The following is a 43,480-nucleotide window of genomic DNA, read 5'->3' as shown; positions in this document are numbered from 1 at the left end:
AGACCGTCCAGGTCTCCGCCTACCCCGACGCCTACGCCCAGTGGGAACAGCAGGCCACCGACCTCGTCGCCCAGCACTGGAACAGCTGACACCAACACTGAACGACCCGACCGCTGGCCGGCACCCCACCCGGGGTGCCGGCCAGCGGCATTTCCGTTTCTGTGCGGCCGACGCGCGGCTCGGTGGTGGGTGGATGGTCGTGGCCGTGCGGCGATCGGCGGTGCAACTCGACGGCGGGGCGACTCGGCGGCGGTGCGACTCGGCGGCGGTGCGGCCGGCGGCGCGGCAAACCCACGTGGCGGGCGGTGCGGTAAGCCCACGTGGCGGGCGGTGCGGCGAGCCGTTGCGGTGAGCAGTCGCCGGCCGGCGGACAGCCGGGCGGTGCATCGGACGGGCGGGTGCGGTCAGGTGGGGGAACAACGTGGGGGCCGAGCCGGTTGTGGTCAGTGTCGGTGTGACTCAGTGTCCCCGGGCCTCACCTAATATCGCCTTCGCGGAATACCGTTCGGCTGGAGCCGCGTCGCGCCACTCGCCGAGAGGCGACCTGCACACCGACACCAGCGCCGCCCCCGAGCCCACAACGGCCGGGGGCGGCGCTGTCTGACTTCCCCCCGCTCGCGAAGATGTCTCGGCTGGCCTATGTTCATGGGGTCGCTCGCGTGGGAGGGGGTGTCGGGGCATGGGTCTGCGTACCTTCATCGAGGGTTGGCCGGTCTACCGCCAGCTCACCGGCACCGACCCGTTGGGGCGGGGTGCCGCGGCGAAGTCCGATGGATCCCGAGCGCTCACCGCTCGCACGGAAACCGCCGACAGCGTGGCCCGTTCGGTGTGCCCGTACTGCGCGGTGGGTTGCGGTCAGCGGGTGTTCGTCAAGGACGGGCAGGTCAGTCAGATCGAGGGCGACCCGGACAGCCCGATCTCGCGGGGTCGGCTCTGCCCGAAGGGTTCGGCCAGCAAGAGCCTGGTGACCAGCCCGCTGCGGCAGACGAAGGTTCGCTACCGCCCTCCCTACTCGACGCAGTGGGAGGATCTGGACCTCGACACCGCGCTCGACATGATCGCCGACCGGGTGCTCGCGGCTCGTGAGCAGACCTGGGAGGACGTCGACACGCAGGGCCGGCCGCTCAACCGGACGCTGGGTTTCTCCAGTCTGGGTGGGGCGACGCTGGACAACGAGGAGAACTACCTCATCAAGAAGTTGTTCACCGCGGCCGGTGCGTTGCAGATCGAGAACCAGGCCCGTATTTGACACTCCGCCACCGTCCCCGGTCTGGGGGCCAGCTTCGGTCGTGGCGGTGCGACGGATTTCCAGCAGGACATCGCCAACGCTGACGTCATCGTCATCCAGGGTTCGAACATGGCTGAGGCGCACCCGGTGGGTTTCCAGTGGGTGATGGAGGCCAAGCGTCGGGGTGCGAAGGTCTTCCACGTCGACCCGCGTTTCACCCGCACCAGCGCGCTGGCTGACTCGTACCTGCCGATCCGGGCGGGCACGGACATCGCGCTGCTCGGTGGCGTGGTGCGCTACATCCTGGACAACGAGTTGGACTTCCGGGAGTACGTGCTGTCGTACACGAACGCGGCGACGATCGTGAGCGAGCAGTTCAGCGACACCGAGGACGGCGACGGGTTCTTCTCCGGGTTCGACCCGGAGACCGGCACCTACGTGCAGGACAGCTGGCAGTACGAGGGCAACGAGGACTCGTCCGGCAGTGGGCACACGGCCAAGGAGCGCGACACCGCGTCCGGGCTGGAGCACGAGTCGCACGGCGCGCAGATCGACGGGGACACCCCGCGGGACGAGACGTTGCAGCATCCGCGCTGCGTCTACCAGATCCTCAAGCGACACTTCGCTCGCTATACCCCGGAGATGGTCGAGCGGGTCTGTGGCATCCCCCAGGACAAGTTCCTGGAGTTGGCCCGGGCGTGGACGGAGAACTCCGGCCGGGAGCGCACCGGGATGCTGATCTACTCGGTGGGCTGGACGCAGCACAGCGTGGGTGTGCAGTACATCCGCACCGGCGCGATCATCCAGCTGTTGCTCGGCAACATGGGCCGCCCGGGTGGTGGGGTGATGGCGCTGCGGGGTCATGCCAGCATCCAGGGCTCCACGGACATTCCGACGCTGTTCAACCTGCTTCCGGGTTACCTGCCGATGCCGCACCACGCCGACCACCCGACCTTCGACGAGTGGGTGGACAGCATCCGGCACCCCGGCCAGAAGGGCTTCTGGGGTAACGCCGGGTCGTTCGCCGCCAGCCTGCTCAAGGCGTACTGGGGTGACGCGGCGACACCGGAGAACGACTACTGCTACGGCTACCTGCCGCGGCTGACCGGTGACCACGGCACCTACCAGCAGGTGCTGAACATGATCGACGGGAAGATCAAGGGCTATTTCCTGCTCGGGCAGAACCCGGCGGTCGGTTCGGCGCACGGCCGGGCGCAGCGCCTGGGAATGGCCAACCTCGACTGGCTGGTCGTCCGGGACCTGTTCATGATCGAAAGTGCGACGTTCTGGCAGAACGGTCCCGAGGTTGCCACCGGGGAGATCGTGCCCGAGGAGTGCCGCACGGAGGTGTTCTTCCTGCCCGCCGCCTCGCACGTGGAGAAGGAGGGCACGTTCACGCAGACGCAGCGCCTGTTGCAGTGGCGGGAGAAGGCCGTCGAGCCGCCAGGCGACGCCCGCTCCGAGTTGTGGTTCTTCTACCACCTCGGGCGCAAGCTGCGCGAGAAACTGGCCGACTCGAAGCTGCCGCGCGACCGTGCGCTGCTCGACCTCACCTGGGACTACCCCACGCACGGCCCGAACGCGGAGCCGAGCGCCGAGGCGGTGCTGCGCGAGATCAACGGGTACGACGTGACGACCGGCCGCCCGCTGTCCAGCTTCGCCGAGGCCCGCGCGGACGGCTCCACCGCGATCGGTTGCTGGATCTACACCGGGGTGTACGCCGACGGCGTGAACCAGGCGGCGCGGCGCAAGTCCCGACACGAGCAGGACTGGGTGGCCGCCGAGTGGGGGTGGGCGTGGCCGGCGAACCGGCGCATCCTCTACAACCGTGCGTCCGCCGACCCGGACGGCAACCCGTGGAGTGAGCGCAAACGCTACGTCTGGTGGGACGCGGACAAGAGCGAGTGGACCGGCTACGACGTGCCGGACTTCGAGAAGACCAAACCGCCGTCGTACCGGCCGCCACCCGGCGCGTCCGGGACGGAGGGCATCGCCGGCGACGACCCGTTCATCATGCAGGGCGACGGGAAGGGCTGGCTGTACGCGCCCAGCGGTGTCCTGGACGGCCCGTTGCCGACGCACTACGAGCCGGTGGAGTCGCCGGTGCGTAACCCGCTCTACAGGCAGCAGGCCAACCCGACCCGCAAGATGTACGCGCATCCGGTGAACTCGGTGAACCCGAGCCCGCCGGAGGAGCACAGCCAGGTGTTCCCGTACGTGTTCACTGTCAGCCGGCTTACCGAGCACCACACGGCCGGTGGGATGAGTCGGACGGTGTCGCCGCTGGCCGAGTTGCAGCCGGAGATGTTCGTGGAGGTGTCCCCGGAGCTGGCCGTCGAACGCGGCCTCGACCACCTGGGCTGGGCGCACCTGGTCAGCGGTCGTGCCGTGATCGAGGCGAAGGTGCTGGTGACGGATCGGCTCACCCCGTTGCGGGTCGAGGACCGGGTGATCCACCAGGTGTGGTTGCCGTACCACTTCGGTTTCGAGGGTCTGGTGACCGGCGACTCGGCCAACGACCTGTTCGGCATCAGCCTGGACCCGAACGTGCTGATCCAGGAGAGCAAGGTCGGCACCTGCGACGTGCGGGCCGGCCGTCGGCCGACCGGGCCGGCGCTGCTGGACCTGGTCGCCGACTACCAGCGGCGCGCCGGGATCAACCCGGGCCACAACGCCCCGGTGGTCACCACTGACAGTGAGGGGAGGGATCGCGGTGCTTCCTGACCCGAACAGCCTCTACGGGCCGTTGGATCCGGCGCCGGACGCCGGTTACGAGGACGCGCCGCCGCGGATGGGGTTCTTCACCGACACCAGCGTCTGCATCGGCTGCAAGGCCTGCGAGGTGGCCTGCAAGGAATGGAACGGCGTCCCGGAGAGCGGGCTCGACCTGCTCGGCATGTCGTATGACAACACCGGCGCGTTGACCGCGAACTCGTGGCGGCACGTCGCGTTCATCGAGCAGCCCCGGCCGGCCGGGCACCGCACACCGCCGTTCGCGGGTACGCCGACGGACGGTTCGGTCAGCGCGGCGTCGGCGGCCGTGGCGGCCGGCACCAGTGAGCGCACCGGCACGGACCCGGGTGTGCCGACCGGCACGGCGTCCGCCGCCGCCCGGATGTCCGGGGGCGGGCCGGTGGACGTGCTCGGCACGATCGAGGCCGATCCGACCGCCGCGGGCCGCGGTGACGCGGGTCCACAGTTCCTGGGGATGCCGGGGGCGCAGCCGCCGGGGCGTGGCTCGGGTGTGGAGGGGCGTACGGACTTCCGCTGGTTGATGATGTCGGACGTCTGTAAGCACTGCACGCACGCGGCGTGTCTGGATGTCTGTCCGACGGGTTCGTTGTTTCGGACGGAGTTCGGCACCGTGGTGGTGCAGGAGGACATCTGCAACGGGTGCGGTTACTGCATCTCCGCGTGTCCATACGGTGTGATCGATCAGCGTAAGGACGACGGTCGGGCGTGGAAGTGCACGCTGTGCTACGACCGGTTGGGTGCGGGGATGACGCCGGCGTGTGCGCAGGCGTGTCCGACGGAGTCGATCCAGTACGGGCCGCTCGACGAGTTGCGGGAGCGGGCCGCCGCGCGGGTCGAGACGCTGCACGAGCGGGGCGTCCCCGAGGCCCGCCTGTACGGGCACGACCCGAACGACGGCGTCGGTGGGGACGGTGCGTTCTTCCTGCTGCTGGACGAGCCGGAGGTGTACGGGCTGCCACCGGACCCGATCGTGACCACCCGCGACCTGCCGAAGATGTGGAAGCGCGCCGGCCTCGCGGCTCTCGCCATGGCGGCGGCCACTGTCGCCGCGTTCGTCGGAGGTTCCTCGTGAGTCCGCAGCGCCCCGAGGTGGGCGAGATCTTTCGTCGCTTCCGGGACCGGTTGGCCGCCGATGGTCGCGACCGACCGACGGCCAGCACCGAGTTGCCGGCCGCGAACGGCGAGAGCACCGGGCTGCCGGCCGCGAACGGCGCCGGCACCAGCTCGGCGGTCGGACAACAGCGGCGCACCGCCGAACCCGGCCGGCGGGGCGGGCGTCGCGGAGGTGGGCGTCGCGGAGGCGGTGAGGAACTGCGGGTGCCGGAGGCGGAGTTCACGTCGTACTACGGTCGGCCCATCCTGAAGGCGCCGGTCTGGAAGTGGGACATCGCGGCGTACCTGTTCACCGGCGGGCTGGCGGCCGGCTCGTCACTGCTCGCCGCCGGTGGGCAGCTCACCGGCCGGCCGGCGTTGCGACGCGCCGGTCGGGTCACCGCGCTGGCCGCCGTGAGCGCCAGCGCGGTCTTCCTGGTCAAGGACCTCGGCCGGCCGGCGCGGTTCCACCACATGCTGCGCGTGGCGAAGCTGACGTCGCCGATGTCGGTGGGCACCTGGATCCTCACCGCGTACGGGCCGGCCGCTGGTGTCGCCGCGATCGCCGAGGCCGCCGGTGTGCTGCCGCGCCACGGCCTGCTCGGGCTGGCCGGTCGGGCGTTGCCGTCGGTCGGGCACGTCGCCGGGCTGCTCGCCGCCGGCACCGCGCCCGCGCTGGCCACGTACACCGGGGTGTTGCTCGCAGACACGGCGGTGCCGTCCTGGCATGAGGCGTACCCCGAGTTGCCGGTGATCTTCGCGGGCAGCGCGCTGGCCAGCGGCGCCGGCGTGGGTCTGCTCGCCGCGCCGCCGGCCCAGGCGGGGCCGGCCCGGAGGATGGCGGTGGCCGGGGCGGCCCTGGAGTTGTACGGCGCGCATCGGGTGGAGACGCGCCTCGGTCTGCTCAGTGAGCCCTACCGGCTGGGCAGCCCCGGTCGGCTGCTGCGTGCCGGCCGGATGTTGACGGCCGGTGGGGTCGCTGGCGCGCTGCTTGGTCGGCGTAGCCGGCTGGTCGGCGCGCTGTCCGGCGCCGCGCTGCTGGCCGCGTCGGTGGTGACCCGGTTCGGCATCTTCTACGGCGGGGTGGCCTCCGCGCGCGACCCTCGGTACACGGTGGTGCCGCAGCGCGAGCGGGCCGACGCCCGGCGGACGGGCATGGATCTTCCATCTGATCGGGCGGCCCCGCCCGCGATGTGATCGAATGTCCGGTGGAGGCGTTCAGGCGGCTGGTGCCCCTCCCGGTCTTCAAAACCGGTGTGGTCCGGGACCCGGGCCAGGCGGGTTCGATTCCCGTCCGTCTCCGCCAACAGTGCAGGAGATGACGCGATGGGTGACGGGCCGGTGGACCCGCGACGCCGGGTGCCCCGCACCGACACGCTGCTCGCCGACCCTCGGTTGGCCGCGGCCAGCGCGACGCTCGGCCGGGACCGGGTGAAGGCGGTCGTCATCCGGGCCCAGGAGCGGGCCCGCCGTGGCGAGCTGCACCCCGATGACGTACGCGACGCCGCGGTCGCCGCGCTGCCCGCGCCGGGCCCCCGCGTGGTGCTCAACGCCACGGGCGTCGTGCTGCACACCAACCTGGGCCGGGCGCCGCTGTCGTCGGCTGCGGTCGCCGCGGTGGTGGCCGCCGCCGGGCACACCGACGTGGAGTTGGACCTGAGCACCGGTCGGCGGGCCCGTCGCGGTCGCGACGCCCTCGACGCGCTGGCCGCCGCCGTGCCCGACGCGGGCGCCGTGCACGTGGTCAACAACGGCGCCGCCGCGCTGGTGCTGGCGGCCACCGCGCTGGCCGCCGGCCGGGAGATCGTGGTCAGTCGGGGCGAGCTGGTCGAGATCGGCGACGGCTTCCGCCTGCCCGACCTGTTGGAGAGCACCGGCGCGCGACTGCGGGAGGTGGGCACCACCAACCGCACCACCCTCGCCGACTACGCCGCCGCCCTCGGCCCGCAGACCGGGTTCGTGCTCAAGGTGCACCCGTCGAACTTCCAGGTCACCGGCTTCACCTCAGCAACCCCGGTCAGACAACTGGCCACCCTCGGCGTGCCGGTGGTCGCCGACATCGGCTCCGGTCTGCTCACCGCGGATCCGCTGCTGCCCGACGAGCCGGACGCGGCCAGCACCCTGCGCGCCGGTGCCACGCTCGTCACGGCCAGCGGCGACAAGCTGCTCGGCGGCCCGCAGGCAGGGCTGCTGCTCGGCGACGTCGTACTGGTCGACCGGCTGCGCCGTCATCCGCTGGCCCGGGCGTTGCGGGTGGACAAGCTCACCCTGGCCGCGCTGGCCGCCACCCTGCACCAGCCGGACACGCCCACCCGCACGGCGCTGCACGCCGACCCGGGTGTGCTGCGCAGCCGGGTGGAGCGGCTGCGCGACCGGCTCGGCGCGGACGGCCGCAAGGCGGAGGTGGTGCCGGCCGCCGCGGTGGTCGGCGGCGGTGGGGCGCCCGGCGTCGAGCTGGACTCGTGGGCGCTGAGTCTGCCCGAGCGGTACGCGGAGCCGCTGCGCACCGGCGACCAGCCCGTGCTCGGGCGGGTGGTGCGGGGCCGGCTCCTGCTCGACCTGCGCTGCGTGCCCGAAGAGGCCGACGAGACGGTCCGCGCGGCCGTGCTGCGCGTACCCGGGGACGACTGACCGTGTTCGTCGTCGCCACCGCCGGGCACGTCGACCACGGCAAGTCGACACTGGTCCGGGCGCTGACCGGGATGGAACCCGACCGGTGGGCCGAGGAACGCCGCCGGGGGATGACCATCGACCTCGGGTTCGCCTGGACGACGCTGCCGTCCGGCGGCACCGTCGCCTTCGTCGACGTGCCCGGGCACGAGCGGTTCGTGCCGAACATGCTCGCCGGTGTCGGCCCGGTGCCGGCGGCGCTGATCGTGGTGGCCGCCGACGAGGGCTGGATGCCGCAGTCCGCCGAGCACCTGGCCGCGCTCGACGCGCTCGGTGTGGCGTACGGCCTGGTGGCGGTGACCCGCGCGGACCTGGCCGACCCGGGGCCGGCCATGGCCCGCGCCCGGGCCGAGATCGCGGCGACCAGCCTCGGCACGGTGCCGGCGGTGGCGGTCAGTGGCCTGACCGGCGTCGGCCTGCCGGAGCTTCGGGCCGCCCTGGACCGGCTCGCCGCCGGGCTGCCCGCGCCGGTGGTGGACGACCCGGTCCGGCTCTGGGTGGACCGCAGTTTCACCGTGCGGGGCAGCGGCACCGTGGTCACCGGCACCCTCGGCGTCGGACGGTTGCGGGTGGGCGACGAGTTGGAGCTGGCCGGGGCCGACGAGCCGGTGCGGGTACGTGGCCTGCACTCACTGGGCGAGGCCCGGCCGGAGGTGACGGCGGTGGCCCGGGTGGCGGTCAACCTGCGGGGTACGCCCCGTGACCGGCTCGGTCGTGGCGACGCGCTGCTCACCCCGGGCCGGTTCCACCGCACCGACCTCGTCGACGTGCGGCTGACCGGCGATCCGGCGGCCGACCTGCCGGCCACCCTCACCCTGCACGTCGGGTCGGCGGCCGTGCCGGTACGGGTCCGCCCGCTCGGCGTGGACACCGTACGCCTGCGGTTGGCTCGTCCGTTGCCGCTGCTGGTGGGCGATCGGGCGCTGCTGCGTGACCCGGGGCGGCACCACGTGACCGGCGGGGTGCGGGTGCTGGACGTGGCGCCGCCACCGTTGGCCCGCCGGGGTGCCGCCGTCACCCGCGCACAGGTCCTCGCCGAGTTGGACGGTCGTCCCGACCTGGCCGGGGAGCTGCGCCGTCGCCGGCTGGTCCGCGCCGGTGCGCTGATCCGGATGGGTGTGCCGGTGGACGCCCCTCCGGTGGCCGGTGACTGGTTGGCCGACCCGGCGCACTGGCGGCGGCTCGGCGAGCAGGTGACCGAGGAGGTCGCCCGCTACGCCAGGGAGCACCCGTTGGAACCCGGGATGCCGGTGGACGCGCTGCGCCAGCGCCTCGCCCTGCCCGACCGGGTGCTGGTCGAGGCGTTGGTCCGGCCGCCGCTGCGGATCCACGCCGGGCGGGTCGGGGCGGCGGGCGCCGACGCGCTGCCCGAGCCGGTGGCCCGGGCCGTGCAGCGGGTCCGCGCGGAATACGGCGACCGGCCGTTTCGCGCCCCCGAGGCGGACCGCCTCGTCGACCTCGGCCTGGGCCCGCGCGAGATCGGCGCCGCGGTGCGGGCCGGCGCGCTGCTGCGGCTGGCCGACAACGTGGTGTTGCTGCCCGACGCGCTCGACGACGCGGTCCGGGTGCTGGCCGGGCTGCCGCAGCCGTTCACCCTGTCGGCGGCCCGGCAGGCGTTGGACACCACGCGCCGGGTGGCGGTGCCCCTGCTGGAGCTGCTGGACCGTCGGGGCACGACCCGACGACTGCCCGACGACGCCCGCATCGTCGTTACCTGAGGGCGTGGCGCCCGCCGGGTCAACCGCTGTCAGTCCAGGTCGGACATGTCGAGCACGAAGCGGTAGCGGACGTCGTTTCGCCGGAGGCGGTCGAGTGCCGTCTCCACCTGCGCCGACGGGAGCACCTCGACGTCGGCGGCGATGCTGTTGTCGGCGCAGAACTGGAGCATCTCGGCTGTTGAACGGCGGCCTCCGCTGCCGGCGGAGCTGAGCTTCTTGCGGCCGACAAGCAGGTCCATCGCCTCGACGGTGACCGGGCCCAGGTATCCGAGCAGGCTGAGGGTGCCGTCCATCGCCACCACCTTCAGGTACGGGGCGAGGTCGTGCGAAGCGGAGATGGTGTCGATGACGACGTCGAAGGTGTCGCGGGTCGCTGCCATCTGGCGGGTGTCGGTGGAGTCCAGGAGATCGTGTGCGCCGAGCCGGAGGGCGTCGTCGCGCTTCTCCTGGGTGCGGCTGATGACCGTCGTGGTGGCGCCGAGTGCCACGGCCAGCTTGACCGCGAGGTGACCCAGGCCGCCGAGCCCGGCCACGGCGACGCGACTGCCGGAGCCCACACCGAGGGAACGCAGCGGTTCCCAGACGGTGACGCCGGCGCACATCAGCGGGGCGGCTGCGGCCGGGTCGAGGCCGGAGGGGAGCGGGTAGGCGAAGCGGTCCCGCACGACGTACTCGCGGGAGAAGGCGCCCAAGGTGGTCGACCCGTCCCGCCGGTCGGTGCCGCCGTAGGTGAGAGTCGGGAAGGAGTGGCAGAAGTTCTCCTGTCCTGCTCGACACATGGCACAGGTGCCGCAGGAGTCGACGATATTGCCCACCGCGACGCGGTCGCCGACCGAGAAGGCAGTCACCTCGGCCCCGGTCCCGGTCACCACACCGGTGAATTCGTGACCGGGCACCAGAGGCGCTTTCGCATGCTGGTCATGGTCGCGCAGGGAGTGCAGGTCGGTGTGGCACACGCCGCAGTAGTCGACTCGCACCGCCAGATCGTCTGAGCGCAGGTCACGGCGTTCCAGCGACGTACGCCGCAGCGCCGTCGGGCCGCTCGCCCGCCATCCGATGGTCGTTCGCATACACACATCCTTAAACAGACTGTTCGGTCTGTCGACCGTAGCCCTGGTCGCGCAGAGAAGCAAACCAACTGTTCTGTTGCTAGAGTGGCGGCATGCCGGAGCAGCCCCTGACCTCGCGCGGCACCGCGACCTACCAGCGCATCCTGGACGCCGCCACCGAGGAGTTCGCCCAGCACGGCATCGCCGGAGCGCGCATCGAACGCATCGTGACGGCGGCGCGCACCAACAAGGCGCAGCTCTACGGCTACTTTGGCGACAAGGAACGGCTCTTCGACGCGATCTTCCTCAGCTCACTGGAGCGCATCACGAACGTGGTGCCGATCGACGCTGACGATCTTGCCGACTGGGCCGTTCGCCTCTACGACGAATACCTGCGCCGCCCCGACCTCATCCGCCTCGCGACCTGGACGCGACTGGAGCGCCGGCCCGCCGGGCACCTGGTCGAGACCCACCAGCACTACGACGATCGCAAGCTGACGGCCATCGCCGAGGCGCAGGCCGCCGGGCGGGTACGTGCGGGCGACCCGTTCGACCTCATGGCTCTGGTCATCGCCATGTCCATGGCCTGGTCGCCGGTCAGCAACGTCTACGCGGCCAGCAACCAGGAACCCGACGACGTTCATGATCAACGCCGCGCCCTGCTGCGCGACTGCGTTCGGCGAGCCACTGTGCCGAGGGACCAGGATCAACCGGACCCTTGACCACCGCACGGCCGTCAGTCGCGGCTGATCCGGGGCTGACAGGATCGCGCCGGGGTGCGACGGTGGGCTGATGGTCGACGTCACCCCCTCCCGGTCACGGCCCTCCGGCCGCCGGTGGCGTGAGATCGTCCCGGTGACTCTGCGCTGGGCACTGCCGGTCCTCTGGGTGCTGTGGGCCGGTCTGGCGTGGTGGGTCGAGCCCCGCGAGTCGACCGAGTCCCAGCTCGACCGTGATCTCGCGGCCGGCCGGGTGGTGAGCTTCCAACGGGCGTACGGCTGGGCCGACGACGGCGCGTACTGGGGCAGCCGACCGCGGCCGCAGTACGCGGAGAACGGAGGGATGCTGGCCTGGACCGTGTCGAACGGCCAGATCCGGTACGCCTTCGTCGACCCGCCCGCGTCGGCTTCGTACCCGGGCGAGCCGGACCTGTCGGCGAACACCGGGCTGGACGCGCGGCTCGCTGCCGTGGCCGGTCCCTGGCATGTCGGCGGCGACCTCGCGCACCGGATCGCGGGCACCGCCGGTCTGCTCGCTGGTGTGCTGACCGTGCTCTGGCTGGCCCGGCTGATCAGCGGCGCGCCGCCCCTTGCCGGCACCCGGTGGTTCTGGTTCTGGGTCGGGCTCCTGCCGTTAGGGGTGGGTGTGCTGGCCTGGACCTACCGTGAGCTCTGGAGGCCACCGTCGACGCCGGTGCTCGACCGTGGCTCCGGGTGGCGTGGCTTCGGCTGGCTGGTCCTCGCGGGAGTGGGCATCAGCCTGTTGGTGTCCACTGCCCGGGTCGTGATCGGGACGACGGTGGTGCCGGGCTGAGCGGTGCTGGCCAACCGGCCCCCCGGCCGGCGGCGGTCACCTACGGTGACGCCATGGACCCTTCGGCGGTCTGGCGGGACCGGCAGCACCGGTGGCGGATCGAGGCGTACCGCGCGCCCGACCTGCGCTTCGCCATCTACGCCACCAACGGGCCCACCGAGTCGGTGCCCCTGTGGCTGTTCGGAATGTCGGCGCTGGCCCGGTGGCTGATGACGCACGCCATCTCACTGGACGACCTGGAGGTCGACTGAGCGGGGCGCGGTCGCGAACCAGGCCCGGGGACGGCCCCGCTGCGGTTGAGTGACCTGAGGCGGCGGACGGGGGTGCGCGATGGGCGGTCAGTTCGGGCAGTTGGCACTGGTGGCCGTGCTGGTGCTGGTCAACGCCGCGCTGTCCGGCAGTGAGATGGCGCTGGTGACGTTGCGCGAGGGGCAGTTGCGGCGGCTGGGCCGACGGTCCCGCTCCGGCGACCGGTTGGTGCAGCTGTCCCGCGACCCGAACCGCTACCTGGCCACCATCCAACTCGGCATCACGCTGGCCGGCTTCCTCGCCTCGGCGGCGGCCGCGGTGTCGTTGGCCGAGCCGCTGGTCGGCCCGCTGGGTTTCCTCGGCGGCGCGGCCCGTCCCGCCGCGGTGCTGCTGGTGACGGTGCTGCTGACGTTCGTCACGCTGGTGTTCGGCGAGCTGGCCCCGAAGCGGCTGGCCATGCAGCGGGCGGAGCGGTGGGCGTTGCTGAGCGCCGGCCCGCTGGACCTGCTCGCACGGGTGTCGCGACCGGCGGTGTGGTTGCTCAGCCGGGCAACCGACGCGGTCGTACGGCTCGCCGGGGGTGACCCGCGGGCCAACCGGGAGGAGACGACCGAGGAGGAGTTGCGGGAGATGCTGGCCAGCCAGCGCGGCCTGTCCGCCCAGCAGCGCGAGATCCTGACCGGCGCGTTCGACATCGCCGGCCGGACGCTGCGCGAGATCCTGGTCGCCCGCCGGGAGGTGATGACACTGCCGGCCAGCCTCACCGCGGACGAGGGGGTGCGCCGGCTCGCCGCCGCCGGGCGCTCCCGCGCCCCTGTCACCGGTCCCGGTGGCCTGGACGAGGTGCTCGGGGTGGTGCACATCCGCGACCTGGTGCGAGCCGGCACCGCCCCGGTGGGCGAGCAGGTCCGGTCGCCGCTGCTGCTGCCGGTCACCCTGCCGGTCGCCGACGCGTTGCGTCAGCTTCGCCAGGAGCACCAGCAACTGGCCCTGGTGGTCGACGAGCACGGTGGCATCGACGGCATGGTCACCATGGAGGACCTGCTGGCCGAGGTGGTCGGCGAGTTGTACGACGAGACCGACCGCGACGTGCGCGGGGTGGTCCGGGAGGCGGACGGGTCCGTGCTGGTGCCCGGGGACTTCCCGCTGCACGACCTGCCCGACCTCGGGGTGCGGCTGAGTTTCCCGTTGTCGCGCGACTACACGACGGTGGCGGGGTTGGTGCTGGCCCGGCTGCGGCACCTGCCCTGTGAGCCGGGGGAGACGGTGCGTCTGCCCGGGCTGACCCTTGAGGTGGTGGAGGTCCGCGATCGGGCGGTGCGTCGGGTGCGGTTGCGCGGCTTCGTCAGCGAGCGGTGACCTGTCACCCGGTCGATGGACAATAACCAACAATACGGCTAAACAGGGCGCGCCCACCTACTGTGCGATATGTGAAGGACCGAGGGTTTCGTACGTTCGTCACGGTGCTGGCCGGCCTCGCGGTGATCTACTTCGGTAGTGCGGGTCGCAGCCCCGAGGAGGGCCGTGGCATCTCCGGCGGGGTGGTGGTCCTGGCGCTGCTCGCCGCCCTGCTGGTGTGGCACCTGACCCGGCCGGGAGACAAGACGGTGAAGTGACCGCCGTCAGCGGGCGGCGACGCGGGTGACCTCGCCGGCTGACTCCTCGCCGAGCGCAACCCGCACCAGCGCCGACGCGAGACGGCCGAAGTCCGGTTCGTCGACGAGGGTGGCCAGCCCGTGCGGGTTGCCGGGCAGGCCCAGCCGCTTCGCTCCGGCGAGAGCCCGCCGGTCGGCGTACGGGCGCAGGTCGGACCAGACCGTCTGCGCCTCGCGCAGGTAGATGTCCGCGCCGGTGGGGCCGATGCCCGGGAACTCGGTGAGCCGCCGACGTAGCCCGGCGGGGTCGCCCTGGGCGTCGCGGTGCAGCCGTCGCAGGTCACCGTGCCAGCGGTCCAGGCACAGTCGGGCGCCGGTGCCGAGCATTGTGGCGGTGCGCTCGTCGTAGCGGCGGTAGTGGCCCCGGCCCAGCGCGTCGACGCGTTCCTGCCAACTGGCCGCCTCCATCGCCTGCGGCGTGCGGTAGCCCGCGGCGAACAGCTCGCGTGCCGCGTCCACCGCCACGCACGCCCGGATCCGGGTGCTCAGCAGGGTGGTCAGCACCAGCAGCTGGTACAGCGGCCCGGGGCGGTCGGAGAGCCGGATACCGGCCTCCTCCGCGTACGTGCGGCCACGCCGGTCCAGCAGGACCCGCACCACCGTTCGATCGTTGCCCACACCCACCGGGTACCCGATCCGGGCCCTGCTAGCCGTCGCGTCGGCAACCACTGTCGGAATGCCGCCGGGGTGGGCGGGTATGCGACGGTGGAGGCGGTCGATGCCGCCCGCCGTACCGGGAGGGAGACACCCATGGTCAACCCGCAGCAGGAGGAATTCCGGCGTAACGCCAAGGGCGCCACCAGTCAGGACAGCAAGGGGCCCAAGCCGACCGGTCATCCACTCAACCGCGGATCGTCGCGGGGCGATGAGGGTCGCCCGGTGCCCAAGGGGCAGGTGTCGCCGTACGGCCCGGCCGGTGAACCGGTGGCCGAGGACGACAGCGACACCCGCTGACCAGACCTTCAGCTAGCGACCGCGATCTGACGGCCGCCGCAACCTGTTCCAGGTGGCGGCGGCCGTCAGGCCGTACGCCAGGTGCGGAACGATGTCGGAGATCCAGTCGGAGCGCCGCCAGGTACGCGGGTCGCTGATGCCCAGCGCGGTGATGGACCCGTCGGTCATCGTCATCACGCCGGCCCCGAGCACGCCGGCGGCCATCGGCAGCGGCTGGCGCCGGCCACCGGCGTAGAGCGCGAACGCGACGCCGGCGGCGATGCCCAGTCCGTAGCCGATCAGCGGGCCGAGGCCCGAGCGGCGGTTGGCCGCCCGGGCCCCGGATCCCAGGTTCACGTGCGCTATATCGGCCAACCGGTCGACGGTCTCACCGGGGACGTCGCTCTCCGGTCGAGCCCGCAGCGCCACGTCCAGATAGCTGACCACGTTCAGCGCGGTGCTGCCGACGGCGCCAGCGATGGCGCCGTCGGCAAGGTCGACCCTCCTCATTTCGGGTCGCCCGGTTCGCGCTCACTCTTGGGACCGTACGTGCGCTCACCACGCACCACGCCCCGCTGGCCGCGATCCTCCTGCAGGATCCTGTTCGCGACCTGGTTGGCCTTGCCGTCGGGTACCCGGCGTCCGGAGTCGTCGATCGCGTTGCGCAACCGCGCCCGCTGCTTGTCGTACGCGTTGCTGCCCGGCCGTGGTCCTGGCATCTGCTGCCTCCTTCGTCGGTCCGGACGTCTACCCGTCTCGCGACGGGCCAACCCCGGCCTAACGCGGCGCGCGGACCACGGCGACCGGGCAGTGCGCGTGGTGCAGCAGCGACTGGCTCACCGACCCCAGCAGCAACCCGGACACCTCGCCGCGCCCCTGCCCACCGGCCACCACGAGTTGGGCGGAGCGGGACGCCTCGGCGAGCACGGCGCCCGGCCGGCCGTGGACCGCCCGGCAGGTGAGTCGCACCGCCGGGTGCTGCTCGGTCAGCCCGCTCAGCCACTCGGCGACCATCCGGTCCTGCTCGCCGTGCAGCTTCCCCTCGTCGTACACCAGGGGTTGCATGTCGCCCGGGCCGCTGCTGCCCGGGTGCCGGTAGGCGTGCATCGCCACCAGCGGCACCCCGTGCGACACGGCGGTCTCGGCGGCGAAGTCGGCCGCCTGCCGGGAGGCCGCCGAACCGTCCACCGCGACCAGCACCGGTTCGTCGGGTCGTTGCTCACCGCGGGCCACCAGCACCGGGCAGTCGGCGTACGCGGCGACCTGCACCGCGACCGAGCCGACCACCAGCGCGGAGAAGCCGCCCAACCCGCGGTCGCCGAGCACGATGAGCGCGGCCGTGGGGGATTCGCCCACCAGCACCGCCGCGGCCTCGCCGTCGATGATCTCGCGGGAGATCGACAGCCCGGGTACGGTCGCCTCGGCCTCGGCCACCGCGGCCTCGACGAGCTCCTCGGCCTGGTGGCGAAGCCCACCGCCGGGCGGCGCGTCCGGGGCGGGGGAGACCGGCACGTGCAGCAGCGGCCAGATGAAGCCGTGCACGACCCGCAGGGGTCGCTGCCGGCGCGCCGCCTCGGTGGCGGCGAGGCGAACGGCGCGCAGCGCCGGCTCCGAGCCGTCGACGCCGACCACCACCGCCGCGTTGTTCGCCGAGTTCACCGCCCACCTCCCGCTCGCGGCCAGTATCGCGGGCCCGGGCGCCTCCGCGTCGCGATACCGCCGACAGCGTCCCGGTCGGTACGCTGGCGACGAGCGGTCGGGGAGGGGGAGTCATCGATGGGTGAACCGGACCAGCCGAGCACGGCACGCATGATCGACTTCTGGCTCGGCGGGGAGCATCACTTCCCGGTCGACGTGGCCGCCGCGAACGCTTTCGAGCAGGCGTACGGGCCGTGCGCGCCGGTGTTCCGGGAGCTGCGGGCGTTCCTGGGTCGGGCCGTGCGGGCGATGGCCGAGCAGGGCGTGGACGGGTTCCTGGTGTTCGGCGCGGGCGTGCCCACGATGGGCAACGTGCACGAGGTCGCCACCGACGCGACGGTGCTCTACACCGACGTCGACCCGGTCACCATCCGGCTGGGGCAGAGCATCCTCGCGGGCAGCGACCGGGCCGGCTACGGCTTCGGCGACGCGACCGACATCGGCACTATCGACCCGGCGCAGCTGCACCGCTTCGTCCCGGGCTGGGGTCGACGGCCGGTCGGGGTGGTCTTTCTCGGGCTCGCCGCGTTCCTCGACGACGACACGCTGACCCGCACGCTCGACGAGCTGTACGCCGCCGCCGCGCCGGGCAGCCTGCTCGCCGTGGACTTCGACACCGAGGAGCTGGCGGGTCACCCGCAGGCGCTGGCGATGATGGGGCCACAGTTCCGGATGCGCCCGCCGGCGGCGTTCGCGCCGCTGCTGGGTCGCTGGGTGCCGACGGCGGACGGGATCGTCCCGGTCGCCCAGTGGCGGCCGGAGGGTCCGCCGACGCAGGTGCCGGACGCGTTCCACGGCGTGCTCGCGGCCCGGGACGGCGACTGACCGCGCCGGTTTGGTCGTCCGGGGGCGTCCGTATGATGCTTGCCCTGTAGCAAGCTTCTGGAGAGGACGAGCATGGTTGACGTGCCGGACGTGGTGTCGCGCGCACTGCGCGACGCCCCGCCCGACCAACTGGCGGAGGCGGCGGACCGGGTGATCCGGTCGACGATGGGCGCGCTGCGCACCGACGTGTTCGTCGCCGACTACCGGATCAGTGGGCTCTGGCCGCTGCTGGATCCGGATCTGCCGGCGGCGGGCTTCCTGGCCTGTCACACCGTGGCTCAGCGGTGTTTCAGCAGCCAGCAACCGGTGCGCGACGGCGATGGCCCGTGCCGGCTCTACCTGCCGTTGACGGTGTGGGGGGAACGGCTGGGTGTGCTGCTGATCGAGCTTCCCGACGTGGCCAACCCGGCCGTCACCGGCCGGGCGACGGACATCGCCGGCGCCCTGGCGGTGGCGATGCGTGCGGCGGACCGGGAGACCGACCGTTACCGGCGGGCGCGCCGCCGCGAGCGAATGACGATGGCCGCCGAGATGCAGTGGGATCTGTTGCCGGGCCGCAGTGTGGCGCACCACGCGTTCGATCTGGCCGGTCAACTCGAACCTGCCTACACGGTGGGTGGGGACCACTTCGACTGGTCCCTGGACGGCGACCGCCTGACCGTGACGGTGCTCAACGGCGAGGGCAACGGTCTGACCGCGTCGATGCTGACCTCGGTCACGGTCAACGCCATGCGCAACGCGCGCCGCTCCGGCGGGGGCCTGGTGGAGCAGGCCGAGCTGGCCTCGGACACCGTGTTCTACCAACACCGGGGTCGCCGGTACGTGGCCACCCTGCTGCTGGAGGTGGACATCCGCACGGGTCAGGTACGGGCTGTCGATGCCGGTTCCCCGCACATGCTGCGGGTGCGGGGGTCCGTGGTGGAGCCGGTGAAGCTGGATCAGCAGATGCCGCTGGGCATGTTCGCGGAAACTCGTTACGAGCTGCAGGAGTTGCAACTCGCCCCCGGTGAGCGCCTCTTCGTGGTCAGCGACGGGGTGTGGGCCGCCGAGCCGGCGGGTCGGGAACCGTACGGGGACCGGGCGATGGCGCGTTCCCTGCGCGCCACGCGGTTGCAGCCAGCGGCCGAAGCGGTTGGTACGGTGATGCGCGAACTGCACGCCTACCACGCGGATTCCGATCTGCGCGACGACGCCGTCGTGGTCTGTCTGGACTGGCACGGTCCGCGTGGGCGGAGCGGCGGGTGAGGGTGGCCGCCGCCCGGCTGGGCGGTCAGCAGCGCGACGACGGCAGGGGACATCGGGTGGAGCGACCTGCGGATCTCGCCGCGGCGATCGACGCGGCTGCCGAGACACTGATCGCCGTTCTCGACTCTGCCGCGTCGCGGCACCAGGTGCCGCCGACCCAGTTGCGGGTGCTGGCGCTGATCAGCAGCCGGCAGGAGACAAACGTCAACGGGTTGGCGGAGCTGCTGGACGTGGTGCCGTCGTCGGCGAGTCGCCTCTGTGACCGGCTGGAGGCGACCGGGCTGTTGCGTCGGGTGGCGGATCCACGCGACCGGCGTGAGGTGCGACTGGTGCCGACCGCGGCGGCGCTGACCCTGCTGGGGGAGTTGGCCGAGCGGCGGCAGCGGGCGGTGCAGGCGGTGTTGGATCGGATGCCGGCGCGGATGCAGCACGACCTGTTGCTGGCGTTGCTCGCGTTCGGCCGGGCGGCGACGCAGTCGGTGCCCGAGCAGCAGACCGATCCCGCAGCGCAGACGGCATGAGCACGCCCCGCCTTCCACTAGTATCCTAGGACGCTCTACGCGTGGTGATCCACGCCACAGAGCGGCAGAGCCTCAGCCGGACGCCGCACGGCGGCACCCGGGACGCTGGGGCAAGCCCGATATAGTGACAGCGCACTTACCCGGCCCGCGATCATCGAGATCGCGGGCCGCATCAGGGGAGGGCCCCGCCAGGGGCCGCAGGGGGAGCCGGCGGTGGCCGGCCCGACAGCGCGTACGACCCTCAGCCACGCTCGACGTCGGCTCGGGGCCCACGTGCCGTGGAGGAGGATCGGTGTCGCGTCGGCCGGCTCGGGCAGAGCAACCGCCGGACACCGGTGACCAGACTCCCGGCAACCAGGTGCTCACCCTGCCCAACCTGATCAGCTTCGGGCGGCTGCTGGGCGTGCCGCTCTTCCTCTACCTGTTCCTGGTCGAGCGGGCCGACGTGGCGGCGATCATCGTGCTGGCCATCGGCGGCACCACCGACTGGGTCGACGGTTGGATCGCCCGCCGACTGCGCCAGGTGAGCCGACTCGGTGAGCTGCTCGACCCCTTGGCCGATCGGCTCTACATCCTCGCCACCCTGCTCGCCTTCACCGCGCGGGAGGTGGTGCCGTGGCAGTTCACGGCGGCGCTGCTGGCCCGTGAGCTGCTCCTGCTCGCCTCGCTGGCGGTGTTGCGCCGCTACGGCTACGGGCCGCCGCCGGTGCACTACGTGGGCAAGACCGCCACGTTCCTGCTGCTCGCGGCGTTCCCGGTGCTGCTGTTGGCCACCGAGTGGAGTGCGGCGTCGACGGCGATGGCCGCGATCGGCTGGGGGCTGGCCTGGTGGGGGCTGGTGCTCTACTGGGTGGCCGGTGGGATGTACGTCGTGCAGGCGGCTCGGCTGGTGCGTGCGGCGCGCGGCCCGGGGGCGGCGGCGTGAGCGCGCCCGAACCGGGCAAGCCCCGCCAGGACCGGGTGTACGCGCCGGATTTCCTCACCGAACTGTTCCGCAACCCCCTGGACCCGGGCTACGCGGACGCGGCGGCTGCCCGTCAGCGGTCGGCGTCCACCGGGCGCGCCGCGGGATGGCGGGCCTGGCCGACGCGGTCGGTCAGTCTGGTCGTGCTGGTGATGCTCGGTTTCCTGTTCGCGGTCGCGTACCGGCAGACGATGGCGGACGAGCCGGGGCGCAGCCAGGCCCGTTCCGGCCTGGTGGCGCAGATCAAGGAACGGGAGAACCAGACCGACCGGTTGTCCACGCGCGCGGATCAGCTGCGCGAGGAGGTCAGCCGACAGCGCGACGCGGCGTTGAGCGGGACGGCCGCCGCCCGGTTGCGGGACATGGAGGCGAGCACGGGGCTGGGTCGGGTGCGCGGCGACGGTGTCGTGGTGCGGTTGGCGGATGCTCCGGACAAGGCCGACGTGGTGACCGGTGCTGGCGCTGGGCCGTCGCGGGTGCTCTATAGCGATCTGCAGGGGGTGGCGAACGCGTTGTGGAGTGCCGGCGCGGAGGCGGTCTCCATCAACGGGCAGCGGTTGACGTCGACGTCGACGATCCGGTCGGCGGGTGAGGCGATGCTGGTGGATTTCCGGCCGGTGACCGGGCCGTACGAGGTGTCGGCGATCGGGCCGGGTTCGATGCGGCGCAAGTTCGAGGACAGTCGTAACGCGGCGTTGATGCGGGAGGTCGCGCAGAAGACCGGGTTGTCGTTCGGTGTGCGGGAGGCGGATGACCTCACCCTGCCGGCGGCTCCGGAGCCGCAGCTACGCTACGCCAAGCCGTCGGTCAGTCCGAGCCCTTCCGCGTCGGGTGTCCGTTCCGGCAGTCCTGGGTCGTCTGGTCCGACGACGACCGTTAGCCCCTCCGGAGGTGGCCGATGATCGCGGTGCTGGCGTTGCTCGCCGGTGTGGTGCTCGGTGTGTGGCTTGATCCCACGGTGCCGGCGGCGTTGCAGCCGTACCTGCCGATCGCGGTGGTGGCCGCGTTGGACGCGGTGTTCGGTGGGGTGCGGGCGAGGTTGGACCGCATCTTCGACGACAAGCAGTTCGTGGTGTCGTTCATCTCCAACGTGCTGGTCGCTGGTCTGATCGTGTATCTGGGTGACCAGTTGGGGGTGGGCGGGCAGTTGTCCACCGGTGTGGTGGTGGTGCTGGGTGTGCGCATCTTCGGCAACGTGGCGGCGATCCGCCGGCACCTGTTCCGGGCGTAGGTTGGGTTGCGATGAGTGACGAGCAGACCGACACGGGGACGGGGTGGCCGCAGCCTGCGGGTCCGGCGCGGCCGGGTGGGCCGGCGGGTGAGCCGGATCCTCGTCCGGACGCGCCGGATCCGGACGAGTTGAGCCCGTTGGCGCCGCAGGGGCCGGCGGAGCGCGAGCCGGTCGATGAGCCGGCGGTGGAGGATGAGCCGGCGGTGGAGCCGGTCGACGACGGTGCGACGGTGGACCTGAGCGCGGTGCCGCGGTCGGGGGAGCCGGTTGCGGGTTCCGACGGGTTGGGTGAGCCGGTTGGTGAGTCGGCGGCGCCGGCGGCGGGTCGGTCCCGGTGGAGTACGGCCGGGGTGATGATCGCCGCGTTGTTGGCGTTGCTGGGTTTCACGTTGGTGGTGCAGTTGAAGACGACGTCGACGGATCCGACGTTGGGTGCGACGCGCCAGGAGGACCTGGTCCGGATCCTGTCGGATCTGGATGCGCGGGAGAACCGTCTTCAGCAGGACATCCGGGCTCTGGAGGACAGTCAGCGGCAGTTGCAGTCGGGTGAGCAGGGGCGTCAGGCGGCGTTGGACGAGGCGACGCGGCGGGCGGACGAGTTGGGCATCCTGGCGGGCACGTTGCCGGCGGTCGGGCCGGGGTTGACGGTGCGGTTCGACGCCGGTGCCAAGCCGATCTCGGCGAATCGGGTGCTGGACGCGGTGCAGGAGCTGCGGGGCGCTGGCGCGGAGGCGATGCAGATTTCCGGCGGTGACGGGGCGTCGGTGCGGATCATCGCGTCGACGTACTTCCTCGACGGGGACAACGGGTCGTTGGTGGTGGAGGGGCGTCGGTTGACGGCGCCGTTCACGATCACGGTGATTGGTGATCCGGCGACGATGCGCACGGCGTTGAACATTCCTGGTGGGGTGGTGGCGTCGGTCCGTGGTGTCGGCGGTAACGTGACGTTTGGGGAGCGTGAGGTTGCCGAGGTTTCGGCGCTGCACGTGCCGATCAAGTTGGAACACGCCCGTCCGGTCTCCTGACCGGCGCGGCCGCGCCGGATCCGGGTGGTCCGGGGCACCGATGGATGAAGGACGCGTCTGGTGATTCCCGAGGATCTGCGATACACCGCCGAGCATGAGTGGGTGGCGGGTGACGGCACGGGTTCGATCCGGGTCGGCATCACGCACTTCGCGCAGGACGCGCTGGGTGACATCGTGTACGTGCAGTTGCCCGAGGCGGGTGCGGTGGTCGCGGCCGGTGACTCGTTGGGTGAGATCGAGTCGACCAAGAGCGTGTCGGAGATCTACGCCCCGGTCGCTGGTACGGTCGCTTCCCGCAATGAGGCGTTGGGTGACACGCCGGAGCTGATCAACACTGATCCGTACGGTGAGGGTTGGTTGGTGGAGATCACGCCGAATGATCCGACCGCGACGGACGGGTTGCTCACGGCCGGCGCGTATCAGAAGATCACCGAAGGCTGAGTGTGCTTGATCCGGCGCGTGGGTTGTCTGCGCGCGTCCGGTTGCCCTGCATTTCGGCGCTGGCTAGGCTCGCCCAGTCGACCGAGAACCCAATAGTTGAGCGTTGCGGAATTGCCTTCCCGGGCACGGGGAGCCAGCCGCCGGGTGTTCAAGTGCCCGGCGGCCAGACCCGCCATTACCCGACGCCGACCGAACAGATCCGTGAGGTGGTCCCATGACGCGGCCAGACGACGAGTTCCCCCCGCTCGACGTCACTTCGACGCTCAATCTCGGTTCGCTCGACGAAGTGCTGGAGGGTCCGGACACCGATGTGGTGCCGAGCCGGATGTCCGGTTCGTTGCCGCCGGGTATGGCGCTGCTGGTGGTTCGTCGAGGCCCGAATGCGGGTGCCCGGTTCTTGTTGGACCACGATGTGACGACCAGTGGCCGGCATCCGGACAGTGACATCTTCCTCGATGACGTGACGGTGTCGCGTCGGCACGCGGAGTTCCACCGTGACGGTGGCACGTTCACGGTGCGGGACGTGGGTAGTTTGAACGGCACCTATGTGAATCGTGAGCGCGTCGAGGCAGCCACGTTGAGTAATGGTGATGAGGTTCAGATCGGTAAGTTCCGGGTCGTGTTCATCGCCGGTCCGCGCCCGGAGGAGGAGGCCGGCCGGGGGTGAACGAGCCTGCGGCCTCCACGTCACCCGGTGCGGCCCGGTCTCAGCCGCTGATGAGCATCGGTGAGGTGCTCGGGCAGTTGCGGGTGGATTTCCCGGACACCACGATTTCGAAGCTGCGGTTTCTTGAGGCTGAGGGTCTGGTCGAGCCGCAGCGGACGGCTGCGGGTTACCGGAAGTACAGCTGGGACGATGTGGCGCGGTTGCGGTTCGTGTTGACCGCGCAGCGGGACAAGTACCTGCCGTTGCGGGTGATCCGTGAGCAGTTGGCGCAGTGGGATTCGTCCGGTGAGCAGCCGGGGCGGTCGCGGCCGGCGTTGGTGGCGGTTGGTCCCGATGGTGCTGTGCCGGGCCGTGAGTTGGCGGAGCCGGCCGAGTCGTCGCAGGTGCGGCTCGGCCGGGCGGATCTCGTGGCGCGCAGTGGGATCGACGAGTCGACGTTGGTGGAGTTGGAGCGGCTCGGTGTGCTGGTGTCGGACCCGCCGGGGTGGTATGACGCGGACGCGTTGATCATCGCGTCGGCGGTGGCGGGGTTGGCGTCGTACGGGTTGGAGCCGCGGCATCTGCGGGGTTACCGGACTGCGGCTGACCGTGAGGTTGGTTTGTTCGCGCAGTTGGTGGCGCCGTTGGCGCGGCAGAGTGATCCGGCGGCGCGGGCGCGTGCGGCGGAGATGGCGCGGGAGTTGGTGGCGTTGTCGGAGCAGTTGCACGCGGCGTTGGTGCGGGTGGGTTTGCGGTCGACGTTGGGTCGGTGATGTGCCCGGTGGGTGGCGGCTGAGCGGAAAGATCTCTTCCGGGAAGCGTGCCGTAGGCTTGCCGGGGTAACCCCTTTCTGGCGCGGGCGTGGTGCTGTAGCGCATGGGACGGCCGTGTCGCGGTCCGTGTACCGTGCAGGGAAGGGCGCGGTGCGGCGTAGGTGACAACGACACGGAGGCGGCGGTGCGCGAGCTGAGCGTGGTCGGAGTTCGGGTGGAGCTGCCCAGCAACCAGCCGATCGTCCTGCTCAGGGAGGTCGAGGGTGACCGCTATCTGCCGATCTGGATCGGCGCGGTCGAGGCGACGGCTATCGCTTACGAGCAGCAGGGGGTCAAGCCGGCCCGGCCGTTGACCCACGATCTTCTGCGGGATGTGTTGGCGGCGTTGAAGGCGCCCTTGCAGGCGGTGGAGATCACCGAGCTCAAGGAGAACGTGTTCTACGCGGATCTGTTGATCGGTGATGGGGTGCGGGTGTCGGCGCGGCCGAGCGATTCGATCGCGTTGGCGTTGCGTGTCGGTGCGCCGATTCGTTGTTCGGAGCAGGTCCTCAGCGAGGCGGGGATCGTTATCCCTGACGAGCAGGAGGACGAGGTGGAGAAGTTCCGCGAGTTCCTGGAGCAGGTGCGTCCGGAGGATTTCGCGGGCTGAGGTGGGCCTGGGCTCTGCGCCTTGAAGTGTCACTGTGGGTGATGCTGCGGGCGGGTTGGTGATCTTTCTCGGTGGCTGCGCGGCGTGTCGCGTCGGTTCCTCCCTGGTAACCCCTGACGGTGGCGTTAGGGTTGCCATGTCGAGGGGTGCGCGTCCCGGAAACGACGCGTCGCCACACTGACGGGGAGGTTGTCCGGATGCACGAGCCGCGGGATTCTGATCCGGGTGGACAGTTCGATGAGCCTGGTGCCTCGTCGCCTCATGGGGTGGCTGAGGGTGAGGGTTCGGTTGGCTACCGGGGTGTGACGGCCTGCCACGCGGTGGGCATCAGTTACCGGCAGTTGGATTACTGGGCGCGGACGACGCTGGTGGTGCCGAGCGTGCGGGACGCCTCGGGTTCGGGGACGCAGCGGTTGTATTCGTTCCGGGACCTGGTGGTGTTGAAGGTCGTGAAGCGGTTGTTGGACGCGGGGGTTTCTCTGCAGAACATCCGTAAGGCGATCGAGGCGTTGCGGTCGCGTGGTGTGGAGGATCTGGCCGGGATCACGCTGATCTCCGATGGGACGACGGTGTATGAGTGCCGGTCCCCGGAGGAGGTGGTCGACCTGTTGCAGGGTGGCCAGGGTGTCTTCGGGATCGCGATCGGTGGGGCTTTCAAGGAGATCCAGGGGTCGTTGTCGCATCTGCCGGCGGAGCCGGCGACGAGCGGCCCGGCGGAGCCGGCGGCGGCGTCCGAGTCGGATCCGGTCGGTGACGAGTTGGCGGCGCGGCGGGCGCGGCGGCGGGCTGGCTGAACGCCGGGGGCGTTGGCGGGTTCCGGGTTTTTTTCGGTTCGTTTTGTCGCGACCGTCGGTGACGGTGGGCGGGTTCGCCAGGCCCTGTTGTCTATTGTGGACACTGTGGGTGTCGTTGTGGTGGCTCCTTGTGGAGATACTCATCGGTAGTGGTGACGCAGCGTGTCTTCGTGTTGTCGGGAACCCGATAAGGGGGCACTGACCGGAGGCGGTTGACACGCTATGGTCCGACACGGTTCTGGCCCCTTCACCCCCCGGAGGAATGACCGTGACGGTTACCGAAGAGACCGCGCCCGCCTCGCACTACGACCGCATTGGCGGTGCCAGCGCGGTGAAGGCGGCCGTTGACCTGTTCTACGACAAGGTGCTCGTCGACCCGGAGTTGGCGGGTTACTTCTCCGATGTGGACATGGTGGGTCAGCGGCGGCATCTGACGTTGATGTTGACCACGGTGCTGGGTGGCCCTGACGAGTACGCCGGTCGTGGGTTGGCGGAGGCGCACCAGCCGTTGAACATCCCGGTGGAGCACTACGCGATGGTCGGTGGGCACCTGGTGGTGACGCTGACCGAGTTGGGTGTGCCGGCGGACATCCTGGCGGACGTGCAGACGGTGCTGGGGCAGGTGCAGGACCAGGTGGTGTCCCGCGGAAACCGGTCGGGCGTCTGAGCGTGGACGCGGCCCGACTCAAGCAGAGTTGGTCGGTGGTCGCCGGGCACGGTGATCAGGTGCCGCTCTACTTCTACTCGACGTTGTTCCTCGCTCATCCCGAGACGCGGCAGATGTTCCCCACGAACATGGCCGGGCAGCGGGATCGCCTGGTGACGGCGTTGGGTCACATCGTGTCGAACGTGGACCAGGTGGAGCACCTGGTGGGTTTCCTGCAGGACCTCGGTGCGGACCACCGCAGGTTCGCGGTCCGCGCGGAGCACTACCCGGCGGTCGGTGAGGCGCTGTTGGCGACGTTGCAGCATTTCCTCGCCGAGCAGTGGACCGACGAGTTGGCGTCGGACTGGGCGGCCGCGTACGGGTTGGTGGCCCAGGTGATGACGGAGGCCGCGCAGGCCGCCGAGGCGGTGAACCCGCCGTGGTGGGTGGCGGAGATCGTGGCCCACGAGCGGCGGGCGTTCGACGTGGCGGTGTTGACGGTGCGCCCGCAGTATCTGTTGCCGTTCACTCCGGGTCAGTCGATCGGGGTGTCGCATCCGGCGGTGCGGTCGTGGCGGTACTACTCGCCGGCGAACGCGCCGCGTGCGGACGGCACGTTGGAGTTGCATGTGCGGGCCGCGCCGGGTGGGGCGGTGTCGTCTCGGTTGGTGTACGGGTCGGCGGTGGGGGATCGGATCCACCTGGCGGCGCCGGTGGGGGATCGGCTGGGGTTGTGGTCGGCGGGTTCCAGTGACCTTTTGTTGGTGGCCGCGGGGACGGGCTGGGCGCCGGTGAAGGCGTTGGTGGAGCAGGTCGCGGCGGAGGGTTCCCGCCGGCGGGTGGATCTCTATGTGGGGGCCCGTTCCCGCAGTGAGCTCTATGACAGCGAGGCGATCGACAAGTTGGCGTCGTCGTACCCGTGGTTGACGGTGACCTACGTGGTGGGTGCCGACGTGCACCGGCCGGGGGAGTTCGTGCACGCGGTGGATCGGGCGTTGGCCGACGGTGACTGGCGTTCCCGGCACGTGTTCGTGTGCGGGTCCGACGAGATGGTTTCGCATGCGGTGCGGACGTTGGCCCAGGCGGGTTTCCACGCGGGTCAGGTGCACCACGAGGGCCTGGGCGCGCAGTGGTATGGCGCGGCCTGGCGCACGGCGGTGCAGGAGACGACCGCCGGTGACACTTCGGGAGGTGGGCTCAGGTGAGCGCGAGAGGTGAGCTTGCGGGTCCCGCAGTCGCGATCGGAGGGGCGGACAGGTGAGCGCGACCCCGATCAGTCGGTATGACGGGATGCAGGTTTCCGGTGGTGTGCAGGTGCGGATGACCGCCGACCGGGTTCGGCGGTGGGAGTTCGGTGCCGCGTCGTTCGCCCGGCGTGGTTACGACAACGCCGACGTGGACCGGTTCCGGATGCAGGTGGCCGACGAGTTGGACCTGTTGGCGACGCAGATCGCGACGTTGCGGGCGGAGAACGAGCGGCTGACCGACCGGGTGGAGTTGCACCGGCACGGGGTGATCCCGAGTACGGGGGCGGCGGCGAAGGTCCCGGCGGCGCGGGAGGTGAATCTGCTGTCCGCGGCGCAGCGGGAGGCGGAGCAGATCATCGCGCAGGCGCATGACTACGCGCGACGGGTCGCCGAGTACGCCCGGGTGCAGTACGAGAGTTACCTGCATGCGGCGGAGGCGGAGGCGAAGCAGGAGGCGGAACGGGCGGTGGCGGAGTATCGCAGCGCGGCGGGGCCGAGCTTCGACGACACGGTGGCCACCCGGGAGGCGTTGCGGATCTTCGGCGAGATGATGGTGTCGCACATGCAGGCGGCGGCGCGGCATCTCGACGATGGCAGTGAGCAGTTGGCCCGCACGATGGACCGGATCGCCGCGGAGACGCCGGGTGCGCCCTTCGTGGGGGGCACGGCGGGGCAGTCGGCGTTGCCGCGGCACCAGCAGCGGTGACGCCGCCGGGGTGGGGTCCGCTTCTGCCGGACCTCGCCCCGGCTCCGGTGTTGGTGGGAACGACCAACCGCCGAGTTCGAGGCGGGTCCGCGAGGGCATGAAGATCGAGGGAGCTGCTGTGGCGCTGCCCGGGTCTTTCAGAGCCGGGGCGTAGCCGGGGCTGGTCGCCCACATCGCGCGTGCCGCTTGTCGTGGATCGACATAGACAGCATGACGCTATCTGTCAGAATCGACATAGACAGTGTGACGCTATCTGTTCAAATGCGAACAGGTGCAGTTTCGGCGACCGCTTTCAGGCCCTTGTCGCCTGTCAAGTAACTTTACGCGAAGATCAGTTACCGCTCGTTCAGGCGGCCGAAATTCGCGCGCGTTTGCAACTGTGAGAGAAGACATGACTACCGATAGTGGTGGCAGGGATCGTTCGTCGGTGACTACCAATCGTCATGGCCAGCGTGGTGCGGAGTTGGGCGGGGTTGAGCCTCCGCAACGCCATCGTCGCCGGCCTCGGCTCCGGAACAGATTTCTTGTGCTGACCTCTGTCGTTGTCGCGGGACTGGTAGTCGCCGCCACGACGAATTACGCGGGGATCATGGACAAGCTGTCACCGGGCTCGTCCTGCGGGAAGGGCGCGGAGTCCCTGCGCGTCGTCGTGGCCCCCGAGATTGTGCCTGCGGTGGCAGCGGCGGTGGGAAAGATGGGTGATGTCTGCGGTGCGGTGGATGTCGTCGGGGAAGATCCGGCGATCACGGCACAGAAGGGTGCGCCGGAAGGGCTGCAGGTGTGGATCCCGTCGTCTCGCATCTGGCTGGACAGCGTCGACCCGGACCGGCGTGTCTACCCCATCCACGACGACTCCCTGGCACGGTCTCCTGTGGTTCTTGCTGCGCCCGCGGGTGTGGCTGGTTCGCCCTGGGCCCGATCCGGCTTTTCGTGGGCGACGTTGTTGAGCGGTGTCGTGGGAGGGTCGGTCAAGCTCAGTATGGGTGACCCGACCCGGGACACCGCCGGTCTGCTGTCTTTCGTGGCGGTGCAGGCCGCCGCGGCCGTGCCTGGAACCGAGCCCGGCGTAGCGAAGCTTCGGGCCCTCGCGCTGCGCAGCAGGCTGCTCGACGCGGACGCGTCGGCCGGTGAGTTGCTACGTGTCGCCGCCGAGCAGGGCGGCGACAGAAAGGCCCTTGCCGACCTCGGGATGTTCCTGGTGCTCGAGCAGCAGCTCTGGAAGCACAACGATGGCCGGGACAATCCAGTGCTGAACCTGTATGCCACCGACATCGCGGTCGAGGCTGACTACCCCGTGGCGATCGCAGGTCAGTCCACCGCCACTGCCGTGCAGCGCCGGCTGCTCACCCAGTTCATTGGGGCGCTGCGATCGGTGGACACCAGCAACGCCCTGGTGGCCGCAGGTTTTCGCCTCACCGGTTTCGGGGGGCCGTCGCCTCGGGTCGGCGTACCCAAGGGTCTGCCCTTGAAGATCGCCGAGCCGACGGCGGTCGCAGACGTGAGCTTGGGCCTGGAAGCGGCCGAATGGTCCCGCTACCTACCGGAACGCTTTCGGGTGCTCGTGGTCGTCGACCGTTCAGGCTCCATGGCCGCTCCCGTGGTCGTCGGGCCGGGTCGCACCGAGACCAAGGCGACGCTGCTTCGGTCCTTCGGCGCTGTCGCCGCGCAGACGTTCACCAATGACACGGAACTCGGATTGTGGTTCTTTGGCACGCCAACTGCGAAAAGCCCGCCAACCGAGGTGGTTGTTCCCCTAGGGCCCATCACCGGCACCGTAAAGAGCGAAACGCGTCGCGAAGCCGTCGGCCGAAAGATTGCGGCATACACTCCTATTCCTGATGGCGGAACGCCGCTGTATAAGGCGGTGCTCGACGCCGTGGAGTATATGCAAACCAAGATCAGGCCAGATCGCCGGGCGATCGTCGTCGTCTTGACCGACGGCCGAGACGGAAACTCACCCCATGCCATGGACAAGGCGCAATTCCTCAAACAGCTCACCCAGAGCCAGCCCCCGGTGCCGGTGTTCTCGATCGGCATCGGCGAAAGCGCGGACCTGGACACGTTGCGCGCGGTCGCCGAGACAACCGGCGGCCGGGCCGAGGCCGCGCAGAACCCCAAAGATCTTGCCGCTGCGATGGCGAACATCTTCCTGGCAGCGGCCGGAGCAGGCGACTAGCGGCCCGGGGCGGGCGGCGCTGTCCCCGTCAGGCGTGGGCGGCCTGGACGGCGTCGGCGATCGGGGTGGGCCCGTCGACGAGTTCCAGGGTCGCACCGGCGGTGCCGGGTGTGTCCAGCAGTGCGGCGAGGACCAGGGCGACGTCGGCGCGGCTGATCGCGCCACGGCCGGCGTGCCGGGTGAGGGTGACCCGCCCGGTGGGCTCGTTGTCGGTGAGCTGGCCGGGTCGCAGCACCGTCCAGGCCAGGTCGCGGCCGCGCAGGTCGTCCTCGGCGGCGCGTTTCGCCCTCAGGTACGCCGCCCACACGTCGTCGGTGCCGGCGGCCGGTGGGTCGTCCACGCCCATGGAGGAGACCAGCAGGTAGCGGTGGACACCGGCGCGGGTGGCGGCGTCGGCGAGCAGCGCGGCGGCCCCCCGGTCGACGCTGTCCTTGCGGGCGGCGCTGCTGCCGGGGCCGGCGCCCGCGGCGAAGATCACCGCGTCGGCGCGGTCGAGGTGCGCGGCGACCTCGGTGACGTCGGCGTGTTCCAGGTCGCAGACGACGGGGGTGGCGCCGGCGGCGCGCAGTGTCGCGGCCTGCTCGGGGTTGCGGATCAGACCCACCGGGGTGTCACCGCGCTCGGCGAGGTGACGTTGCAGCAGTAGGGCGATCTTGCCGTGACCTCCGGCGATGACGACTCGCATATGACCAAACTACCGGCGGTGCCGCCAGCACGTGCGGCACAAGGCGTCCCAACCCGAAGCGCGCGGTCCGGGTCTTGACGTTGACCTTTGGTCAAGGCCCAGTCTGGTGCCTGTCGGTCGCCGTGACCGGCACGAGGAGGAAGCCGACGTGGGGCTGCTGACCATCGGGGCGTTCGCCCAGGCGGCGGGACTGACACCGAAGGCCCTGCGCCTGTACGACCAGGTGGGGGTGCTGCTGCCGGCCGCGGTCGATCCCGAGTCGGGGTACCGGCTCTACGACCCGGACCAGGTGCCGCTGGCCCGGCTGGTCGCCCAGCTGCGTCGCATCGGCATGCCGCTGGCGATGATCCGCACCGTGTGTGGGTTGGCGCCCGCGGCGGCGGCTGAGGCGATCACCGCGTACTGGCGGCAGGTCACCGCCGACACCGCGGCGCGCGCCCGGCTCGCCACCATCCTCGTGGATCATCTGTCCGGAGGGAGCACCACCGTGTCATCACCGAACCCCACCCTTGCCGTCCGTTACGCCTCCGACTGTGAGACCGGTGCCGTGCGCGACAGCAACGAGGACGCCGCGTACGCCAGCCAGCGGTTGCTCGCCGTCGCCGACGGGATGCGAGGGGCCGGTGGCGCGGACGCGAGCGCTGCCGCCATCGACGCCCTCAGGCCGCTGGAGCTCACGGACGCGCCGGCCGTGGAGCTGCTGACGATGCTCGCCGGTGCGGTCGCCGACGCCGACCGTGCGGTGCGCGGGTTGGCGACCGACGATCATCAGCCGGTCACCACGCTGACCGCGTTGCTGCGCAGCGGCTCCCAACTGGCCCTCGTGCACGTCGGTGACACCCGGGCGTACCTGTTGCGCGACGGTGAGCTGTCGCTGTTGACGCAGGACCACACGTGGGTGCGGGCCCAGGTGGATCAGGGTCGCCTCGACCCCGTTGAGGCCGCCACGCATCCGCAGCGGGCGATGCTGGTGCGTGCCCTCGGCGCCGGTCCGCAGGTCGAGGCGGATCTCGCGCTCCGTACGGCGCTGCCCGGTGACCGGTACCTGCTGTGCTCCGACGGGTTGTCCGCCGTCGTCGACCGGGCCGATCTGTGCGCGGTGCTGGGCGCGGCCACCGATCCCGAGCAGACGGTGCGGGGGTTGATGGACCTGGCGCGGGCCGAGGGTGCGCCGGACAACATCGCCTGCGTCGTCGCCGACATGGTGGCGGTGTAGACGTCGCGGCGCTTCCCGCCGGGGTGAGGGCTCGGCGTCGGCGGGTGCGCTGAGGCAGCATGGAGGGGTGACGGAGAGCTTCGACGCGTTGACCTCGCTGGTGGCCGGTGGTGGGGTGGTGGTGCTCAGCGGCGCGGGCCTGTCCACCGAGTCGGGCATCCCCGACTATCGGGGGCCCAGCGGGGTGGCCCGGCGGCACACCCCGATGACGTTCCAGGCGTTCACCCGTGACCCCCTCGCCCGGCGGCGCTACTGGGCGCGCAGCCACCTCGGATGGCGGTTGATCGCGGGCGCGGCGCCCAACGCCGGGCACCGGGCGGTCGCCGGGCTGCAACGGGCCGGGCTGGTCGACGCGGTGATCACCCAGAACGTCGACGGTCTGCACGGCGCGGCCGGCAGCACGTCGGTGATCGAGTTGCATGGTCGCCTCGACGAGGTGACCTGCCTGGACTGCGGCAACCTGACCTCCCGGGAGGAACTGGACCGGCGGCTGCGCGAGGCCAACCCGGATTTCGTGGCCCGGGTCGCCGCGGTCAACCCGGACGGTGATGTGGATCTCCCCGACGAGCAGGTGGCGGCGTTCCGGCCGGTGGACTGCGGGATCTGCGGCACCGGCATGTTGAAGCCCGACGTGGTGTTCTTCGGCGAGACGGTGCCGCCGCAGCGGGTGGCGCGCTGCTTCGCGGCCGTGGGGCAGGCCCGGTCGTTGCTGGTGCTGGGGTCGTCGTTGACGGTGATGTCGGGGCGACGTTTCGTGATTCGGGCGGCGAAACAGGGCATCCCGGTGGCGATCGTCAACCAGGGTCCGACGCGGGGCGACGCACACGCCAGCGTGTGCGTCGACGCCCCGTTGGGTGCGCTGCTGCCGGAGCTGGCCGCCCGGGTCGCCGGCAACGCGGCGACGGTCGGGGTCTGAACGGCGGGCACGGGGGCCGGGGTAGGACATCTGCGGGAAACACCGGCGCTGGTAGCGTTGGGAGCGCCGGTAACACCCACGTGGGAGAGACCGCCCGACAGCACGCAGGGCGGCGCCGAAGGGGCAAATCCTCCCCGGAACCTCTCAGGCAAAAGGACCTCGTGGGCAGGCACTGTGGAGCGCCCCCTGGGGTGCGACAGAGGGGGAGGCCGACACGTCGACCTCGCCCCGGGAGTGCCTCCTATGACCGTAGAGCAGTTCGCCACCCGTCACATCGGTCCCGGCCCCGACGACGAGCGTCGGATGTTGGAGGTCGTCGGGCACGGCTCGATCGACGAGCTGATGGACGCCGCGATCCCCGAGGTGATCCGCTGGCACGGCACCCTCGACCTGCCGGACCCGGCCACCGAGGCCGAGACGATCGCCGAGCTGCGCGCCCTGGCGGCCCGCAACACCGTCGCCGTCTCCATGATCGGTCTCGGCTACCACGGCACGCACACCCCGGCGGTGATCCGCCGTAACGTGCTGGAGGACCCAGCCTGGTACACGGCGTACACGCCGTACCAGCCGGAGATCAGCCAGGGCCGCCTGGAGGCGCTGCTGAACTTCCAGACGATGGTCACCGACCTGACCGGCCTGGCCACCGCGAACGCCTCCATGCTCGACGAGGGCACCGCCGCGGCCGAGGCCATGACCCTCGCGCGGCGGGCCTCCAAGAGCAAGAGCCGGGTGTACGTCGTCGACGCCGACGCGTTGCCGCAGACCATCGCGGTCATCACCAGTCGGGCCGAGCCCCTCGACATCGAGGTGCGGGTCGTCGACGTCGAGCGCGACGAGGTGCCGGCGGAGTTCTTCGGCCTGCACCTGCAGTACCCGGGAGCGTCCGGGGCGGTCCGGGACCACAGCGCCCTCGTCAAGGCCGCACACGCCACCGGGGCTCTCGTCACGGTCGCTGCGGACCTGTTGGCGTTGACGCTGCTACGGGCACCGGGCGAGATCGGGGCGGACATCGCCGCCGGCACCACCCAGCGCTTCGGCGTACCGATGGGCTTCGGTGGGCCCCACGCCGGTTACCTGGCAGTGCGGGCGGGCCTGGAGCGGATGCTGCCCGGGCGCCTGGTCGGGGTGTCACGCGACGCGGACGGCAACCCGGCCTACCGGTTGGCGTTGCAGACCCGCGAGCAGCACATCCGGCGGGAGAAGGCGACCAGCAACATCTGCACCGCGCAGGTGCTGCTCGCCGTGATGGCCGGCATGTACGCCGTCTACCACGGCCCGGACGGGCTGCGTGACATCGCGGCGCGTACCCATCAGATGGCGGCGCGGCTCGCGGCCGGGCTGCGCGCCGGCGGCGTGGACGTCGCGGACGTCGCGTTCTTCGACACCGTGACCGTCAGCGTGCCGGGCCGGGCCGCGCAGGTCGTCGCGGCGGCCGCCGAGCGGGGCGTGAACCTGCGGCTGGTCGACGCCGACCGGGTGGGCGTGTCCTGCGACGAGACCACCACGCTCGCGCACCTGGCGCAGGTGTGGGCGGCGTTCGGGGTGCCCACGTTCGACGGGGCCGTGGACGCGGCCCTGCCTGTCGACCTGGCCCGCACCAGTGACTTCCTCACCCACCCGGTGTTCCGCAGCCACCACTCCGAGACGGCGATGCTGCGCTACCTGCGCCGGCTGTCGGACTTCGACTACGCCCTGGACCGGGGCATGATCCCGCTCGGGTCGTGCACGATGAAGCTGAACGCGACCACCGAGATGGAGCCGATCAGCTGGGCGGAGTTCGCGCACATCCACCCGTTCGCGCCGGACGCGCAGACCGCCGGGTACCGGGAGATGATCGGCCAGCTGGAGTCGTGGCTGGCCGAGGTGACCGGCTACGACGCGGTCAGCGTGCAGCCCAACGCGGGTTCCCAGGGTGAGCTGGCCGGGTTGCTGGCGATCCGCTCCTACCACGCCTCGCGGGGTGAGTCGCACCGCGACGTGTGCCTGATCCCGTCGTCGGCGCACGGCACCAACGCGGCGTCGGCGGTGATGGCCGGCATGCGGGTCGTCGTGGTGGCCTGCGACGACGACGGCAACGTCGACCTGGTCGACCTCGACGCGAAGATCGACAAGCACCGGGACGCGCTCGCCGGGATCATGGTGACGTACCCGTCGACGCACGGCGTGTACGAGACCGGCATCGCGTCGCTGTGCGCGAAGGTCCACGACGCCGGCGGTCAGGTGTACGTCGACGGGGCGAACCTCAACGCCCTGGTCGGGTTCGCGAAGCCGGGCAAGTTCGGCGCGGACGTGTCGCACCTGAACCTGCACAAGACGTTCTGCATCCCGCACGGCGGCGGTGGCCCCGGCGTGGGCCCGGTCGCGGTGCGCGCGCACCTGGCGCCGTTCCTGCCCGGCGACCCGCTGGGCGCGCACGCGGACTCCACGCCGGCGATCTCGGCGGCGAAGTACGGGTCGGCGGGGATCCTGCCGATCCCGTGGGCGTACCTGCGGATGATGGGCGCCGAGGGGCTGACCCGGGCGACCGGTGTGGCGGTCCTGGCGGCGAACTACGTGGCGGCGCGCCTGCGGGGACACTTCCCGGTGCTGTACGCCGGCAACAAGGGCCTGGTGGCGCACGAGTGCATTCTCGACCTGCGGCCGTTGACGAAGGCGACCGGGGTCAGCGTCGACGACGTGGCGAAGCGGCTGATCGACTACGGCTTCCACGCGCCGACGATGTCGTTCCCGGTGGCGGGGACGCTGATGGTGGAGCCGACCGAGAGCGAGGACCTGGCCGAGCTGGACCGGTTCTGCGACGCGATGATCGCGATCCGGGCGGAGATCGAGCAGGTGGGTTCGGGGCAGTGGCCGGCGGCCGACAACCCCCTGGCCAACGCGCCGCACACCGCGGCGATGGTCAGCGGTGACGAGTGGCCGCACCCGTACCCGCGGTCGGTGGGCGCGTACCCGGCAGGGGTGGACCGGGCCGGGAAGTACTGGCCGCCGGTGCGGCGTATCGACGGCGCGTACGGCGACCGGAACCTGGTCTGCTCGTGCCCGTCGCCGGAGGCGTTCGAGGACTGACAACGCCGGGGGCGTTCGAGGACGAACGACGGCGAGCCGGGGCGGGCGGTGTTGGCCGCCCCGGCAGCCGCTGCGACCTGGGCTCGGTGTCCCTTACCGGGGGACCAGCCTGGGTCGACGGCGGCTATTCGGTGACTCTGAGTGGTCGATCAGGCGACGAGGGCGTGACGGGCGGGGCCACGGTGCGGTGCGATGCTGCTGCCGTCGGGGAGCAGCTCGCCGGTGTCCTCGAAGACGATGACACCATTGCAGAGCAGGCTCCAGCCCTGCTCACGGAAGCAAGCGAGGACTCGCGCGGCTTCCCGATCGGTGGCTTCAGCAGAGGGGCAGGTCGGTTGGTGCTGGCACATCGGGTTCTCCGGACTGTGGGGGCACTGTGTCATGGTTCACATGACCAGTGACGCACAGTACCAAGCGAAAGTGTCCAGCATCGAGCAGGTGCCCACCTGGCGCACCGGAAATCCACTGAACGGATGAGGAAGGTCGGACCGTACGGCGTGGAAACGCTCCCACAGGTTGGTGCCGCGGGCAGCGGCTCAGCTGCGTTGGCCGCGGGCAGTGGCCCGACCGCGTTGGTCGATGTGCCGGCGGCGCCGGCCGCGTGCCGAGGCGCCCTGACCGAACGCGCCCGACTGCAGTGGCGCCTCAGTGACGGCGGCGACCCCGCCGCAGTCGCCGAGGAGTTCCTCGCCGCGCACGGCCTGCCACTGCACGACCTCACCCGACCCGCCACCCGCCAGCACGACACCGGGGTCTGCGGGGCGGCGCTCTACCTGTCCGCCGCGGCCGGGGCCCACCTGGCCGGCGCACCCGGCGCGGCGCCCGAGCCCGCGCCGACCCTGCCCGACCTCGCCGTCGTCGTCTACGACCACCGCCCCACCCGGGCCACCGCACCGGGCGCACCGGCGTCGCCGTGGTGGCTCGGCGAGTGGACCGAGAGCTGGACGCCGCGTCAACACGCCGACGCCGTCGACCAGGTCCGCGCCGCCATCGGCCGCGGCGACGTCTACCAGACCAACCTCGTCGGTCACGCCGCCGCCCGCTACGCCGGCGACCCCCTGCCCGCCCTCAGCCGCCTCGGCGCGCTCCCCGGCGCCCGCTACGGCGGCGTCCTCACCGGCGAGGGCTGGGCCATCGGCTGCGCCTCCCCGGAAACCCTCATCGAGGTGACCGACGGACATCTGATCACCCGACCCATCAAGGGCACCCGCCCGGCCACCGCCACCGGCCGCGCCGAACTCCTCGCCAGCGCCAAGGAACGCGCCGAACACGTCATGATCGTCGACCTGGAACGCAACGACCTCGCCCGCATCGCCCGCACCGGCACCGTCACCGTCGACGACCTGTTCACCGTCCGCCGCTGGTGCGACCTGTGGCAGGCCGAGTCGACAGTCCGCGCCGCGGCCGCTGACGGCCTCGGCCTCGCCGACCTGTTGCGCGCCACCTGCCCCGGCGGGTCCGTCACCGGCGCGCCCAAGCGCGCCGCCCTCACCCAGATCGCCGCTCTCGAACCCGTCGGTCGCGGCGCCAGCATGGGCGCGCTGGGATGGGTCGCCCCCGGCCGCGTCGACCTCGGCCTGACCATCCGTACCGCCGCCGCCGACGGCCAGCACCTGCACACCTGGGCAGGCGGCGGCATCACCTGGGACAGCGACGCGTCCGCCGAAGTCGCCGAAGCCGCCGCGAAGACAGCCCCGATCCGCGCCACCCTGGCCGGGCGGTGACCCCACCGCCACCGGCGATACGCTGACCGACATGACCATGCGGCCCATCCGGATCATCGGCGACCCCGTCCTGCGCACCGAATGTGAACCGGTCACCACCTTCGACGTCGAGCTGCGGGCCCTGGTCACCGACCTGATGGACACCCTGCTCGGCGCCCCCGGCCGCGCCGGCGTCGCCGCACCCCAGATCGGCGTCAGCGCCCAGGTGTTCGTCTACGACGCCGACGGGCACCGCGGCCACCTGATCAACCCCACCCTCGAACTGTCCGACGAGCTCCAGGACGACGAGGAGGGCTGCCTGTCCATCCCCGGGCTGTACTTCCCGACCGCCCGGGCCCTGCACGCCACCGCCCGCGGCGTCGACCAGCACGGCGAACCGTTGACCATCGCCGGCAGTGGGTTCCTCGCCCGCGCCCTGCAACACGAGACCGACCACCTGCGCGGCACGCTCTACGTCGACACCCTGCGCGGTGACATCCGCCGCCGGGCCCTGCGCGAGATCCGCGCCGGCCGCTTCGACTCACCCAGCCGCCGCCGCTGACCCGACCGCGGGCGGCACCACCCGAGACGAGCGGCGAGGCGTCACCGGGCCGTCAGCGTCCACTCCTCGTAGTCGGCGACCCGGGTGAACCCCACCCGCTCGTAGAGCCTTACCGCCGCCGTGTTGTCCGCCTTCACGTTCAACGTGACGTGCTCCACGGTCTCGCGCAGCCGCACACACAACGCCGCCACCACCGCCGCGCCCAGCCCTCGCCCACGCCACAGCGGATGGGTCGTGACGTTGCCCAACGCCGCCACCCGGTAGGCCGGGGACCACACATGCACCCCGGCCACCGCCACCAGCTCACCGCCCTCGCGTACGCCCAGGTACTGCCCGGTGTCCAGCATCCGAGGATCGAACCAGTTCCCCGGGTACGCCCGCTCGTACAGGTGGCGCAGCCCCGGCAGGTCCGCCGGCCCGAGCACCACACCCTCCGGACGCACCGCCGACAACCGGACCGGATCGGTCAACGCCATCCGGTGGTGCGCACCACCGGAGTCCAACCGGAACGACCCGGCCAGCACGTCGGACAGCCCGGGGGAGAGGTGCGCGTACAACCGGGCGGGCAACCCCGGCGCAAGGTCGGCCAGCAACGCCGCCAGCGCCCCGGTGTCCGCCGGCGCCGCGAACGCCAGCAGCGTCGGCGGGTCCACCCCGCGATAGAGCAACGCGACCTGCTCCCCGGAGCGAAACCACGAGGTGTACGGGCAGAAGAAGTCGTCCAGGTCACCCAACTGGTAGGCGTGCAGCACCGGATCACGGCCCAGCAACCGCGCCAGGACCGCACGGTCATGCTCGGGGCGTACCGCCATCAGCGGGCCACCCACTGGTCGTACCCGAGCTTCGCGACCAACGCCACCACCACGACCAGCAGCACCACCCGCACGAACCCCGACCCGCGGCGCAACGCCATCCGCGCCCCCAGCACCGCGCCGGCGATGTTGCACACCGCCATCCCCGCGCCCAGCAGCCACCACACGTGCCCGGTCACCCCGAACACCACCAACGCGCCCAGGTTCGTGCCCGCGTTGACGACCTTCGCCATCGCCGAGCCGTGCACGAAGTCCGCGCCGATCACAGCGGTGAACGCCAACACCAGGAACGTGCCGGTCCCCGGACCGATCAGACCGTCGTACAGGGCGATGCCCACACCGGCCACCGCGATCACCACCGCCACCCGCACCGGAGTCCGCTTCGCCGGCACCGCCACCACCCCCATCCGGGGACGCAGCAGCACGAACACCGCCACCGACACCAGCACCACCAGCACGACCGGCCGGTACGCCGATGCCGGCACCGCCCCGGCCAGCGCCGCGCCCACCCCCGCGCTGAGCACCGCCACCCCCGCCGCCGGTGCCGCCACCCGCCAGTCGACCTTCGTCCGACGGGCGTACGTCGCCGCCGCGGTGGCCGTACCGAAGATCGCGGCCAGCTTGTTCGTGCCCAACGCGGTGGCCACCGGCAACCCCGGGGCAGCCACCAACAACGCCGGCAGCAGCAACAACCCACCACCACCGACCACGGCATCCACCCACCCGGCCATCGCGGCGGCGGCCAGCAGGGTACTCAGCGTCACGGCGTCCACGGGCGGCAATTCTGCCTACCCGACGCGCCCGACCAGCACCCGAGTGGCCAGCCTCACCCGGTCACCGACCCCTCGTACGCCGCAACCACACCCCCAACGCGCCGACCGCCACGAACACCAGCACGGAACACAGCAGCACCTTCAGCACCCGGCAACCATGCCACGGGCACGTAAGGTGCAGGAGTGCGCCTGGCCACCTTCAACCTGCTGCACGGACGATCCCTCACCGACGGGCTCGTCGACTCCGACCGCCTCGCCGACGCCGTACGCGCCCTCGACGCCGACGTGCTCGCCCTGCAGGAGGTCGACCGCGACCAACACCGCAGCGGCAAACTCGACCTCACCGCCATCGCCGCCCGCGCCCTCGACGCACCCCACCACCGCTTCGCCGCCGCCGTCGTCGGCACCCCCGGGGAACACTTCCGCCCGCTGCGCCACGACGACGACGGGCACGGCGAACCCTGCTACGGCATCGGCCTCATCAGCCGACACCCCGTACGCAGTTGGCACATCACCCGACTCAAACCGGCACCCGTCCGCTCACCGGTCTACGTGCCAGGCCCCCGCGGCGGCCTGATCCTCCTGCACGACGAACCCCGCGTCGTGCTCGCCGCCATCCTCGACACCCCGTACGGCCCGCTCACCGTGGCCGCGACACACCTGTCCTTCGTGCCCGGCTGGAACGCCCGCCAACTGCGACAGACCGTCCGCGCCCTGCGCGCCCTGCCCGCCCCCCGCGTCCTGCTCGGCGACCTCAACCTGCCCGCCGGCGCGGCCCGCCTCGTCTCCGGCTGGCATCCACTGGGCCGCCGCCCCACCTACCCCTCCGGGCAGCCCCGCGTCCAACTCGACCACATCCTCGCCGACCGGCACGCCCTCGACCAGCTCCCACCGGTACGGGCGGTCACCGCACCGGCGTCCACCATCTCCGACCACCGCCCCCTGCTGGTCGACCTCGGCTGAGCGTCATCGCCCGACCGGCCGCACCGTGGCTCAGCCGCGCCCGGGGGAGCACCGCCCCGAGACGCAAGATTCCCTCAAGATCATTGCATCGACCCACTTCGACGATCATGCTGGTCGACACGCGCCACGATCAACTCGTCGGAGGCCACATGAGACGTCAGCGATCCACCTTCATCGCCGTATCCACCCTCATCGCTCTCACCCTCACCACCGCACCCACCCCCGCCAACGCCCAGAGCGCCGCGGAACCCCACCAGGTCACCGCCCTCACCGTCCGCCAAGCCGACGGGTACGCCACCCTCGCCTGGCAACCCGTCGACGGCGCCACCGACTACCAGATCGAACGCACCGCCATCGACGCCAACGGCACCCCCACCGGCGCACCGACCATCGTCGGTATCTGGCGACCCAACCGCCAGATCAACCAACAGGCACCCACCTTCGCCGACGCCGGCTTCAACCCCGGCGACACCTTCCAGTGGCGCGTACGCGCCCGCACCGACACCACCGAACAGCCCTACTCCGACCCGGTCGTCGCCACCACCACCGCACCCTGGGGCAACCCCACGACCCCCGGCGAGCAACTGCGCACCGGCTGGGAGACCACCCACGCCGCGCAGTACACCAGCGACACCGACGAGTACGCCTACACCGCCACCATCGACGCCCTCAGCGACCGCGTCCGCGTCGTCGAACTCGGCCGCACCGTGCAGAACCGACCCATCAACATGATGGTCATCGGCCACCCCACCCCGGCGACCACCCCGGAAGCCGTCGCCGCCACCGCACCGGTGGCCATCAACTGCAACGTGCACGGCAACGAACCGGGCGACCGCGAGGCCTGCCTCATCATGGCCCGGCAACTCGCCTTCAGCACCGACCCCCGGATCACGGACCTGCTCAGCCGAACCACCGTCCTGATCGTCCCCACCATCAACGGCGACGGCCGGGCCAACAACACCCGCGGCAACTCCACCGGCCAGGACCTCAACCGCGACTACTCGCTCATCCGCCAGCCGGAAACCGCCGCGTACATCAAGATGGTCCGCGACTACCGACCCGTCGCCGGCTACGACGGCCACGAGTTCGGCAACTCCCGCGCCGGAGACCTGCCCATGCTGCCCCCGCGGCACCAGAACGTCGCCCAACCCATCTTCGACCAGTCCCAGGACATGATCGAAGGTCACATGTACGCCAAGGGCGCCGAAGCCGGCTGGTGGGCCTGCCCCTACGGCTGCGAAGGCGGCGGCAACATCGGCCTCAGCGAGGAAACCATCCTGCGCAACACCCTCGGCCTCAAGAACGTCGCCAACTCCCTGCTCGAACTGCGCAGCTCCGGCGGTCAGACCCGACCCGACGAGGGCAACACCGCCAACAACCGGCGCCGCAAGACCTACTCCGCGCTGTGGACCTTCCAGCAGTTCCTCGACTACCACCGCGCCGACCGTGCCGACATCCTCAACTCCCGCGCCGAGTCCATCGAGATCCAGGCCGCCAACACCGGCCGCCTCGTCTTCCGCGGCTCCCGACCCATCCCGGCCTACCCCGCCCCGCACCCCGGCGACAGCCCGCCGCCGCTGGACGCACCCCGCGCCGACCTCATCCTCGACAACGCCCCCTGCGCCTACAAACTCACCGACGAGCAGTACAACGGCGCCCGCACCGACGGACCCGGCGGCGTCGGCACCACCGTCGCGCAACGCATCGCCGCACACGGCTGGAAGGTCATCAAGACCGAGGACGGCTACTACGTCCCCCTCAACCAACCCGAACGCGGCCTCATCCCGCTGCTGCTCGACACCAAGGGCGTGGAGAAGCTGACCGACGGCGAACGCGTCTACCCGACCCTCACCGGCCGACGCAACGGACCACTGACCGTCTCCGGCTTCACCTGCGCCGACGACGCCACCATCAACGGCCCCGTCACCGTCCGGGCCGGCGCGGCACTCGTCGCGACCGGAACGACCATCAGCGGCCCGGTCACCGCCACCGGCGCCGCCGGCATCCTCCTCGCCGACACCACCATCAACGGCCCGGTCCAGATCGCGAAGACCACCAACGCGGTCTCCGTCATCGACGTCACCATCGCCGGTCCGGTCAGCCTGACCGGCAACACCACCGGCACCGACGCACCCCTGCTGGCCGGAAACACCATCCGCGGCCCGCTCAACTGCACGGCAAACAGCCCCGCCCCGACCAACCTGGGCGTCGCCAACACCGTGCACGGCCCCCGCACCACCCAGTGCGCGGCACTGTGACGGCCACCTGACCGAACCGAACTGCCGGCGGCCCGGGTCTCGAAACCCCCCCCCCCGC

Annotated in this window: 43 protein-coding genes, 1 tRNA gene and 1 riboswitch; of the genes, 35 read left to right on the top strand and 9 right to left on the bottom strand. The window is 71.4% G+C overall.

The features are described 5' to 3' along the window. Nucleotides 1–679: 679 nt before the first annotated feature. The 6 genes from fdh (at nt 680) to selB (ending at nt 9,462) form a co-directional block, all read left to right on the top strand. Complete coding sequence (gene fdh / locus KBX34_RS27140; RefSeq protein ID WP_210927727.1) at nt 680–3,952, top strand: formate dehydrogenase; 3,273 nt, start codon at nt 680–682, stop codon at nt 3,950–3,952. After that, entirely contained in the window at nt 3,942–5,054 is a 1,113-nt protein-coding gene (locus KBX34_RS27135) for a 4Fe-4S dicluster domain-containing protein (protein ID WP_210927725.1), read from the top strand. Before fdh ends, KBX34_RS27135 begins: the two co-directional genes overlap by 11 nt. Next, nucleotides 5,051–6,271, top strand: a complete 1,221-nt coding sequence (gene nrfD, locus KBX34_RS27130) for an NrfD/PsrC family molybdoenzyme membrane anchor subunit (protein WP_210794069.1) — start codon at nt 5,051–5,053, stop codon at nt 6,269–6,271. Before KBX34_RS27135 ends, nrfD begins: the two co-directional genes overlap by 4 nt. Nucleotides 6,272–6,284: 13 nt before the next feature. Further along, a tRNA-Sec gene (locus KBX34_RS27125) sits at nt 6,285–6,380 on the top strand. Between the two features lie 20 nt (nt 6,381–6,400). Beyond that, complete coding sequence (gene selA, locus KBX34_RS27120; protein WP_210927723.1) at nt 6,401–7,705, top strand: L-seryl-tRNA(Sec) selenium transferase; 1,305 nt, start codon at nt 6,401–6,403, stop codon at nt 7,703–7,705. A 2-nt stretch (nt 7,706–7,707) separates the two neighbouring features. Then, entirely contained in the window at nt 7,708–9,462 is a 1,755-nt protein-coding gene (gene selB, locus KBX34_RS27115; RefSeq protein WP_210927721.1) for a selenocysteine-specific translation elongation factor, read from the top strand. A gap of 29 nt (nt 9,463–9,491) precedes the next feature. Here the strand turns inward: selB and KBX34_RS27110 are convergent, their stop codons facing one another. Continuing rightward, entirely contained in the window at nt 9,492–10,532 is a 1,041-nt protein-coding gene (locus KBX34_RS27110; protein ID WP_210927720.1) for an NAD(P)-dependent alcohol dehydrogenase, read from the bottom strand. Between the two features lie 92 nt (nt 10,533–10,624). Here KBX34_RS27110 and KBX34_RS27105 point away from each other — a divergent pair, with 92 nt between their 5' ends. The 5 genes from KBX34_RS27105 (at nt 10,625) to KBX34_RS27085 (ending at nt 13,909) form a co-directional block, all read left to right on the top strand. After that, entirely contained in the window at nt 10,625–11,233 is a 609-nt protein-coding gene (locus KBX34_RS27105) for a TetR/AcrR family transcriptional regulator (protein WP_210927718.1), read from the top strand. A 70-nt stretch (nt 11,234–11,303) separates the two neighbouring features. Then, nucleotides 11,304–12,044, top strand: a complete 741-nt coding sequence (locus tag KBX34_RS27100) for a hypothetical protein (protein WP_210927716.1) — start codon at nt 11,304–11,306, stop codon at nt 12,042–12,044. A gap of 53 nt (nt 12,045–12,097) precedes the next feature. Continuing rightward, on the top strand, nt 12,098–12,295 hold the full coding sequence (locus KBX34_RS27095; RefSeq protein ID WP_030327722.1) for a hypothetical protein: 198 nt from the start codon (nt 12,098–12,100) through the stop codon (nt 12,293–12,295). A 79-nt stretch (nt 12,296–12,374) separates the two neighbouring features. Continuing rightward, on the top strand, nt 12,375–13,652 hold the full coding sequence (locus KBX34_RS27090) for a hemolysin family protein (RefSeq protein ID WP_088948253.1): 1,278 nt from the start codon (nt 12,375–12,377) through the stop codon (nt 13,650–13,652). Between the two features lie 71 nt (nt 13,653–13,723). Beyond that, a complete protein-coding gene (locus tag KBX34_RS27085; protein WP_030492012.1) occupies nt 13,724–13,909 on the top strand; it encodes a hypothetical protein in 186 nt (61 codons plus the stop codon). A gap of 6 nt (nt 13,910–13,915) precedes the next feature. Here the strand turns inward: KBX34_RS27085 and KBX34_RS27080 are convergent, their stop codons facing one another. Then, complete coding sequence (locus KBX34_RS27080; RefSeq protein ID WP_210794064.1) at nt 13,916–14,566, bottom strand: hypothetical protein; 651 nt, start codon at nt 14,564–14,566, stop codon at nt 13,916–13,918. Between the two features lie 132 nt (nt 14,567–14,698). On the opposite strand from KBX34_RS27080, the gene KBX34_RS27075 reads away from it, so the two are divergent. Further along, nucleotides 14,699–14,902: a hypothetical protein gene (locus tag KBX34_RS27075; protein ID WP_091397934.1), complete on the top strand. Its 204-nt coding sequence runs from the start codon at nt 14,699–14,701 to the stop codon at nt 14,900–14,902. Between the two features lie 12 nt (nt 14,903–14,914). Here KBX34_RS27075 and KBX34_RS27070 read toward each other — a convergent pair whose 3' ends face one another. From KBX34_RS27070 to KBX34_RS27060, 3 genes are read right to left on the bottom strand one after another with little or no spacing between them, the layout of a single operon-like run. Next, nucleotides 14,915–15,391, bottom strand: coding sequence for a hypothetical protein (locus KBX34_RS27070; protein WP_088948251.1), 477 nt, complete (start codon nt 15,389–15,391; stop codon nt 14,915–14,917). Continuing rightward, nucleotides 15,388–15,600 (bottom strand): phosphatidylethanolamine-binding protein, encoded by a 213-nt coding sequence (locus tag KBX34_RS27065; RefSeq protein ID WP_088948250.1) that lies wholly within the window; start codon nt 15,598–15,600, stop codon nt 15,388–15,390. Before KBX34_RS27065 ends, KBX34_RS27070 begins: the two co-directional genes overlap by 4 nt. Nucleotides 15,601–15,658: 58 nt before the next feature. Continuing rightward, nucleotides 15,659–16,540, bottom strand: a complete 882-nt coding sequence (locus KBX34_RS27060) for a universal stress protein (RefSeq protein WP_210927714.1) — start codon at nt 16,538–16,540, stop codon at nt 15,659–15,661. 117 nt (nt 16,541–16,657) lie between these two features. Between KBX34_RS27060 and KBX34_RS27055 the strand changes: the two genes are divergently transcribed. From KBX34_RS27055 to KBX34_RS26980, 16 genes are all read left to right on the top strand, one after another. Then, on the top strand, nt 16,658–17,404 hold the full coding sequence (locus KBX34_RS27055) for an SAM-dependent methyltransferase (RefSeq protein ID WP_099853684.1): 747 nt from the start codon (nt 16,658–16,660) through the stop codon (nt 17,402–17,404). A 72-nt stretch (nt 17,405–17,476) separates the two neighbouring features. Next, a complete protein-coding gene (locus KBX34_RS27050; RefSeq protein ID WP_088948247.1) occupies nt 17,477–18,649 on the top strand; it encodes a PP2C family protein-serine/threonine phosphatase in 1,173 nt (390 codons plus the stop codon). Nucleotides 18,650–18,705: 56 nt separating this feature from the next. Continuing rightward, nucleotides 18,706–19,170: a MarR family winged helix-turn-helix transcriptional regulator gene (locus tag KBX34_RS27045; protein WP_088951761.1), complete on the top strand. Its 465-nt coding sequence runs from the start codon at nt 18,706–18,708 to the stop codon at nt 19,168–19,170. A gap of 292 nt (nt 19,171–19,462) precedes the next feature. Next, nucleotides 19,463–20,095, top strand: a complete 633-nt coding sequence (locus KBX34_RS27040; RefSeq protein ID WP_088948246.1) for a CDP-alcohol phosphatidyltransferase family protein — start codon at nt 19,463–19,465, stop codon at nt 20,093–20,095. Beyond that, on the top strand, nt 20,092–21,036 hold the full coding sequence (locus tag KBX34_RS27035; protein ID WP_210794062.1) for a DUF881 domain-containing protein: 945 nt from the start codon (nt 20,092–20,094) through the stop codon (nt 21,034–21,036). Before KBX34_RS27040 ends, KBX34_RS27035 begins: the two co-directional genes overlap by 4 nt. Further along, nucleotides 21,033–21,365, top strand: coding sequence for a small basic family protein (locus KBX34_RS27030; protein ID WP_030327710.1), 333 nt, complete (start codon nt 21,033–21,035; stop codon nt 21,363–21,365). The genes KBX34_RS27035 and KBX34_RS27030 overlap by 4 nt, the downstream gene beginning before the upstream one ends. Before the next feature lie 11 nt (nt 21,366–21,376). After that, entirely contained in the window at nt 21,377–22,390 is a 1,014-nt protein-coding gene (locus KBX34_RS27025) for a DUF881 domain-containing protein (RefSeq protein WP_099853676.1), read from the top strand. Between the two features lie 60 nt (nt 22,391–22,450). After that, nucleotides 22,451–22,831, top strand: coding sequence for a glycine cleavage system protein GcvH (gene gcvH / locus KBX34_RS27020; protein WP_088948243.1), 381 nt, complete (start codon nt 22,451–22,453; stop codon nt 22,829–22,831). A gap of 214 nt (nt 22,832–23,045) precedes the next feature. Continuing rightward, the gene (locus tag KBX34_RS27015) at nt 23,046–23,498 is read left to right on the top strand and encodes an FHA domain-containing protein (RefSeq protein WP_007071101.1); all 453 of its coding nucleotides are present in this window, start codon (nt 23,046–23,048) and stop codon (nt 23,496–23,498) included. A 50-nt stretch (nt 23,499–23,548) separates the two neighbouring features. Continuing rightward, nucleotides 23,549–24,250, top strand: a complete 702-nt coding sequence (locus KBX34_RS27010) for a MerR family transcriptional regulator (RefSeq protein WP_172862197.1) — start codon at nt 23,549–23,551, stop codon at nt 24,248–24,250. A 184-nt stretch (nt 24,251–24,434) separates the two neighbouring features. After that, nucleotides 24,435–24,899 (top strand): bifunctional nuclease family protein, encoded by a 465-nt coding sequence (locus KBX34_RS27005; RefSeq protein WP_088951760.1) that lies wholly within the window; start codon nt 24,435–24,437, stop codon nt 24,897–24,899. A 197-nt stretch (nt 24,900–25,096) separates the two neighbouring features. Then, complete coding sequence (locus KBX34_RS27000) at nt 25,097–25,693, top strand: MerR family transcriptional regulator (RefSeq protein ID WP_210927712.1); 597 nt, start codon at nt 25,097–25,099, stop codon at nt 25,691–25,693. Nucleotides 25,694–25,961: 268 nt separating this feature from the next. After that, nucleotides 25,962–26,360, top strand: coding sequence for a group 1 truncated hemoglobin (locus KBX34_RS26995; RefSeq protein ID WP_088948240.1), 399 nt, complete (start codon nt 25,962–25,964; stop codon nt 26,358–26,360). Between the two features lie 2 nt (nt 26,361–26,362). Then, nucleotides 26,363–27,544 (top strand): globin domain-containing protein, encoded by a 1,182-nt coding sequence (locus tag KBX34_RS26990; RefSeq protein WP_210927710.1) that lies wholly within the window; start codon nt 26,363–26,365, stop codon nt 27,542–27,544. A 52-nt stretch (nt 27,545–27,596) separates the two neighbouring features. After that, nucleotides 27,597–28,292: a DivIVA domain-containing protein gene (locus tag KBX34_RS34120; RefSeq protein ID WP_088948238.1), complete on the top strand. Its 696-nt coding sequence runs from the start codon at nt 27,597–27,599 to the stop codon at nt 28,290–28,292. Nucleotides 28,293–28,881: 589 nt separating this feature from the next. Then, entirely contained in the window at nt 28,882–30,468 is a 1,587-nt protein-coding gene (locus KBX34_RS26980; protein WP_210794060.1) for a substrate-binding domain-containing protein, read from the top strand. 28 nt (nt 30,469–30,496) lie between these two features. Here KBX34_RS26980 and KBX34_RS26975 read toward each other — a convergent pair whose 3' ends face one another. Continuing rightward, nucleotides 30,497–31,153: an SDR family oxidoreductase gene (locus KBX34_RS26975; protein WP_210927708.1), complete on the bottom strand. Its 657-nt coding sequence runs from the start codon at nt 31,151–31,153 to the stop codon at nt 30,497–30,499. Nucleotides 31,154–31,301: 148 nt separating this feature from the next. On the opposite strand from KBX34_RS26975, the gene KBX34_RS26970 reads away from it, so the two are divergent. The 3 genes from KBX34_RS26970 (at nt 31,302) to gcvP (ending at nt 36,351) form a co-directional block, all read left to right on the top strand. Then, nucleotides 31,302–32,369, top strand: coding sequence for a MerR family transcriptional regulator (locus KBX34_RS26970; protein ID WP_210794088.1), 1,068 nt, complete (start codon nt 31,302–31,304; stop codon nt 32,367–32,369). 67 nt (nt 32,370–32,436) lie between these two features. Then, complete coding sequence (locus KBX34_RS26965; RefSeq protein ID WP_210794058.1) at nt 32,437–33,285, top strand: NAD-dependent protein deacetylase; 849 nt, start codon at nt 32,437–32,439, stop codon at nt 33,283–33,285. A 71-nt stretch (nt 33,286–33,356) separates the two neighbouring features. After that, a riboswitch (glycine riboswitch) is annotated at nt 33,357–33,455 on the top strand. Between the two features lie 73 nt (nt 33,456–33,528). Further along, the gene (gene gcvP, locus KBX34_RS26960; protein WP_210927700.1) at nt 33,529–36,351 is read left to right on the top strand and encodes an aminomethyl-transferring glycine dehydrogenase; all 2,823 of its coding nucleotides are present in this window, start codon (nt 33,529–33,531) and stop codon (nt 36,349–36,351) included. A gap of 149 nt (nt 36,352–36,500) precedes the next feature. Here gcvP and KBX34_RS26955 read toward each other — a convergent pair whose 3' ends face one another. Further along, nucleotides 36,501–36,701 (bottom strand): DUF5999 family protein, encoded by a 201-nt coding sequence (locus tag KBX34_RS26955; RefSeq protein ID WP_007460326.1) that lies wholly within the window; start codon nt 36,699–36,701, stop codon nt 36,501–36,503. A gap of 123 nt (nt 36,702–36,824) precedes the next feature. Here KBX34_RS26955 and KBX34_RS26950 point away from each other — a divergent pair, with 123 nt between their 5' ends. Together KBX34_RS26950 and def are read left to right on the top strand one after the other, a co-directional pair. Continuing rightward, the gene (locus tag KBX34_RS26950; RefSeq protein ID WP_374223723.1) at nt 36,825–38,075 is read left to right on the top strand and encodes a chorismate-binding protein; all 1,251 of its coding nucleotides are present in this window, start codon (nt 36,825–36,827) and stop codon (nt 38,073–38,075) included. Between the two features lie 31 nt (nt 38,076–38,106). Then, a complete protein-coding gene (def, locus tag KBX34_RS26945) occupies nt 38,107–38,616 on the top strand; it encodes a peptide deformylase (RefSeq protein WP_210927698.1) in 510 nt (169 codons plus the stop codon). A gap of 41 nt (nt 38,617–38,657) precedes the next feature. On the opposite strand, the gene KBX34_RS26940 is transcribed toward def, so the two are convergent. Together KBX34_RS26940 and KBX34_RS26935 are read right to left on the bottom strand one after the other, a co-directional pair. After that, nucleotides 38,658–39,428 (bottom strand): GNAT family N-acetyltransferase, encoded by a 771-nt coding sequence (locus tag KBX34_RS26940; protein WP_210927696.1) that lies wholly within the window; start codon nt 39,426–39,428, stop codon nt 38,658–38,660. Next, a complete protein-coding gene (locus KBX34_RS26935; RefSeq protein ID WP_307871508.1) occupies nt 39,428–40,201 on the bottom strand; it encodes a TSUP family transporter in 774 nt (257 codons plus the stop codon). Before KBX34_RS26935 ends, KBX34_RS26940 begins: the two co-directional genes overlap by 1 nt. Before the next feature lie 183 nt (nt 40,202–40,384). On the opposite strand from KBX34_RS26935, the gene KBX34_RS26930 reads away from it, so the two are divergent. Beyond that, nucleotides 40,385–41,164 carry an endonuclease/exonuclease/phosphatase family protein gene (locus KBX34_RS26930; protein WP_141909448.1) on the top strand — a complete coding sequence of 260 codons (780 nt, stop codon included), beginning with the start codon at nt 40,385–40,387 and terminating at the stop codon, nt 41,162–41,164. 149 nt (nt 41,165–41,313) lie between these two features. Next, nucleotides 41,314–43,422, top strand: coding sequence for a M14 family zinc carboxypeptidase (locus tag KBX34_RS26925; protein ID WP_210927694.1), 2,109 nt, complete (start codon nt 41,314–41,316; stop codon nt 43,420–43,422). The last annotated feature ends 58 nt before the right edge of the window (nt 43,423–43,480 follow it).

It is taken from the genome of Micromonospora sp. M61, assembly GCF_018070245.1.
GTDB classification, from domain to species: domain Bacteria; phylum Actinomycetota; class Actinomycetes; order Mycobacteriales; family Micromonosporaceae; genus Micromonospora; species Micromonospora zamorensis.
Note: the sequence above shows the minus strand (reverse complement) of the source record. Positions and strands in the feature narration are given on the sequence as shown.

Excerpts from the sequence above, each read along its gene's own strand:
- selA (WP_210927723.1), top strand. The coding sequence starts at position 6,401 with ATGGGTGACGGGCCGGTGGACCCGCGACGCCGGGTGCCCCGCACCGAC.
- KBX34_RS27110 (WP_210927720.1), bottom strand. The coding sequence starts at position 10,532 with ATGCGAACGACCATCGGATGGCGGGCGAGCGGCCCGACGGCGCTGCGG.
- KBX34_RS27105 (WP_210927718.1), top strand. The coding sequence starts at position 10,625 with ATGCCGGAGCAGCCCCTGACCTCGCGCGGCACCGCGACCTACCAGCGC.
- KBX34_RS27100 (WP_210927716.1), top strand. The coding sequence starts at position 11,304 with ATGGTCGACGTCACCCCCTCCCGGTCACGGCCCTCCGGCCGCCGGTGG.
- KBX34_RS27095 (WP_030327722.1), top strand. The coding sequence starts at position 12,098 with ATGGACCCTTCGGCGGTCTGGCGGGACCGGCAGCACCGGTGGCGGATC.
- KBX34_RS27090 (WP_088948253.1), top strand. The coding sequence starts at position 12,375 with ATGGGCGGTCAGTTCGGGCAGTTGGCACTGGTGGCCGTGCTGGTGCTG.
- KBX34_RS27075 (WP_091397934.1), top strand. The coding sequence starts at position 14,699 with ATGGTCAACCCGCAGCAGGAGGAATTCCGGCGTAACGCCAAGGGCGCC.
- KBX34_RS27070 (WP_088948251.1), bottom strand. The coding sequence starts at position 15,391 with ATGAGGAGGGTCGACCTTGCCGACGGCGCCATCGCTGGCGCCGTCGGC.
- KBX34_RS27065 (WP_088948250.1), bottom strand. The coding sequence starts at position 15,600 with ATGCCAGGACCACGGCCGGGCAGCAACGCGTACGACAAGCAGCGGGCG.
- KBX34_RS27055 (WP_099853684.1), top strand. The coding sequence starts at position 16,658 with ATGGGTGAACCGGACCAGCCGAGCACGGCACGCATGATCGACTTCTGG.
- KBX34_RS27050 (WP_088948247.1), top strand. The coding sequence starts at position 17,477 with ATGGTTGACGTGCCGGACGTGGTGTCGCGCGCACTGCGCGACGCCCCG.
- KBX34_RS27030 (WP_030327710.1), top strand. The coding sequence starts at position 21,033 with ATGATCGCGGTGCTGGCGTTGCTCGCCGGTGTGGTGCTCGGTGTGTGG.
- KBX34_RS27025 (WP_099853676.1), top strand. The coding sequence starts at position 21,377 with ATGAGTGACGAGCAGACCGACACGGGGACGGGGTGGCCGCAGCCTGCG.
- KBX34_RS27015 (WP_007071101.1), top strand. The coding sequence starts at position 23,046 with ATGACGCGGCCAGACGACGAGTTCCCCCCGCTCGACGTCACTTCGACG.
- KBX34_RS27010 (WP_172862197.1), top strand. The coding sequence starts at position 23,549 with ATGAGCATCGGTGAGGTGCTCGGGCAGTTGCGGGTGGATTTCCCGGAC.
- KBX34_RS27000 (WP_210927712.1), top strand. The coding sequence starts at position 25,097 with ATGCACGAGCCGCGGGATTCTGATCCGGGTGGACAGTTCGATGAGCCT.
- KBX34_RS26980 (WP_210794060.1), top strand. The coding sequence starts at position 28,882 with ATGGACAAGCTGTCACCGGGCTCGTCCTGCGGGAAGGGCGCGGAGTCC.
- KBX34_RS26975 (WP_210927708.1), bottom strand. The coding sequence starts at position 31,153 with ATGCGAGTCGTCATCGCCGGAGGTCACGGCAAGATCGCCCTACTGCTG.
- gcvP (WP_210927700.1), top strand. The coding sequence starts at position 33,529 with ATGACCGTAGAGCAGTTCGCCACCCGTCACATCGGTCCCGGCCCCGAC.
- KBX34_RS26955 (WP_007460326.1), bottom strand. The coding sequence starts at position 36,701 with ATGTGCCAGCACCAACCGACCTGCCCCTCTGCTGAAGCCACCGATCGG.
- KBX34_RS26950 (WP_374223723.1), top strand. The coding sequence starts at position 36,825 with ATGAGGAAGGTCGGACCGTACGGCGTGGAAACGCTCCCACAGGTTGGT.
- def (WP_210927698.1), top strand. The coding sequence starts at position 38,107 with ATGACCATGCGGCCCATCCGGATCATCGGCGACCCCGTCCTGCGCACC.
- KBX34_RS26940 (WP_210927696.1), bottom strand. The coding sequence starts at position 39,428 with ATGGCGGTACGCCCCGAGCATGACCGTGCGGTCCTGGCGCGGTTGCTG.
- KBX34_RS26925 (WP_210927694.1), top strand. The coding sequence starts at position 41,314 with ATGAGACGTCAGCGATCCACCTTCATCGCCGTATCCACCCTCATCGCT.